The organism is Microcoleus vaginatus FACHB-2002 (assembly GCF_040004035.1).
Taxonomy (GTDB): Bacteria; Cyanobacteriota; Cyanobacteriia; order Cyanobacteriales; family Microcoleaceae; genus Microcoleus; species Microcoleus vaginatus_C.
In genome coordinates, this window is sequence record NZ_JAMPLN010000013.1 from 1 (window position 1) to 57,671 (window position 57,671).

46 protein-coding genes and 1 pseudogene (1 of these 47 running past the window's edge) are annotated in these 57,671 nt (G+C 45.2%); 27 read left to right on the forward strand and 20 right to left on the reverse strand.

The genetic code is table 11. From position 1 onward, the window contains the following. Window positions 1-1,184 precede the first annotated feature (1,184 nt). Complete coding sequence (locus NDI35_RS13140) at window positions 1,185-1,595, forward strand: AbrB/MazE/SpoVT family DNA-binding domain-containing protein (protein WP_172184952.1); 411 nt, start codon at window positions 1,185-1,187, stop codon at window positions 1,593-1,595. A gap of 113 nt (window positions 1,596-1,708) precedes the next feature. Further along, complete coding sequence (locus tag NDI35_RS13145) at window positions 1,709-2,176, forward strand: regulatory protein RecX (RefSeq protein WP_445313118.1); 468 nt, start codon at window positions 1,709-1,711, stop codon at window positions 2,174-2,176. Between the two features lie 103 nt (window positions 2,177-2,279). On the opposite strand, the gene NDI35_RS13150 is transcribed toward NDI35_RS13145, so the two are convergent. From NDI35_RS13150 to NDI35_RS13160, 3 genes are read right to left on the reverse strand one after another with little or no spacing between them, the layout of a single operon-like run. Continuing rightward, window positions 2,280-2,795: a DUF4385 domain-containing protein gene (locus NDI35_RS13150; RefSeq protein ID WP_445313119.1), complete on the reverse strand. Its 516-nt coding sequence runs from the start codon at window positions 2,793-2,795 to the stop codon at window positions 2,280-2,282. Further along, on the reverse strand, window positions 2,792-3,217 hold the full coding sequence (locus NDI35_RS13155; RefSeq protein ID WP_015177615.1) for a DoxX family protein: 426 nt from the start codon (window positions 3,215-3,217) through the stop codon (window positions 2,792-2,794). Before NDI35_RS13155 ends, NDI35_RS13150 begins: the two co-directional genes overlap by 4 nt. A 13-nt stretch (window positions 3,218-3,230) precedes the next feature. Further along, window positions 3,231-3,497 (reverse strand): hypothetical protein, encoded by a 267-nt coding sequence (locus NDI35_RS13160; RefSeq protein ID WP_445313120.1) that lies wholly within the window; start codon window positions 3,495-3,497, stop codon window positions 3,231-3,233. A gap of 51 nt (window positions 3,498-3,548) precedes the next feature. Here NDI35_RS13160 and NDI35_RS13165 point away from each other — a divergent pair, with 51 nt between their 5' ends. From NDI35_RS13165 to ureG, 5 genes are all read left to right on the forward strand, one after another. After that, on the forward strand, window positions 3,549-3,731 hold the full coding sequence (locus tag NDI35_RS13165; RefSeq protein ID WP_445313121.1) for a hypothetical protein: 183 nt from the start codon (window positions 3,549-3,551) through the stop codon (window positions 3,729-3,731). Window positions 3,732-4,242: 511 nt separating this feature from the next. Continuing rightward, window positions 4,243-4,734, forward strand: coding sequence for a DUF4168 domain-containing protein (locus NDI35_RS13170; RefSeq protein ID WP_445313122.1), 492 nt, complete (start codon window positions 4,243-4,245; stop codon window positions 4,732-4,734). Window positions 4,735-5,165: 431 nt separating this feature from the next. Next, a complete protein-coding gene (ureE, locus tag NDI35_RS13175; RefSeq protein ID WP_445313123.1) occupies window positions 5,166-5,603 on the forward strand; it encodes an urease accessory protein UreE in 438 nt (145 codons plus the stop codon). A gap of 123 nt (window positions 5,604-5,726) precedes the next feature. Next, a complete protein-coding gene (locus NDI35_RS13180) occupies window positions 5,727-6,440 on the forward strand; it encodes an urease accessory protein UreF (RefSeq protein ID WP_445313124.1) in 714 nt (237 codons plus the stop codon). Between the two features lie 89 nt (window positions 6,441-6,529). Further along, a complete protein-coding gene (gene ureG / locus NDI35_RS13185) occupies window positions 6,530-7,126 on the forward strand; it encodes an urease accessory protein UreG (RefSeq protein WP_445313125.1) in 597 nt (198 codons plus the stop codon). Between the two features lie 80 nt (window positions 7,127-7,206). Here the strand turns inward: ureG and murG are convergent, their stop codons facing one another. Further along, window positions 7,207-8,307: an undecaprenyldiphospho-muramoylpentapeptide beta-N-acetylglucosaminyltransferase gene (murG, locus tag NDI35_RS13190; RefSeq protein ID WP_445313126.1), complete on the reverse strand. Its 1,101-nt coding sequence runs from the start codon at window positions 8,305-8,307 to the stop codon at window positions 7,207-7,209. A 185-nt stretch (window positions 8,308-8,492) separates the two neighbouring features. Here murG and NDI35_RS13195 point away from each other — a divergent pair, with 185 nt between their 5' ends. The 10 genes from NDI35_RS13195 (at window position 8,493) to NDI35_RS13240 (ending at window position 25,932) form a co-directional block, all read left to right on the forward strand. Beyond that, on the forward strand, window positions 8,493-9,398 hold the full coding sequence (locus tag NDI35_RS13195; protein WP_445313127.1) for a nuclear transport factor 2 family protein: 906 nt from the start codon (window positions 8,493-8,495) through the stop codon (window positions 9,396-9,398). 374 nt (window positions 9,399-9,772) lie between these two features. After that, window positions 9,773-10,561, forward strand: coding sequence for an SDR family oxidoreductase (locus NDI35_RS13200; protein ID WP_445313128.1), 789 nt, complete (start codon window positions 9,773-9,775; stop codon window positions 10,559-10,561). A gap of 331 nt (window positions 10,562-10,892) precedes the next feature. Then, entirely contained in the window at window positions 10,893-12,077 is a 1,185-nt protein-coding gene (locus NDI35_RS13205) for a calcium-binding protein (RefSeq protein WP_445313129.1), read from the forward strand. Between the two features lie 187 nt (window positions 12,078-12,264). Then, on the forward strand, window positions 12,265-18,108 hold the full coding sequence (locus NDI35_RS13210; RefSeq protein WP_445313130.1) for a tetratricopeptide repeat protein: 5,844 nt from the start codon (window positions 12,265-12,267) through the stop codon (window positions 18,106-18,108). Window positions 18,109-18,189: 81 nt separating this feature from the next. After that, complete coding sequence (locus tag NDI35_RS13215) at window positions 18,190-20,193, forward strand: tetratricopeptide repeat protein (protein WP_445313131.1); 2,004 nt, start codon at window positions 18,190-18,192, stop codon at window positions 20,191-20,193. 25 nt (window positions 20,194-20,218) lie between these two features. After that, the gene (locus NDI35_RS13220) at window positions 20,219-22,867 is read left to right on the forward strand and encodes a tetratricopeptide repeat protein (protein WP_445313132.1); all 2,649 of its coding nucleotides are present in this window, start codon (window positions 20,219-20,221) and stop codon (window positions 22,865-22,867) included. Window positions 22,868-22,982: 115 nt separating this feature from the next. Beyond that, window positions 22,983-24,158: a glycosyltransferase family 4 protein gene (locus NDI35_RS13225; protein WP_445313133.1), complete on the forward strand. Its 1,176-nt coding sequence runs from the start codon at window positions 22,983-22,985 to the stop codon at window positions 24,156-24,158. Between the two features lie 109 nt (window positions 24,159-24,267). Beyond that, window positions 24,268-24,822: a class I SAM-dependent methyltransferase gene (locus NDI35_RS13230; protein WP_445313134.1), complete on the forward strand. Its 555-nt coding sequence runs from the start codon at window positions 24,268-24,270 to the stop codon at window positions 24,820-24,822. A gap of 78 nt (window positions 24,823-24,900) precedes the next feature. Next, window positions 24,901-25,566 (forward strand): hypothetical protein, encoded by a 666-nt coding sequence (locus NDI35_RS13235; protein WP_445313135.1) that lies wholly within the window; start codon window positions 24,901-24,903, stop codon window positions 25,564-25,566. 60 nt (window positions 25,567-25,626) lie between these two features. Continuing rightward, a complete protein-coding gene (locus NDI35_RS13240) occupies window positions 25,627-25,932 on the forward strand; it encodes a hypothetical protein (protein WP_445313136.1) in 306 nt (101 codons plus the stop codon). Window positions 25,933-26,103: 171 nt separating this feature from the next. On the opposite strand, the gene NDI35_RS13245 is transcribed toward NDI35_RS13240, so the two are convergent. The 3 genes from NDI35_RS13245 to NDI35_RS13255 form a co-directional block, all read right to left on the reverse strand. Beyond that, complete coding sequence (locus NDI35_RS13245) at window positions 26,104-26,304, reverse strand: hypothetical protein (RefSeq protein WP_445313137.1); 201 nt, start codon at window positions 26,302-26,304, stop codon at window positions 26,104-26,106. Between the two features lie 1,436 nt (window positions 26,305-27,740). After that, window positions 27,741-27,962: a hypothetical protein gene (locus tag NDI35_RS13250; RefSeq protein ID WP_445313138.1), complete on the reverse strand. Its 222-nt coding sequence runs from the start codon at window positions 27,960-27,962 to the stop codon at window positions 27,741-27,743. After that, a complete protein-coding gene (locus tag NDI35_RS13255; RefSeq protein ID WP_445313139.1) occupies window positions 27,959-29,728 on the reverse strand; it encodes a S8 family peptidase in 1,770 nt (589 codons plus the stop codon). Before NDI35_RS13255 ends, NDI35_RS13250 begins: the two co-directional genes overlap by 4 nt. A gap of 254 nt (window positions 29,729-29,982) precedes the next feature. On the opposite strand from NDI35_RS13255, the gene NDI35_RS13260 reads away from it, so the two are divergent. Beyond that, window positions 29,983-30,399, forward strand: a complete 417-nt coding sequence (locus tag NDI35_RS13260) for a hypothetical protein (RefSeq protein ID WP_445313140.1) — start codon at window positions 29,983-29,985, stop codon at window positions 30,397-30,399. 423 nt (window positions 30,400-30,822) lie between these two features. Next, entirely contained in the window at window positions 30,823-32,520 is a 1,698-nt protein-coding gene (locus NDI35_RS13265) for a pentapeptide repeat-containing protein (protein WP_445313141.1), read from the forward strand. 170 nt (window positions 32,521-32,690) lie between these two features. Here NDI35_RS13265 and NDI35_RS13270 read toward each other — a convergent pair whose 3' ends face one another. Beyond that, the gene (locus NDI35_RS13270; RefSeq protein WP_445313142.1) at window positions 32,691-32,840 is read right to left on the reverse strand and encodes a hypothetical protein; all 150 of its coding nucleotides are present in this window, start codon (window positions 32,838-32,840) and stop codon (window positions 32,691-32,693) included. A 170-nt stretch (window positions 32,841-33,010) separates the two neighbouring features. Here NDI35_RS13270 and NDI35_RS13275 point away from each other — a divergent pair, with 170 nt between their 5' ends. Beyond that, a complete protein-coding gene (locus tag NDI35_RS13275) occupies window positions 33,011-35,206 on the forward strand; it encodes a S8 family serine peptidase (RefSeq protein ID WP_445313143.1) in 2,196 nt (731 codons plus the stop codon). Window positions 35,207-35,375: 169 nt separating this feature from the next. On the opposite strand, the gene NDI35_RS13280 is transcribed toward NDI35_RS13275, so the two are convergent. The 8 genes from NDI35_RS13280 to NDI35_RS13315 all read right to left on the reverse strand — a co-directional run bounded on the left by NDI35_RS13280 (window position 35,376) and on the right by NDI35_RS13315 (window position 45,464). Then, window positions 35,376-35,588: a hypothetical protein gene (locus NDI35_RS13280; protein ID WP_445313144.1), complete on the reverse strand. Its 213-nt coding sequence runs from the start codon at window positions 35,586-35,588 to the stop codon at window positions 35,376-35,378. Window positions 35,589-35,642: 54 nt separating this feature from the next. Beyond that, window positions 35,643-36,713, reverse strand: a complete 1,071-nt coding sequence (locus NDI35_RS13285) for a patatin-like phospholipase family protein (RefSeq protein ID WP_445313145.1) — start codon at window positions 36,711-36,713, stop codon at window positions 35,643-35,645. Window positions 36,714-36,946: 233 nt separating this feature from the next. Next, window positions 36,947-37,477, reverse strand: a complete 531-nt coding sequence (locus tag NDI35_RS13290; RefSeq protein ID WP_333292506.1) for a peptidoglycan-binding domain-containing protein — start codon at window positions 37,475-37,477, stop codon at window positions 36,947-36,949. Between the two features lie 300 nt (window positions 37,478-37,777). Further along, a complete protein-coding gene (locus tag NDI35_RS13295; RefSeq protein ID WP_445313146.1) occupies window positions 37,778-39,904 on the reverse strand; it encodes a HEAT repeat domain-containing protein in 2,127 nt (708 codons plus the stop codon). A gap of 185 nt (window positions 39,905-40,089) precedes the next feature. After that, window positions 40,090-40,449 carry a nitrite reductase small subunit NirD gene (gene nirD, locus NDI35_RS13300; protein ID WP_333057424.1) on the reverse strand — a complete coding sequence of 120 codons (360 nt, stop codon included), beginning with the start codon at window positions 40,447-40,449 and terminating at the stop codon, window positions 40,090-40,092. Window positions 40,450-40,632: 183 nt separating this feature from the next. Beyond that, complete coding sequence (nirB, locus tag NDI35_RS13305; RefSeq protein WP_445313147.1) at window positions 40,633-43,197, reverse strand: nitrite reductase large subunit NirB; 2,565 nt, start codon at window positions 43,195-43,197, stop codon at window positions 40,633-40,635. Between the two features lie 295 nt (window positions 43,198-43,492). Further along, window positions 43,493-44,281 (reverse strand): ABC transporter permease, encoded by a 789-nt coding sequence (locus tag NDI35_RS13310; protein WP_445313148.1) that lies wholly within the window; start codon window positions 44,279-44,281, stop codon window positions 43,493-43,495. A gap of 202 nt (window positions 44,282-44,483) precedes the next feature. Then, a complete protein-coding gene (locus tag NDI35_RS13315; RefSeq protein ID WP_190663456.1) occupies window positions 44,484-45,464 on the reverse strand; it encodes an ABC transporter ATP-binding protein in 981 nt (326 codons plus the stop codon). Between the two features lie 197 nt (window positions 45,465-45,661). Here NDI35_RS13315 and NDI35_RS13320 point away from each other — a divergent pair, with 197 nt between their 5' ends. After that, on the forward strand, window positions 45,662-46,471 hold the full coding sequence (locus NDI35_RS13320; protein ID WP_445313149.1) for a calcium-binding protein: 810 nt from the start codon (window positions 45,662-45,664) through the stop codon (window positions 46,469-46,471). 95 nt (window positions 46,472-46,566) lie between these two features. On the opposite strand, the gene NDI35_RS13325 is transcribed toward NDI35_RS13320, so the two are convergent. Next, on the reverse strand, window positions 46,567-47,367 hold the full coding sequence (locus NDI35_RS13325) for an SDR family NAD(P)-dependent oxidoreductase (protein WP_445313150.1): 801 nt from the start codon (window positions 47,365-47,367) through the stop codon (window positions 46,567-46,569). A 310-nt stretch (window positions 47,368-47,677) separates the two neighbouring features. On the opposite strand from NDI35_RS13325, the gene NDI35_RS13330 reads away from it, so the two are divergent. Both NDI35_RS13330 and NDI35_RS13335 read left to right on the forward strand, forming a co-directional pair. After that, window positions 47,678-48,604 (forward strand): DMT family transporter, encoded by a 927-nt coding sequence (locus NDI35_RS13330; protein WP_445313151.1) that lies wholly within the window; start codon window positions 47,678-47,680, stop codon window positions 48,602-48,604. 163 nt (window positions 48,605-48,767) lie between these two features. Next, window positions 48,768-49,625, forward strand: a complete 858-nt coding sequence (locus NDI35_RS13335; protein ID WP_445313152.1) for an Hpt domain-containing protein — start codon at window positions 48,768-48,770, stop codon at window positions 49,623-49,625. 136 nt (window positions 49,626-49,761) lie between these two features. Here NDI35_RS13335 and NDI35_RS13340 read toward each other — a convergent pair whose 3' ends face one another. Continuing rightward, on the reverse strand, window positions 49,762-50,136 hold the full coding sequence (locus NDI35_RS13340; protein WP_445313153.1) for a hypothetical protein: 375 nt from the start codon (window positions 50,134-50,136) through the stop codon (window positions 49,762-49,764). A gap of 489 nt (window positions 50,137-50,625) precedes the next feature. Here NDI35_RS13340 and NDI35_RS13345 point away from each other — a divergent pair, with 489 nt between their 5' ends. The 3 genes from NDI35_RS13345 (at window position 50,626) to NDI35_RS13355 (ending at window position 55,934) form a co-directional block, all read left to right on the forward strand. Further along, window positions 50,626-53,148 carry an ATP-binding protein gene (locus tag NDI35_RS13345; RefSeq protein WP_445313154.1) on the forward strand — a complete coding sequence of 841 codons (2,523 nt, stop codon included), beginning with the start codon at window positions 50,626-50,628 and terminating at the stop codon, window positions 53,146-53,148. Window positions 53,149-53,270: 122 nt separating this feature from the next. Then, entirely contained in the window at window positions 53,271-54,734 is a 1,464-nt protein-coding gene (locus NDI35_RS13350) for a CIA30 family protein (RefSeq protein WP_445313155.1), read from the forward strand. A 321-nt stretch (window positions 54,735-55,055) separates the two neighbouring features. Continuing rightward, the gene (locus tag NDI35_RS13355) at window positions 55,056-55,934 is read left to right on the forward strand and encodes a carbohydrate ABC transporter permease (RefSeq protein ID WP_445313156.1); all 879 of its coding nucleotides are present in this window, start codon (window positions 55,056-55,058) and stop codon (window positions 55,932-55,934) included. A 158-nt stretch (window positions 55,935-56,092) separates the two neighbouring features. Here NDI35_RS13355 and NDI35_RS13360 read toward each other — a convergent pair whose 3' ends face one another. Next, window positions 56,093-56,794, reverse strand: a complete 702-nt coding sequence (locus NDI35_RS13360; protein ID WP_445313157.1) for a DUF4079 domain-containing protein — start codon at window positions 56,792-56,794, stop codon at window positions 56,093-56,095. A 505-nt stretch (window positions 56,795-57,299) separates the two neighbouring features. Between NDI35_RS13360 and NDI35_RS13365 the strand changes: the two are divergent. Then, window positions 57,300-57,416: pseudogene (locus NDI35_RS13365) on the forward strand (winged helix-turn-helix domain-containing protein); the annotation flags it as partial. A 93-nt stretch (window positions 57,417-57,509) separates the two neighbouring features. Here the strand turns inward: NDI35_RS13365 and NDI35_RS13370 are convergent. Next, window positions 57,510-57,671: the final stretch of a DUF6335 family protein gene (locus NDI35_RS13370; protein ID WP_445313158.1), read on the reverse strand. Its footprint extends 261 nt past the window's final position; 162 of the gene's 423 nt are visible here — the last part of the coding sequence; the start codon falls outside the window, past its right edge; the stop codon is at window positions 57,510-57,512.

Sequence of the window (57,671 nt, forward strand, 5' to 3'; positions counted from 1 at the left end):
GTTAGTTTTTGGATTTTCTCCCATAGCTCTACTATCAAGGCTTCTTTTGCCTCGTTCGATAGCTGTTTTAGGTCGGGGAGTTTTTCCATTCCTTGATCTAATGTCTATCTTGTCTTCTTGTCAAGGGGGTTGAGCAATTACATTTTGAGAGTCTAGCCGTTGACAGGCCACGAATGGAAACCAATACATTTCCATCGAAACTCCATGTCGGGAACCGCTGCTAATTTCTAGTGCATCAAACATTTAAGCTGTTGTGCATTTAACTCGGTCTTTTTCAATTCCCCTGTGGAAATAACCTCAAATTCTCTGGCTTGGGGCCGGAGGAGGAAGTTTTCCCGAGTTACGCCTAGACATCTACTGATTCTTGGCGAAGTGTTAAGAGTCGCGAAGCAATCTCGCCCGATCAAAACTATTCCCCTCTTAGTGGCTGCCCGATGTTTCTGCCGCGCCCATTGAGTCGGGTTTTAGCTTAAAACCGTTCAACGAAGAGGTGAAATTTCCTTCAATTTTTACCGGATTGGCTTCCCCAGACTGCGTTCTGTGGAAGTTATATGCCCCACACCTTAATAGAAGATTGCTCGTTGGTATTTGGGGTTTTGAGGGGATTTCCAGCCCGAAAAATAGGGTTTATACCCTTTTAGATTTTAGATTTTAGATTTTAGATTGAAGAATTGGGAATGACTTATTCCATAAGGGTTTGGAGCTTGCCTACAGTTGGATTCTTTTTGTAAACTGGTTTTGCAAGTAGCTGGCAGGGGCATCGAGAACAAGTGCTGCCTCCCCTTGTTGAGGTAAAAGTTAACCCCGGCGGGTAAATGCTTTCGGTAGATTTGCAGCGGTCGCGCTCTAGGTATTTCGATTCATGGCTGTCTTGTTTTTACCTTGACCACAGACTTGATCGGGGATTGGTGAATGCAGGGAACAGACTTTACTGTAAAAAAGTAAAACATTTAATTTGCGACAATAATTCCCCGCGCGATCGCTCCGAGGCTTACACAAGCATTTGGGTCGCGAGGAGCAAATTGATCGCCCTTCGAGCATCCTTACTTGCACCCCCGGTCTTGAGGCGGCAGAAATTTATCCAGAATCTTAATATTCAGAATTCTTAGTATTGACAGTGAAACAAAGTTCATCTAATGTGTTGTAATTGATATAAGTAAAGTCCAATAAGCGAGGTACGGTCAATGGCAGAAACAGCTACAGCACCCTTAACAGGAAAAGGTCTGCTTCAAAAAATCAAAGGCAGTGATTTGCCACGCAGAGAACTTGCAAAGCTTTGCGGCTACTTCACTGTCAGCAAAAGTGGAGAAACCCGGATTAATCTGGCTGAGTTTTACGATGCAGTGTTAGCTGCTAAGGGCATTGAGCTAGAGAAGTCGAAAGCAGACGGACGCGGACGAGAAGCGAGTTATCGAGCTAGCGTTCACAAGAATGGTTCGATCGTGATCGGGGCAAATTATACCCAAGAAATGGGATTAAAGCCGGGAGACGAGTTTGAAATTAAGCTCGGATACAAGCACATTCGCTTGATTCAGATCGATGTGGACAGACCGGATGTGGATGTGGATGATGAAGAGGAGGATACAGAAGAATAGAGGCGATTCCCTGCGGGATAGCTTCGCTTCACGCAATGCAGTCAGCCGATAGCAAGGCGACTGGATTTGGCTTCGCTACACGAGTATTTGCGCGCCACCCTTCGATTTAACTGATGAGCTGTCTTGACTATTTCTATTTTCTCTTGTCCCGCAAAGACTACAGTGCCTCTGAACTTCGCAAAAAGGGGCAAGAGAAAGGTTTTGGCAATGAGGAAATATTGGAGGCGATCGCGCAAATTCAAGACCGCGGCTATCAGTCCGACACTCGCTTGGTGGCAAACTCGATCGCCTCTGCAGCAGGCAAATACGGAAAGTCGGCCATCAAGCGCAAGTGCCTGCAAAAAGGAATTACCAACGATTTGTTCGAGCAAGTCTGGGAAGAAGAAATTGCCGAAAATCAGGACTCCGAAGCAGAAAAACTGGCCGAATTAAAAGCCAAAGTCATGCGGAAATACAAGATCGATACTTGGGGTAAAGCAGATGCGAAAACCAAGGGCAAAGTCTTGAATTACCTGCAATACAGGGGCTTTAATGCCTTTGAAATTTGGCGGCAGTGGCAGGCGGAAGAAGAGGATGAGTAAGTTATAGGACAACCCTCGATCGATGTGGCCCCCAGATAGTCAAGCACAACTGTACCGCTGCCTGGGGGCTAAATTGTAAGTTCTGAGTTTTTGTAACTTTATGTCAATCCTCAGACTTGACTAAATAAGATTCGTACATCTGCCGGTGTCTGGCTAAAAGCTGGAGATATTTCTCATTGATTTTGGCCAGCATCCATTTCTCTTGAAAAATGGCTGCGGATTCTGCTTTCACCGGATCTGTTTCTAGCGGCAAAATATCTTTTCGAGCGGCGCTTTGCTCAGCAACAGACTTCAGCTTTTGAGGGTTTTGCTGGTATTTTCGACCGCTTTTGTGGTTGGCGTAGCGACGCGATCGAGTATACCCCATTTGCAAGAACTTGCGGGCCATGTCGGCTCCCACAAAATCTTCGCGATCGAGATACTCTAAAAACAAGGAGTAAATTTTGCTGCTGGACTCCCTGGCAATTTCAGGAGTCTTAAATCTCCAGAAAGGCAGAATTTCTCCTTTGTAGGGTTCCACCAACAAGACTCCCTGTTCCCCTTTCCCTACGCGATAAAGTTCCGGGTGCTGTCGAAAGTCGATGTTCTTAAAATCCAAAGAGTAGTCAAACTGCTTCATCGGGCATTTTCTGTTCTATCTGGAACTATAGAAGCCCGGGGTTTACCTTCGTCTGGTTGGGTATAAACCCAGGCCCAAGCAATCAAGACGGCTTGAAAAGGCAGCCTGAACCAATACAGTAATTGGTTGTGGGGAATCCCTTCTATGGGAATGTTGTTGACGGCTTGATTGATATTAGCTGGAAACACGGCAATAAACAAGGCAATTAATCCCCACGCCGCCGCCCTGCTCACAGGAGGAACTAACAGCCCAATTCCGCCCAAAATCTCGAAAAAACCGCTGATATAAACCAAGGCTTCCGGGTAAGGAAGCTGGGGCGGCACAATTCTGATAAAAGGTGCGGGTACTGCAAAGTGCAGCACGCCTACAATACTGATAGCTACTGCGAGGATAACTCGCCAAATTTCTTTTTGACTTTTCATGGGCAATGGGTAATTAATAATTGTTAAATTGCTGCGATAATGCTTGCCAAAATTCGCTATCTGCGATCGAGATGACAAGAAAACTGAGCCCCAAAAATTCCAGCTTTCCGGGTTTGTCTGCTTTTGCTGGTGGCTGTAACGATTTTATTTCGTATAAAAACCAGATTTCTTGGTAACTCCCAGACAAGTTTTCACAGCCCCAAACTGGAGGAAGCGAGAACTGGAATCCCACGCCTGCGCGTTGACTGCCAAAAACAGATAGCGCGCATTTTGATAACAAGATTTTAATGTCTAGTGCCCTGTTCCTGTCTCTATCTTCGGGTAGTGAAATATGATTTTTGTTCCGGCTTTGGCTTCGTCAGCAGCCAAACCAGTGGGGGATTTTCTCGATCGGCAAATGCACCACCGCTTAACATTAAATAAATCATCGCCGCAATTGATGAGTGCGATTGCTGCTAAGTTTGACCGAAAGCATCCAGGATACAAGCCCCCGGATTCATCCGTAGAGAAATAAAAAACCTGTATCCGATAAAGGAGCCCCCGAATTTATCCGTGGGGTCAATGCTTCAATTCTTTAATCTAAAATCTAAAATCGATTGACCTAGCCTTCCAGACGCTTCCCTATCCTACCCTACGGGAACCCCTGCGGGGAACGGGAACCCTTGCGGGAAGATAGCTTTGCTAGCGCGTACCTTGATGAGACTAATTAAGGCGAGTAATTTGTCAATAACTTTTAGAATTATTTAATATTGGCGCTTTTAGAATTATTGGCAGAGGCAATTCGGGAACGCTCTGTAATTAAAATTACTATCTAAAGTTTGAATTTTGTCAACTTCCGACAGATGTTAGAATGAAATTATCGAATTTGCTAAAAAGTCGATCGTCGTAGCAACTCCCCAACCCTTCTGCTGGAATTCAAAATAGTCACCAACGGCAGGAACTTTTTACCCACCACATTATTCAAAAAGATTGAGCCTCCAAGCGCTGTGTCATTTTTATCTACACGCAATCAATCACCGACGACCATGAACACCTCACTAAACACCTCTAAATTTGGCATAAACCGGATGCTGCGACAATCGCTGTTGCTTGGCATCTTTTCTGCAGCAGCTTTAGCTAGCGGATGGGCGCCCGGTTTGTATGGACAATCCCCAAACCTCGTTTTCGGATCTGCAGCCCAAGCTCAAGAAATTAGCAGCGAAGAAATTACTAGCTACGCTCGTGCTGTGTTGGCAATAGAACCCAGACGGGTGGAAGCTTATAACGAAATTAAAGGAATGGCTGGGGGCTCGGTTCCCAGAGTAGTGTGCAACGAAACTCAGGAAATCAATAGGTTGTCGGGAGGTGTTCGCGGCATCGCGGTGAATTACTGCCAACAAGCTAAAAAAGTTATCGAAACCAATGGTTTGACAGTTAGTCGCTTCAACCAGCTCACTTTGCTCCAGCAAGCGGACCCGGCAGTCAAACAGCGAATTCAAGCCGAGCTCCTGCGACTGCAACAAGCTGGCAATCAATAAGCTTGAGGGTTTGAGTCTTTCTTCCTCTCCCGTTCTATTAGACTTCTCCATAAAAGCTTGTTCACGGCAGGCAGGATGCCTAACCGCTACCTCCCCCCAACAATAATATTGGAGATTTAAGTTGTTCGAGTTCCTAGGCGGTAGGCAAAATTTTTTGAAAAAAAAGCGATCGTCTGTGATAAAGTGCTTGACAAAATAACATGAATTTGGTAATAAGACCAGAACGGGAGCGGTCAGAGAGATGAATATTTTTCAACTTGCTGTAAATTGGAATGAGATATAGCGATCGCCAACACGATTAAGACGTTTTTAATTTCTTAAACATGAGCTGAAGATTGGAACTTCAGTCTTTCTTATTCCTTCGGCTATAAAAAAGATATTCCTCAAAAACTAAATGTCAAGTGAATTGCTCTGAGGAATAGAATATAAAAATGCTAACCTTCACAAAACATTTACCTGCAAATCCCGATGCTATTGTCAGCTTTACTTTACAAATGACAGCAGACGATCGCACTCGCAGCCGTCACCGATTCGAGACAGAGACGGGGGAAAAGCTGCACCTGAGTTTGCCCAGAGGTACGGTACTGCGCGATCGAGATTTATTGCAGTCGGAAGACGGTAGCTGTTTGGTACTGGTAAGTGCAAAACCCGAACCGGTTCTGACAGCGCGGGCATCAAGTCCGCTGCGACTGATGCGGGCAGCTTATCATTTAGGAAACCGTCACGTAGCTTTAGAAATTGCCGATAATTATTTAAGGCTTTCTCCCGACTCTGTGTTGCAGGGAATGCTCGAAAAAATGGGTTTGGAAGTAACAGAGGAAATTGTGCCGTTTCAGCCGGAAATGGGCGCTTACGGGCACAGCCATTAGATTTTAGATTTTAGATTTTAGATTTTAGATTTACTCCCACCGATGAATCCGAGGGCTTGTGACTAAATTGCTTTCGGCCATTCAAGAAGCAAGAAGTCAACAGTCAACAGTCAACAGTCAACAGTGAACAATCAACTTTTATCTTTGTTGCAGTTAGCTTTTGCACCTGTAGGAGCTTATAGTTATTCTGAGGGAATCGAAAGTCTGGTAGAAACCGGTGCGATCGACAGCGAGATTACTTTGAGAAATTGGTTAGAAAATTCGCTGCAATTCGGGGCTGTGCGAGTAGAAGCCGCTGTGGTGGTAAGGGCTTTGAGGGCGGCACAGAAAGGGGATTTGACAGCTTTGAATTACTGGAATGCTTGGGCGACTGCTACTAAGGAAACAGAAGAATTGCGCTTGCAAAGTTGGCAAATGGGGCGGACTTTGGTCAGGTTGCTGCTGGATTTGCGTGAAGCGAAGCTATCCCGCAGGGAATCGCCCGTTGCTTCTGGGTTAACCACAATTGTAAAAGAATTCGTGGAATCTGGCAGCAATCAGTGCAATTTTGCGATCGGCTTTGGCATTGCCGCCGCCAACTGGCAGATTGAAGAGGAAGCCGCCGTGTTAGGATATTTGTACAGTTGGGCTGCAAATTTGGCGAGTGCGGGCGTAAAACTGATTCCCCTCGGTCAAACAGCCGGTCAACAGTTACTGTTAGATTTGCAGTTTCAAATTAGCTGTACGGCGCAAGAAGTTTTAAAATTAGAAGATGATGAGCTTGGTAGTTGCAGTTGGGGATTAGGACTCGCTAGCATGGCGCACGAAACTCAGTACACTCGATTGTTTCGCAGTTGAAAATCAGAAGGAAGAAGGAAGAAGGAAGAAGGAAGAAAAAGCAACTATGCCCAATCCCCGATGCCCAATGCCCAATTACCAAAATAATTATGAGTGCTTTTCGTGTAGGAATTGCGGGACCCGTTGGTTCCGGGAAAACAGCTTTACTGGATGCTTTGTGCAAGGCGCTGCGGCAGCAATACCAGATTGCCGTTGTTACTAATGATATCTATACTCAGGAAGATGCCCAGTTTTTGGTTCGGAGTCAAGCTTTGGAGAGCGATCGAATTTTGGGCGTAGAAACGGGAGGCTGTCCCCACACAGCCATCCGCGAAGATGCTTCCATTAACTTAGTAGCGATAGAAGAGTTAGAACAAAAATTCACAGATTTAGATTTAGTATTTGTCGAAAGCGGCGGCGATAACTTGGCGGCAACTTTTAGCCCGGAGTTAGTAGATTTAACAATTTACGTGATCGATGTCGCTGCGGGCGATAAAATTCCGCGCAAAGGCGGGCCAGGAATTACTAAATCAGATTTATTAGTAATTAATAAAACAGACCTCGCACCTTATGTAGGAGCAGATTTAGGCGTGATGGAACGAGACGCTAAAAAAATGCGAGGCGAGAAACCTTTTGTTTTTACTAACTTGAAGACCCAAGAAGGATTAGAATCAGTAGTTAAATTCATCCACTCCCATATCGTGTAAAACATCCGCCTTCATTTGCCTTCATCTGCGTTCATCTGCGCTCATCTGCCTTCATCTGCGGTTAAAACCCCTAAAAAATCTCACCTCACCACCAATTCTTTGACCAAATTAGCCAAACGTTCTGTACTGTCTCTCACTGCTAATTCAGAAGCTGCTTGAGACATTTTTTCCAAATAGTCGGAATCTCTTAACAAATACAACACTTTGCTTTGCAACACATCTGCTGTCAGTTCGCTTTGACGGAATACCACGGCGGCGCCGGCTTTAGCAAATACTTCCGCATTAAATCTTTGGTGGTCGTCAGCGGCGTGAGGAAAAGGAATTAAAATAGAAGGTACTCCCGTCACTGCTAATTCTGTCAGAGCACTCGCGCCCGATCGACTAATTGCTAAATTTGCTCGCTGCAACAAACTCGCCACATTGTCGTAAAATGGCATCGACAAATATTGTTCGTGTTTCAAACTCTCAGCATCCGGGTCATTATTTCCGGTGAGATGAACTACCCAAGCACCGGCATCAAACCAAGCCGGAGCACACTCGCGCACTAACTTATTGACTGCGACAGCACCTTGAGAGCCGCCCATAACTAAAATTACAGGTACACTGTCAGGAATTGGCAAATTTAGAGGTTGGCGAGTCAGGAATTGCGATCGCACCGGCGTACCAGCCACCACGGTTTTGGCGCGGGGTAAATGCTGGGCTGCTGCTTCAAATCCGATCGCCACAGCAGTGCACAAAGGACTAAACCAGCGCGTCACCTTCCCGGGAATTGCATTAGATTCGTGGAGAATTACCGGCAAACCCAAAGAACGGGCCGCTAGAATTGCAGGTGCTGCGATGTAACCGCCGGTAGTAAAGACTCCCTGAAAATTTCCCGCTTTGAGCAACTTCCGCACCTGAAGGATCGAGCCGGCGAGTCCGCCCAAAATTCGCAGTGTACCGAGCCCAAATCCCTGCTGAAAGCCTTCGACGGCGATCGTGTGGAGGGGGTAAAGGGATGAAACTAACTGGGTTTCCATGCGGTCTGGGACTCCCAGCCATTCGATCTGACAGTCGTTCAACTGCCCAGCGGTGGCGATCGCGGGAAATAAATGTCCACCAGTGCCGCTAGCTGCAACCAACAACCGGAGGGGGGCTTTTGTCAAGGTATTTGTTTCTTTTTTTACAAGTACAAGTTCCACAGGTCGATCAATTTTATATTTGAGGTTTTAGATTATTATGCTTATTATTCCGGCAGTTTCAGCCAATTTTGAATCAGCAATCTAAAATTAGATTGTGCCGTGTCCCTGCTTCCGTTGTCAGTTTTCGTTGCCGGTGAACAGTTGCCCAAGCTACGACCCCTGACAAATAACCAAATTATCATCTAATGCGTAATTTTTTGAATTTAGTGCCAAGTGCATCTCAGTATTTTTCCAGCCGTCGGGACGAAAAAGCCGATCGGGCGATCGTTTTTGGCTTTAACTGCGGGCAGTCGATCGCTCAAATGTTGTTATGTTTAACAGTGGTAAGTGCTGGCGTGCTGCATCCTAGTGCGGCAAGAGCGATCGGTGCGATCGCGGCGACTCCCCAAACGATCGCCCAAACCCCTGCAAATGCGCCTGCCCCACTCACAAAAGTGCTAACAGAAATTGACGCAGCGGCCAACCGGCGCGATGTCAAAGCAGTTATGGCATTTTACAGTCAGAATTTCACTCATTCTGACGGCTTAAACAGCCAAAGCATGGAAAAAGCCCTCACCCAACTCTGGGATCGATATCCGAGTTTAAATTACCGCACCGAGATCAAATCTTGGAAAACCGAAGGTAGCGCGATTCTCGCAGAAACCATAACTACAATTGCCGGCACTCAAAAAAAGGATGGCAGAGAATTAACTCTCAAAGCTACCATCCGTTCCCAGCAGCGCTTTGAAGGTGAAAAAATAGTTAGTCAAGAGATTTTAGCAGAACAAACTCAGCTTAGTTCGGGGCAAAATCCTCCCACAATTCAAGTGAATTTTCCGGATCAAGTTAAGGTGGGCGAAGAGTACCATTTTGATGCCATTGTGCGAGAGCCGCTCGGCGATGATATTTTAATAGGGACTGTTTTGGAGGAACCAATTACCGAAAAAACCTTTTTTAATCCCTCAGAAGTCGAGCTGGAGTTGCTAAATTCCGGGGGAATTTTTAAAGTAGGTAAAGCTCCGGCTACGCCCGAAAATCGGTGGGTTTCAGCAGTTTTGATGCGACAAGGTGGAATTGCAACAGTTAGTGTGCGATTGCGGGTTGTCAAGTAATAAAATAGGTGTTATGGGCATGGGGCATGGGGCATGGGTAATGGGTGATTGGTGATTAGTAAGTTGTATAGCGGTTATTAGTCACACGAGGTACATATTTGAAGAGAAAAAATCTCATTAAAGGAATTAAACATACCTCACTATAGCAATCCTAAATGAGTCGTAAATTTTTGACCTCACCCCAACCCTCTCCTTATCAAGGGGAGGGAGTAAGAAATTCACACATGATTTAGGATGGCTATATAGCGATAAAGGCTATAGCAAATAACAACTAACAAATAAAAAAACTAATAAATAACCAATGACGACAGTCAACAGTCAACAGTCAACAGTCAACAGTCAACAGCCAACAGTCAACTAACAACTGACAAAAAATGATTTCTATCCAAAACCAAATTGTTTTCATTACAGGTGCGAGTAGCGGTATCGGAGCAGCCTGTGCCAAGATATTCGCCAAAGGTGGAGCCAAACTAATTTTAGCAGCCCGCCGCCTTGAAAAACTCGATCGACTGGCAAACGAACTTGTAGAAACAAAATCCCTCGCATCGGCGAACGAGATTTATTTGCTAGAATTGGACGTGCGCGATCGCCCGCAAGTGGAATCGGCCATAACTGCGCTTCCCGATGCCTGGAAAAGCATCGATATTCTGATTAACAATGCGGGATTGAGCCGTGGTTTAGACAAACTGCATGAAGGCAACTTTCAAGATTGGGAAGAAATGATTGATACCAATGTTAAAGGCTTGCTTTACATGACTCGCGCGATCGTGCCGGGAATGGTAAACCGAGGCCGCGGTCACGTAGTGAATATCGGGTCCATAGCAGGCCGCCAAGCTTATCCGAAAGGCAATGTTTATTGCGCTTCTAAAGCAGCAGTGAGAGCTATTTCCGAAGGGTTGAAACAAGACCTTTTGGGAACACCGGTGCGGGTGACGGAAATAGAGCCGGGTTTGGTGGAAACAGAATTTAGCAATGTCCGGTTTCACGGCGATGCAGAAAAAGCCAAAAATGTCTATCAAGGATTGACACCGCTGACTGCTGACGATGTAGCCGATGTCGTGTATTTTTGCGCGACGCGATCGCCCCACGTCAATATTAGCGAAGTCTTGCTAGTTCCGACAGACCAAGCTAGTGCAACTCTGGTTCACCGAAAAGAGTTGTGAGCAGTCAGTAGTGAGACCAAATCCGACTTAAACAACCCCTTTATTTCTGAGTTTATATATGCTTAGACTTCGTTTGTGCAGGGAAAGTTCCCACCGAGGGCTAGCAGGGATTTATAACCAGGATTTGCTATAAATTGTGAAGTCAATAGTTCTAGATAGTTAAATAGTTTCTGGTTGTCTCTTAAATTTACCCATTAAAAATAAAATAAATAATTTGCATTTTTTGACTAATTTCACATACAACCATTCCGGACATCGGGATTGTAGCTGGTAAATCTCACCAGAGAGATAAACCTCTGGATAGATATCCCCCCATTTGAGATGACAGGCTATGTCCCAAGTAACAAATCCCACTCAACCCCTAAGCGTTGAACAGAACGCTATTGGCGGTCTAATTATCCAAGGCTCGCCGGATTTACCAAACAGAATTAACGGCAGCATCGGTTCGGATGAAATCATTCTAGGCTCTGGCAATGACGAAGTTGCCGGTCTTGATGGCGATGACTTCATATTAGGTCTAGACGGCGATGACGTTTTGAGAGGTGGCGACGGCAATGATATTGTCTACGCCGGTAAAGGTAACGATGTAGTCGATGGCGGCAATGGGAACGATCTTTTGTTTGGCAACCAAGGAGCAGATACCATCCGCAGCGGAGAAGGCCCCGATACTGTGTTTGCAGGTAAACAGGACGATTTAGTTGACGGCGGTGCTGGCGATGACTTCCTGTTTGGCGATCGCGGCAACGACATTGTGAACGGCGGCCTTGGTAACGACAACCTTTTCGGCGGTGAGGGCAATGATGCTTTGTTCGGCGGAGAAGGCAATGATACTGTGTTTGGAGGTAAAGGTGATGATTTAGTTGACGGCGGTGCTGGCGATGACTTCCTGTCTGGCGATCGCGGCAACGATACTGTGAACGGCGGCCTTGGCAACGACAACCTTTTCGGCGGTGAGGGCAATGATTTTGTCTTGGGCGGCGAAGGAAATGATACTATCTACGGCGGTAAAGGCAATGATGTGGTTGAGGGTGGGCCCGGCGATGATATCGTAAACGGCAACTTAGGGAATGACACCGTAAGAGGCGGTGAAGGAAACGATATTTTGTACGGCGGTAAAGGCAATGACATCGTAGAAGGCGGTGCGGGCAACGATATTATTTCTGGCAACATAGGAAATGACATCCTCAGCGGTGGTGGGGGGGCGGATACATTCCGCTTCGAGTTTGTCGGGGCAGAGAATATGGATACCCTTACCGACTTTAATCCTACAGAAGATAAAATTCAGCTTGACAACGCTGTGTTTAATGCTTTAATACCGGGCAATCTAACTGCCAACCAATTTATTACCGACCCCAATTTCAATCCCAACACTCCTGGGGCAGCGGGCACGGCTAATCTCATCTACAACCCGGTTGACGGTTCGCTGTACTACCGCAATCAAGACGGTCAAATATCGATCGTCGCTCAAGTAAATAATAACCTGAATCTGGGGTCGAATAACTTTGAAATAATTTAAAGTTAATCCCGATTGAGGGTGGATCTATCATTAATATAATTTAAACATTATCGGCTGGCTCAAAGCTCACAAAAAAATAAGCGATGGGGCTTCAAAAGTCAGAAAGCTTGTTAATCACTTGAGTCCCTGATGTCAGTTACAGCTAGCGGTTGCAATTTACCTTTTAAAATTACTAATTTAATTAAGTATGCTCAGCACCCAAGGGACGGAACAAAATTCCAATTTAGTAGAAGCTTTTGCCAAAATGGGTTGGCTGTGCGATCGCGCGGGAAAGATAGAAGATGCTGCTTTTCACTACCAGCAGGCGCTGGCTCTCGGAAAAAACACCCCCGAATTGCAGCACAATTTGGGTAGAGTTCTGCAAGAGCAGGGGGATTTTACAGGGGCGATTGGCAGCTACAGGCAGGCACTGGCTGTCAATCCAGATGACGTTAAAGCTCACTACAATATCGGCGTTGCCGTTCACCAGCAACTCAGGATAGAAGCAGCGATTTACAGTTACCAGCAAGCGATATCTTGCTGGAAAAAAAGCTCTCAACCAGCTCTTTTATCCTACGCGGTAAATGCCTACAGCAATTGGGGCTGCCTTCTGGTGCAGGAGGGCAAAGTTGAGGAAGCAATTGTGGTTTTTCAAGCGGGAATAGCTGTGGCCCCCGATGATGCTACTCTGTACAATAATTTAGGTATTGCTCAGTTACAACTGGGGAAGCCAGAGGATGCGATCGCCCTTTGCCGCCGGGCGATCGAGTTGCAGCCAGAATTAGTCATGGCCCGTTACAATTTGGGCAAAGCATTCCAAAGATTGGGGCTGCATACTTTTGCAATAGAATGTTTTGAGTTGGTAATTAGCAAAGATCCAGATCTGGTTTCGGCATACAGCGATCGGGCCGTTTCTTTGATGGCACAAGGCAATTTAGCTGAGGCAATGCTATGTTGGCAAAAGGCGATTGCTCTGCAAAGCGAGTTTGTTGATGGTTTTTGCTGCCAAGTAGAGATGCGGTTGACTTCCGTACAAGAACTTAATGAACTCGATCGCTCTCAAATAGCCTGTGTGCGATTTCTGAAGCAACTTCAAGGAAAGGACGGCTCGGGTTACGCCATTTCTACTCTTGCTAAAAATCCGCTTCATCTTTCATCATTGCTTATCGATTTAGCAGAGACTTACTTCCATTTGGGAAACGCCTTATTCGAGTACGGCGGGTACGAACAAGCGGAAAGCTATTACCAAAAAGCTTTACAAATTCAACCTAAGAATGCGGATATTTACTTGCGGCTGGCTGATTGCTTGAGTCAGCAAAAACGATTTTCGGCAGCGATTGTAGTTTACCACCTGGTGCTGGTAATGGCGGGCGATCGCTCGGATGTTTCCGAACAGTTGCAGGCTGTATTGAAAAAACAGCAGGAGTTGAGAGATTGTCCCTCAGCCCGGCAAGGGTTGAAACCCGTGGCTAATAACGAAAGTCCACTAAAGAGGACTAAAGAGCGGCGTTTTAGTCCTCTTAAACAGAAGCTGATTCATTATCCCTCAGCCCGCCAGGGGTTGAAACCCCTGGCTAATAGCAAAAGCCCACTAAAGTGGACTAAAGATTGGCGTTTTACTCCTCTTCAGAGGACTTCAGCTATGAGACAGGGAATTCATTCCCTGTCGGAGTGCGACTCTGACTCTCACTTGGGAAGCACGAAACACCCCTCCACTGTTAACGGCAATAAAAAGCCCAAATCTGACTGTCAGGGCTTAGATTGTCAGCGGTGTCTCAAGCGGATTTTCAAACAGTTCGAGCCTGTGCATTTAGGTAATGGCGTATATTCTTGTGCTCAGCAGGGAGAGACTGCTGTTGAGTCGCCGGAAACGTTTGTGACTTCACTCCCAAACGGGCGGGCTTGGGTTGTACCGCAGAAAAATTCTTGGATGATTTGCAATGCTATTGCTATTATCGATTCTGGCGATCGGCTTTTACCCAAACTTTCCCGTGAATATCCGGGCGAGTTGCCGGGATGCGAAAATCAACATTCTACTCAGCACAGGTTTCTGAATTTAAAACCGGAAGAATTGCCACCTTTAGAAAAGATAGACGGTACGGTGGCGGTATTGGCTGGACTTTCGGGAAATGTCTATTTTCACTGGATGGTGGATATTTTGCCCCGGATTGAAGTTCTGCAGCGTTGGGGGATAAATCTGGAAGAGATAGATTGGTTTTTGGTTAATAGTTGCCAGCAGCCTTTTCAGCGAGAAACCCTGAAAGCATTAGGAATTCCTGAATATAAAATTATAGAGAGCGATCGCCATCCTTATATTCAAGCCAAACAATTAATTGTTCCCTCTTTTCCCGGATATTTGGGCTGGCTGTCGCCGCAGGCGCTTGAGTTTTTGAGGCGGGTTTTTTTAAATAAACAATTTCAGAAGCTCTGTAGTGCGAACATCTGTGTCGCTAAAGATACACAGGTAAGCGAGAGAGATGTTCGCAAATATATTTATCCAGAACGCATCTATATCAGCCGCAGCCAATCTAGCTACCGGCGAGTAATCAATGAAGAACAGGTCATCCAATTTTTAAGCGGATTTGGCTTTGTTTCAGTGCTACTAGAATCTATGACTTTGGAGGAGCAAATAGCCTTATTTTCTCGCGCCAAAGCTATCGTAGCGCCTCACGGCAGCGGTCTGACAAATATTATCTTTTGTGGGGCAGGAACAAAAGTAATTGAGCTAGTCTCTCCCAATTATATCAGGCAATACTATTGGGCGATCTCTCAGCAGCTAAATCTTCCACATTATTATGTAATAGGAGAAAGCTTTAATTGTTACCCAATTCGACAGTTAATGTATCAAAACCCATTGACTGAAGATATTTTAGTCAATTTGAAGTCTCTCAAGAAAATGCTGGAAGAGACGAATCTATTTACTTCAAAAGACACCCTAGATTTAATATCTCTTGAAAACCCTAAAAATCCTACAACAACTATGAACCAAGAATCAGCCGATTATTTTCAAAAACGGGCAGAATTTTATTTAGAACAAGGTAACTTAAGCGATGCTGTAGCTGCTTGCGAGCAAGCCCTGAAGCAGAAACCTGATTTTGCACCAGCTTACAAAACCTTGGGCAAGATCAGTCAAGTACAAGGTAATTTAGCTAAGGCAAAGCATTGGTACGTGAAAGCTCTGGAAATTCAGCCGGATTTTGCAGAAGTTTATACTAATCTTGCTACTCTCTACACCCAAGAGAAAAATTGGGAGCGGGCTTTAATCTGTTACCAAAAAGCAAATTATGATCAGGTGAAAGCTCCAAATACTAATAATACTCAAGGTATTTTAGCCTTCAAGCATGACGATATAGAAGTCTACATTCAAGGTGCAGAAGCATTTTATAGTCAAAGGAAATTCGAGCAGGCGGCGGCGGCTTGCCAGCGAGTTATCCAAGTTAAACCAGATGCGAGGGCTTATAAAATTTGGGGTAATGCTAGGCAAGCTCAAGGCAAAGTAGAGGAGGCGAAAAATTGCTACGCTAAGGCCATTGAACTCGATCCTGATTTTGCTGAAGCTTATACTAATTTGGGGACGCTTTACGCTCAGGAACAGCAGTGGCAATCTGCGATCGCATTTTACCAAAAAGCGATCGGCCTGCAACCGAATTTAGCATCAACTTACCGAAATTTAGCTCGCGTGTGGACGCAAATGGGGCAGCTATCGGAGGCTGACGAGTGCTGGTTTAAAGCGTATTCTCTGGAACCTGCCAAGGCTACTCCTGAAGAACACATTCATCTAGGCGATAACTTTTTGAGGCAGAATCAGGTAACGCAGGCTATACGCTGCTACTGCCATGCTATCGAGTTAAACCCCAATTCAAACGAAGCTTACCAACAGTTAGGAAATGCTCTCAAAGCTCAAAAAAAGGTGCAGGAAGAAGTTGCTAGTTATCGAAAGATAATTGAACGACCTGCTAACATTTTTGGGGATTTGTTCAAGACAGTAGTTGTGAGTTTGAATCCGAAATCTGAGTTACCTCAGACTCCCCACACATCTACTTTGCGGACAAATATTGCAGCTAATTCCTTGCAAATCGATTCCACAATCTCCGCTGAAAAACCTCGCGTACAGTTGCAGCAGCCGACAACAATTCCTGCTGTACCGCAACAGTTAAATACGATCGCCCTTTCGGAAGATTCTGCACCTGCTACTCAAAACTCGCCTGATGTTTTGTCGGCTGTGACAGTTGTTGATAGCGGTTTTACGGCAGATTTTCGGCAACCAGAAACCGCTGATGACTGCATTCAGCGGGCAGAATCTTATTGCGCTCAAAAACAATTCGAGCCGGCTATTGCTGAGTGCAAGCGAGCTATTGAAATCAAACCAGATGCGGTGGCTGCTTACAAACTGTGGGGCAAGATTTTGCAAGTGCAAGGGAATACAGAAGAGGCGATCGAGTGCTATAAAAAAGCAGTCAAGATTAATTCTAACGAGGCAGATATTTACGTAAATCTTGGCACTTTGTATGCTATAGCTAAACAGCTATCGCCGGCAATTGCTTGCTACCAAAGAGCGATTGCTATCCAACCAAATTTAGCACCAGCTTACCGGAATTTGGCTAGGGTGTGGAGGCAGCAGGGCAAACAGGAAGAGGCGAACGAGTGCTGGTACGAAGCTTATTCTTTGGAACCGGAAAAGGTATCGCCAGATCAGCATTTTAAATTGGGCAACCTTTTGTTTAAGCAAGGTCAAATTACTTATGCGATCGCGTGTTACCGCCGCGCGATCGAGTTAAATCCAAACTTAACTGTTGCTTACCAAAATCAGGCGATAGCTTTAAAAAAGCAAGGAAAATTAAAGGAAGCTGCTGTCTGTTTGGAGAAAGCCGCGGCACTTAACAACAGTGGTTTGGTAGCCGCTCATCTAGGAAGTGATACTGTTGCTTCGGCGACGCGGGTAAAGGGCGATCGCAACAGTAACAAACCTGCTGCCGCTGTGGAAGTTGGGGATGCGATCGCTTCTCCGGCACCAGCAAACAATATGAATAACGGCCATTCAAAATCTGCCGAAAGCTTAACATTATCCGCACTTGATAGCGGTAATAGTAACAGCGGCAAACCTGTGGCGATCGTCAATTCTGTCAGTGCAGAAACATACATCAAACAGGCAGAATCTTATTACGCCCAGGGGAAATTTGAAGAGGCGATCGCGGAGTGCAAGCGAGCTATTGAAATCCAACCGGATGCAGCATTTGCCTACAAGATTGCGGGGAATGCTACCCAAGCTATGGGAAAAGCAGAGGCGGCGAGGTATTGGTACGTTCAAGCCCTGGAAATCGAGCCTGATTTTGCTGAAATTCATGCTAATTTAGGCAGCCTTTACGCTCAGCAGAAACAGTGGGAAAAGTCAATTGCTTGTTACCAGCAAGCAATTAAAATTAAACCTAATTTAGCATCTGCTTACCGGAATTTAGCGAGGATATTGGTGCAGTCCGGTCAGCCGCAAGCAGGGGCAGAATGCTGGTATGAAGCTCTCACTCTCGATATCAATTGGGCCAAGCCTGATGAACACTTTACTCTGGGCAATACTTTGTTAGAACTGGGTCAGTTGGAGCGAGCTATTTCATGTTACCGGCGGGCGATTCAGTTGCAGCCGAGTTATGCGGATGCTTATCACAATTTAGGGGAGGTTTTGAGCGTTAGGGGACAGTGGGAAGAGGCGATCGCGGCTTACCGAAAAGCGATCGATCTGAACCCGAATTTCGATGCACCTCATTACGGCTTGGGGAAAGCTTGGGCAAGTCTCGATCGGCGGGAAGAAGCGATCGCCTGTTATCGGAGAGCGATCGAGTTAAATCCCAATTTGGTTCAAGCTTATCAAAGTTTGGGGGATGTTTTGGACAGTTGGGGTCAGTTGGATGAGGCGATCGGATGTTATGAAAAAACCATTGAATTGAAACCGGACATCTGGGAGGTTCACCAAAAGTTAGGGGATGCTTTGCAAGAAAAAGGCGAGATTGATGAGGCGATCGAGGCTTACAACCGCGCCATTGAACTAGCAAAAGCTTAGAAATTTTCCGGATACCTCGCTAGGTAGATGAAAAATAAATTCAACTGATTCAATGATCTCCACTTACCACAGGTAAAGCGTATGAGCAGCCAATCCAACATCATTGCATTCCCAGTAAAAAATTCTTCCGATTTATCCGTATTATCGCACCAACAACCTCCTGATGTCTGGCATCCAAAAGTGGTTTTCTCAAAAAGGGCTGTCTCGGAATTTGGGGAACAGGATAGGAAGCGAGACAAGCATTCTGACCAAAGTGTGGAAGCTAACTTCAATGCTGCCAAACCTCATTACAGCTTAGGTAAGGCTTTGGCTAAAAAGGGGGAATGGGAAAAAGCTATTTCTTCCTATCAAAAAGCCTTAAATTTAGATTCTAACTCAGCCGAAATTTATCAGTATTTGGGGGATGCTCTTGTTAAAAATGGTGAGTTGGAGGAAGCCGTAAGAGTTTATCAAAAAGCTATCGAACTTCAGCCTAATCTGTGGGAAGTTCACCACAATTTAGGGGATATGTGGCAAGCACAAGGAAGGTTAGATCAGGCAGTTGTTGCATATCGTCTGGCTATTGAGTTTAATCCTGATTTTTGTTGGTCTCACAATAATTTAGCCGATAGTCTGATTAAGCAGGAGAAATGGGAAGAAGCGGTCCAAGCGTATAGAAGTGCGATCGATCTAAATCCAGACTTCCATTGGTCTTACTATAATTTGGGAGAAGCTTTGGTGGAGTTGGAGAGGTGGGAGGAGGCCGTTGTTGCTTATCGGCGTGCAATTCAGTTAAAGTCCGATCTGCCATTCGTGTATGAAAAGTTGGGCGATGCGCTGCGAAATCACAGCCCATTATCTGCGAAGGAAGCTATTAGTTATTACAATCAAGCTATTCAAGAAAATCCAGATAATATCAAGCTCTATCACAAGGCTCTGGAGGTTAACCCAAAAGATCCGAAGCTCTATTTGGGTTTGGGTAATGCTTTGATTAAACAAGGACAAAGGGATGGAGCGATCGTATTTTATCAAATGGGGCTGCAACTTAAGCCTGGTGACTTTGAAATTTATTTGCAGCTATGGAAAGCCATGCTCCAGATTAATGATGGCTTTGAAGATGTCGCTGTACAGTCGCAAGCGGATTTGATTGATTTTTGTGGAGAGCGGAAGGTTCATAATAAATCTTCACAAATTCCCTTGTCATTTAAATTCTCGCCGGTCTCAAAATCTACAGTTGAGCGAGTTGATATTGTTCTCTGCGTTCACAATGCTTTCGAGGATGTAAAAGAGTGTCTTACTTCCATTAGACTCCACACAAAGGTCAACTATCGATTGCTCATTGTAGATGACGGTTCTCAAGCAGAAACTAGAGACTTTCTTAAGTCGTGGGTTCAAGAGAATTCTGTAGCTACTTTGTTTAGAAATGAGACGGCTAGCGGTTATACCAAAGCAGCTAACATTGGCCTGCGCGCCAGCAAGGGTGACTACATTATTTTATTAAATAGTGACACAATTGTTACTCCTGGGTGGATTGAAAAGTTAATTGAATGTGCTACTTCTCGAAAAAATATCGGCATAGTAGGACCTCTGTCAAATTGTGCATCTTGGCAATCTATTCCGGAAATATTTGACAAAAACGGTGGCTGGATGATTAACAATATTCCTGAAGGATACTCGCTGGAAAGCCTGAGTGATATAGTGGCTAATGTTTCCGACAAAGCATTTCCTTCGGTAAATTTTGTTAATGGTTTTTGTTACATGATTAAGAGAGCTGTAATCGATGCCATAGGCTGGCTGGATGAAGAAAGCTTTCCCTACGGTTATGGAGAAGAGAATGATTTTTCAATTCGAGCTCGCAAAGCTGGGTTCAAACTCGCAATAGCCGATCATGCCTACGTCTATCACTCTAAGTCTAAAAGTTTCGGACACGAACGCCGTCAAGAGCTTTCTAAACAAGGTTCGGCAGCATTCAAATCCAAGCATCCTGATATTAATGTAAAAGCTTTGACAGAGGAAATTAAAAATAATCAAGCTCTCGAACGTTTGCGTCTTAAACTACGCGAACATATCGTGCCGCTAGGAATCAATACTAATAATTTGCGCTAAAAAAATATCGACTAGAGGTTTGTATATGTCAACAAAAACTAACCAAGAAACGGCTGAAACCAATTTCCAAACAGGCAAACAGTTGGCAGGGGAAGGTAAACTAGACGAGGCGATCGCTATCTACCGTCAAGCTATCGAACTCCACCCCCATAACTCTGAGTTTCACCGCAGTTTGGGGGAGGTTTTGCAACGAGTGGGGCAACACGAAGAAGCGATCGCCTGTTATCGTCAAACAATAGAGTTGCAACCGAAATTTTCTAAGGCTTACCATAACCTAGGAAATGCCCTAGGCCAACTCAAACAATGGCCCGAAGCGATCGCCTCTTATCGTCAGGCGATCGAACTTAATCCTAATTTTCCTACTGCTTGCTATCGTTTAGCCGAAGCTCTAAAACAGTTTGGAGAAACTGAAGAAGCGATTGCCGCCTACCGTCAAGCTATTGAACTCAACCCAAATAACCCTGACTGTCACCACAGTTTAGGGGAACTTTGCCAACAACAAGGAAAATATGAGGATGCGATCGCCTGTTATCGTCGAGCAATTGAGCTGCAACCAAAGCTTTTCAAAGCTCACAATAACTTAGGAAATATCCTCGTAAAACTTAAACAATTGCCTGAAGCGATCGCATCTTACCGTCTAGCTATCGAACTTAATCCAAATACTCCTGAGTTACACTTCAGCTTAGGAGAGCTGTTGCAACAACAAGAAAAACATGAAGAGGCGAGCACATCTTATCGTCAAACAATTAAGCTACAACCCAAGTTTTTTAAAGCTTATCATAACTTAGGAAATTCCCTTGTTCAACTCAAGCAATTCGAGGAAGCGATCGCCTGTTACCGTCAAGCAATTGAGCTGCAACCCAAGTTTTTTAAAGCTCATAATAATTTAGGAAATGTCCTCATACAACTCAAAAAGTGGCACGAAGCGATCGCCTCTTATCGTCAGGCGATCGAACTTAATCCCAATTTCCCTACCGCCTATTATCGGTTAGGTGAAGCTCTGGAACAACAAGGACTAATAGAAGAGGCGATCGCAACCTACCGTCAAGCTATTGAACTCAACCCAAATAACCCCGACTGTCACCACAGTTTAGGGGAACTTTGGCGGCAACAAGGGAAATATGAGGATGCGATCGCATCTTACCGTCAAGCCATTGAGCTGCAACCGGATTTGCCTAAAGCTCACCATCACTTAGGAAATGCCCTCAGTCAACTCAAGCAATGGAAGGAAGCGAGCAACTCTTACCGTAGGGCGATCGAACTCAACCCCAATTTCCCTACCGCCTACTATCGTTTAGGCGAAGCTCTTCAACAACTTGAACTTACAGAAGAGGCGATCGCTGCCTACCGTCAAGCTATTGAAATCAAACCCGATTTTTCTGCCAAAGTTTACCACAATTTAGGAGAACTTCTCAGCAAAAAAGACCAGTGGGGAGAGGCAATTAGCTGTTATCGTCAAGCGTTTGAGCTTGACCCCAACTTTTCTCCAGCTTATCACAAATTAAAGGAAGCTTTAGCCCAGAATGGTCAGCTAGATAGAGCTAAATCTATTCCCTATTATCAGCCTACTGTCAAGTTAAATTTTAATGATGAATTCCCAAAACTTTTATTTATTCTCCCCGTCAGAGGCGGTGGAGGTGGCGCTCATTCAGTCGTGCAAGAAGCCTTAGCACTTTATCGCTGTGGCATCCCTGTCAAAATAGCTGTCAATCAATCTAACTTTACTGACTTTTTAAAGAGTTACACAACCGAAATTCCCGAGATCGATCAAATTGCTCTCTCTTATCAAACTTTAACAGACCTAAAAAACTTAGCTAAAAATTTCTCTGTTGTCTGTGCAACGACTTATAGCTCAGTAAAAATGCTGGAAATGCTAGTCAGAGACAATCACCAGATTTTGCCGGCTTACTATATACAAGATTACGAACCCTTATTTTCTTGTATAGATACCCCTGAGTGGGAAGAAGCACGAGAATCGTATACGCTGATTCCCCATGCTGTCCGGTTTGCCAAAACCAACTGGTTGTGTCATATTGTCGATCGCAATCATGCCGTTAAGGTTCACAAAGTTCAAGCCAGCATCGATCATCAAGTTTACTACCCTCATTTGAAGAGTGAAAACTCTCGTATAGAGATTTCTATGATGGTAAGATTCACCACCGCCCGACGCGCTCCCCGTCGCACATTAGCTGTCGCTAAAATTTTATCCGAATTGTTTCCAAATCAAGTGCATTTTACTATCTTTGGCTCTGACCGGAGTCTGATTGAATCTGCTGGTATACCGATTCCAGAAAATACTACTATCTTTCCTCATTTGAGTCGATCCGAAGTGGCTGCCCTGCTGCGGAACTCAGATATATTTCTAGATCTTTCTGATTTCCAGGCTTTTGGGCGTACAGCTATAGAAGCAATGGCTTCTGGCTGCATTCCAGTTGTCCCCGATAAAGGAGGAACCGATGAGTTTGCTATCACGGATTTTAACTCTGTAGTCGTTGACACAACATCGATTGAGGAGTGCATTAAGGGTATTGGTAAACTGATTCAAGCAGATCGCAATGTGTTATTGCAACTTAAGTTAAATGCTATTGAAACAGCAGCCAGATATTCACCCAAACGTGCTGCTTTGAGCATTTACAATCTTTTCTACAATCAGCTCCTTCAACTTGCGTCATAACAAATAATATGAAATATGCCGGAACCTGACTCGGTTCAAGAGTATAGACAGAAAAGAGAGGGATTGCTAGCTCATGCTTTCACATAATTACATGATAATTTAGGAGTTAAAAACCTTGCAGACGTTACACACCAAGCAAATATCAAAAGATTTAATCTCCGAAACAACTCACGAGCCTAAGCAGATTCGAGTTTTAATTATAGACGGTGGCAGACATCGAATTTATTCTGGATATGGTCATGTAGCCCAGAGTTTTGCTATAGCGCTTGCGCGCAACCCACGATTGCAAGTTCAGATTCTTGACAACAATAAACAATGGGAGTATGAAGGTATTTATGAAGAAGAACTAAAATCGATAGAGTGTGCTACAAATTTAGATAATTGCGATTTAATTTTACAAATAGGGCCTCCTCAGAGCTTCAAAAAATACCAAAAACCCTGTATGTTTTTTACTCTTTGCGATCAGTCCGACTTGGACGAACAAGACATCAAAGCAATGAAAGAAGTTGATGCTATCCTTACTGCCTCTAGTAGTGGATTATCGGTCTTCAGCAAATATTTTTCTAAAGTTTACGTTACCCCTCTACCCGTCGATTCTCAAATATTTAAACCAGTACCAAGATGGCGCTCTGAAGGGTCAGATTGTTTTAGTTTTATATTTGTAGGAAGCTTCAGTTTTAGAAAGGGAGTTGATTTACTTGTTGAGGCATTTTTTCAAGAGTTTTCCTGGGAAGAAGTAAACTTACATCTGCACTGTCCGGGGGATAAAGCTGATGAAATCGGTAACTTCTTAATTAAGAAAAGCCAAGAACACAAGAAGCCTCCTATGTGTTCATTTAGTACCAAATCTCTTCATCCAGCATGGGTGAATCGATTTTATAATAGAGCGGATGCCTTTGTTTCTTTCACCCGAGGAGAAGGTTGGGGTTTACCTATAGCAGAAGCAATGCTGTGCGGCTTGCCAGTCATTGCTCCCTTATCCACATCAATGCTTGATTACTTAACAAGTGATGTGGCATTTTGCCTGCCAACACAAGAAAAATTAGTTTCCGAGATTTCCGATCCTTTTGGTCAGAACTTTAAAGCTTCCCATAGTGGAAGTTACTACGAAATTGATTTGCCGGAAGCTAAAAAATGTTTGAGATATGTCTGGTCTAACAAGGATCAGGCAACCGAGATTGGAAAGAAAGGTCGCGCTCACATGAACGAAAATTTTTCATTTGAGCGATTTTCTAATTGTTTGCATGAAGCAATTGTAGATTTTACGAATAGTATTGCAACTTACGTCTAGTAAGGTCCGCATTGCACACCTACCGATAGAGTCGGGAGGATAAGTGCTAATTCTTTCCAGTTTAGTTTAGAAACTGATAACCGTAGCTATAAAATTTTGAGGTGTCACCGTGAATGCACAAGATAATTCGTTAATTTTCCAGCTAGCCGACGATAAAAGCCCCAAAAAACTTGAAATTGGTGCTGGTTCTAAGCCGCGACCAGGCTACATCCATCACGATATTCGTCCTCTAGATGATATCGAAATAGTCTGCGATGCAAAAAAGTTTCCCGAAGAAATTTACGAGCAGTTTGATGAAGTTTTTGCTTCCCATATTTTGGAACATTTCAACCGATTTGAAGTAAAAAAGGTACTGAAAGAATGGAGTAAATTAGTGCGTGTAGAAGGCATTATTGATATTGTTGTTCCTGATGTTCGGGAGATGTGTCAGCAACTTGTTGAAGGTCATATTGATTTAGAGTTTTTCAACTATCTAATGTTTGGAGGTAATGATTATGAGTATAATGTTCACAAATATGGCTTTGATGCAGCCCTTCTTGGAGATATGCTCGAGCAACTAGGATTTGAAATCATTAGCTCGAAGAGCGGCCCTAAGTGGGAAGAAAGAAAACGGGATAGATACTGCCCTATGGTTCGATTGGTCGCCAAAAAGGTACGTCGCTAATCCTGCAATAACACACGTAAAATAGCAGATTTCTAATACAAAACTAGCTCTACACTGGAAAAAAACGAGGATAATCCCATGAATATTGATAGCAAAAGCATAGTTGATTCATCTGTAGATATGGAATACTTTAATTTTGCAGGTCATACTCTCAAATACTTCTACCACAGAGGAAATTGTGGCTTTCCTCCAGAACCCAGAACAGAACGGACTGTAGAGTTATCCATTGTAGATAAATGGCTTTCTTTGGCCGGTGAAAATGTTTGGGAAATAGGAGCTGTTTCTTGTAATTATTGGAGACCTATTCGAGTAGAGAAAATTATTGACCCTTACGACAAACATCCCAGCGTAACTGATAAACTATCCATCATGAATGTGGATTTGAAGGGTAGAAAAGTTTTGTCTGTTTCCACAATTGAACATATTGGTAAATTTCCTCAACCCGGAAATGAAGAAACACCTGATACTGTTCTTAAAGCTTTGGATAAACTTTTTGATGAATCTGCTTGCTTTTTGATAACTTATCCCCCAATGTATAACTTTATTCTTGATAAGCGAGTGTTTAATGGCAGTTTACCAGGAGATGTCAAAATCCGATTTATAGTTCGCCAACCCGATCAAACTTGGCAAGAAGTATTCAATCAAGAAGAAGCAAAACGACCCTATGGAAAGACTCGCAGATCTGATGGAAGCAGTGCGGGAGCTGATGCTATTGTTATCTTAGAAAGGGGGAATTTATTGTAATTCAAAATGGCTCAAAAAGCCTTGACATAAAATTTACTAATCGTTCAGAAGGAGTACAACATGGGCCTGCGACGTCAAAAACCATTATCCCCCTCTCAAAAACCCATAGTGTCATCCCCAAAACCATTAGGGTTATCCGATCCATATCAGTTCAAAGGTTTGGGAGCCACTCCTTTTACTAAAAGAGATATTAAGTGGACGCCATTAACAGCAATACTGGCTGCTATTTTTGTAGGCTGCCCTTATGTGGTGGCAATTGTGTGGACAGCTTCCTCTGGTTTAAATTTATTGGCTGTTATACTGGTAGTAGCTGTTATAGTGATTGCACTAATATTTTTTTTGATGTTTTATTTAAGTAGATTATGACTGGAACTAAGGCTAAATCTAGTTAAAATTTTGAGTCGATGAAACGCAGATGACTGGCATTGTCATCTGCGTTCATCGACGGTTAAACTCCAATCTCTAATTACCCCGAAGCTCCGACTTAACCGTCGATTTTAGAGGATTAGCCGCATCCGCCAAATTCTGGGCGATCGCCTACTGCGCCTCCATACACACGCCAGGCGTATTGTATCCGGGCATCCCCGAAATCGAGTCGCCCGGATGGGTACCCGCCTCCGTGAGATACAAGCCCTCGATCGGCGTTTTGTAATTACCCAATTCCGGTAAAGGGCGGCAAAAAATCATCTGATCCAGCGTCAGGTCAACGTGGTAATAATTTCCCTTCCAAACACCCAAACGCTATCCCAATTCTGCCGGGCTTTCCACCCCGCCGCCAATAAATGATTACAGAATATTTTCTGCTGCCAGCGATCGCCCTGTTGAAAAACTCTATCCGACTGTCCGGATTGCGCTCAAATTCTCAGGAAGGTTAATTGGTAGATGCACCCTGATTAATTAACTCCCGACCAATTTTGGTTCGGGGTTTTTTTTGCGATCGCACGCTAAGCAAAAATTCTCCTAAATCCTGCCAAAGTGTCCTGAAAGAGGTGCTGTGAGGCGGGAGATTAAATTAGTAGATGCACCCTGATTAATTAACTCCCGACCAATTTTGGCCGGGTTTTTTTTTTCGATCGCACGCTGAGCAAAAAATTCTCCCAAGTTCTGCCAAAGTTTCCTGAAAGAGGTGCTGTGACACGGGAGACTAAATTAGTAGATGCACCCTGATTAAATAACTCCCGACCTATTTTGGTTTGGGGTTTTTTTTTGCGGTATCGAGGGTGATGCTGAAAAAGTTTGAGGTTATCCGGATTGCGCTCGAATTCTCAGGAAGCTTAATTAGTAGATGCACCCTGATTAAATAACTCCCGACCTATTTTGGTTTGGGGTTTTTTTTTGCGGTATCGAGGGTGATGCTGAAAAAGTTTGAGGTTATCCGGATTGCGCTCGAATTCTCAGGAAGCTTAATTAGTAGATGCACCCTGATTAAATAACTCCCGACCTATTTTGGTTTGGGGTTTTTTTTTGCGGTATCGAGGGTGATGCTGAAAAAGTTTGAGGTTATCCGGATTGCGCTCGAATTCTCAGGAAACTTAATTGGTAGATGCACCCTGATTAAATAACTCCCGACCAATTTTGGCCGGGTTTTTTTTTTGCTATCGCACCCTAAACCACGAATTTTCGCAAATTTTCCCAAACTGTCCGGAACAGGTACACCTCAAACCGGAGACTAAATTAGTAGATGCACCCTGATTAATTAACTCCCGACCAATTTTGGCCGGGTTTTTTTTGCCGATCGCACCCTAAAGCACGAATTTTCGCAAATTTTCGCAAACTGTCCGGAACAGGTGCACCTCGAACCGGAGACTAAATTAGTAGATGCACCCTGATTAATTAACTCCCGACCAATTTTGGCCGGGTTTTTTTTTGCCGATCGCAAGCTGAGCCACAAATTTCCGCAAAGTCTACCAAAGTGTCCTGAAAGAGGTGGTGTAAAGCCGGAGACTAAATTAGTAGATGCACCCTGATTAATTAACTCCCGACCAATTTTGGTTTGGGGTTTTTTTTTGCCGATCGCACGCCCTCGCCGCCAATGTTCGCAAATTCTGCCAAAGTGTCCTGAAAGAGGTGTTTTGAGGCGGGAGATTAAATTAGTAGATGCACCCTGATTAATAAACCCCAGCCAATTTTGGCCGGGGTTTTTTTTAGCTCAAAAGCTGCATTAACCAATTAGACTAATTCGCCTCAAAAGACTGCACCTCCAGAACCGGGCCGATCATAGCAAAAGTCATCACATCCTTACGCACTTCACCTTTAACACTGACTTTCAAACCAGCTTTTTTCAACTCAGAAGGAGCATCCTTAAGTTCGTAAGTTTCCCCATCTTCGCCGACCAAAGCCCAAGTACCGGGACCCAATCCTTTGCGTTCAATTACACCTTTGACAGTAATACTCATGCCGATCGCACCTCTGTTTTAATTGCTAAACGTGCCAATCCGAAACACAGTAAAGCATTGACAATCAAGAATGTTTGTGATACCAAACCTGTACCCAATCCCCAGACTGCGGGCGACAGGAAAGCATTCACCGCTAAACTGCTGGCAAAACCGATCGAAATTGCGATCGCGATCCACTTCCACTGTTGATGTCCCAACAGCAAAGCAATCAAAATCCCAGGAATCAAAACGCTAGCAAAAAAGGGATTCAGCATACTGCTGCCATTAATTGCACCGCCGAGTTCGGGAATAGAACTGCCCATCACCCGCATCGGCCACTGCGGCAAGTCAAATACAAACAAGTTCCGCAGGAAAAAGAACCCAGAACTACCAGCCATCAAGCCACCGGCAAAGCCCCAAGTCCACTGGAACGGAAAATAATTCCGCAAAAAGAAAGCCAGCAGGTAAGAACCGAGCACCATTGCAATTTTAGGCAACAGGGCGACTGCACCGCCGTCAATCCAAAAGCGGGGGTTGAGATACCCGTTATCGCGCAGCCAGCGGAAGAAATCGCGGAAGTTGATTTGTCCGCGCTGGGCTAGCTGAACTGCTGCGGCTGCGTCTAGGTGTCCTGAACCAAAATGGTTTAACGGATCTTCAGTGACAGTTCGCGAGGACTGCAAGAGTACGCTGCGAATTTCGTCTGGTTCTGTGATGCCGGAAGCCTTGACAAGGGCTGCAACGGCTGCAACGTGGGGAGAAGCCATGCTAGTGCCTTGGTAGCCTTCAAATACTTCAGCGCCGGTTTCCGGGTCGATCGTACTTTGCAGGATCTTGCCCATTTCAGAACCGCCGGGGGCTGCAATGTCCACCCCTGCGCCGAAATTGGAGTAAGGGGCTTTTTCGTCGTCGGGGCCGAGGGCGGAAACGCCGATGACGTGGGGATAGCGGGCGGGATAGGAAGCGGAACTGTCGCCGGAGTTGCCGGCGGCTGCGATGATGACAACGCCTTTAGAGTGGGCGTAGTCGATCGCCTCTTCCATTAACTGACTTTCGCCACCGCCACCTAAACTCATGTTGATGACATCTGCGCCGTTGTCAGCAGCAAATTTGATCGCTTCGGCGATGTCGGAAACCGTGCCACCACCGCTGCCGCCTAACACTTTTAGCGGCATTAAAGCTGCTTCGTAGGCAATGCCCGCCACGCCGTAATTGTTGTTAGTTGATTGGGCGACTGTACCGGCGACGTGAGTACCGTGGCCGTTGTCATCGTAGGCTTCGGCGCGATCGTTTACAAAGTCGTAGCCCGGTACAAATTTGGTTTCTTTTAAGTCAGCGACTGGAGTAATACCCGTGTCAATTATCGCTACTGTTGTGCCACTGCCTTTGGTTTCGTTCCAGGCAGATTCTACATTGATGCTGCGGAGATTCCACTGCTTGGTATACATGGGGTCGTTGGGAATCTCGAAAGCGCTGTAGACAAAGTTCGGTTCAATGTATTCGGTATCTTTAGCCAAATTTGATTTTCTCAGGGCATTTAGCAAAGTGCGATCGCCCTTAACTACATATACATTGTCTGCCGCTGAGAATTCGCTGTTGAGTTGCGGTGCGACTTGGTACTGTTGGGCGATCGCCTCTACTTGCTTGGCGATCGTGGCATTACCGACATCTTCGCGGAAATCCAGCACAATCGAGTCGTAAGTGCCTTGAGTAGCAAGTCCTGGGAAATTAGAAATCCCCCAGCCGAGACCGATTAAAAATAAGCACAGAAGGAAAAACTTTTTCATGGCCGATCGTCCGTTTAGGGAAGGCTTGTTCCCCACAATAACCCAATTTTCACCGCCAGCGCCAGTTTTCCTTGCTGCGACTTGTGGATATCTCCCACGCGAGCGTTTGGTATTTTTCGGCTGTGGCTCTTGCTCGATCAAAAATTGCTCTAATTTCTAGTTGAAATTGCAGAGCCAGTTTTAGGAGTTCAATTAATTGTATCATTAGAGAAGATGAGAAACACAACCTGGACTATTTTTAACAAGGGTATTGCATGGAAAGAGGTTTAATGTGGCTGCCGCTGCTGGCAATTTTTATCGGGCTGGCTTGGGCTGGATGGAACGAGTATCAAAAGCTGGAAGCGTATCGCGTCTGGGCAGAACAATTCGCTAAAGCCAAGTACGATATTTATGCTGTACTCGGTCAGCAAGAAGACAGTTTAACTTGGGGAAAACCTACTCGCAGCGGGCCTGTCAATTTGCAAACTTTTTCTTTAAAAGACGTGCAGTCGCTGCGGTTGTTAGTCAACTCTCAGGCAGTTGATTTAGAGTCACCGCCGAATTCGGGAAGTCCAATCGCCCTCGAATTTTTGTTGAAAGATGCTGCTGCGGTGCAGATTCCTTTTACAGAAATTCCTCTAGCGACTAAATGGGGAAAACACTTGCAGCAAGAATTGCAACGCTTTAGGTAAAAACACTCTCCGGCGCTGCAGCGTATAGGGAGCATCTCAATGAAAGCAACCAAGCTAGAAATGGGAGTTGTGAGGCAGGAGACAGGAGTTTTGAGACAGAAGAAAACAGGAAGAAGGAAAGAGCCCGAAGAAGTGTTTTTACAAATATGAGATGCTCCCAGCGTATAAGATGTTAACTCTGCGGCTTTAAGTTACAAAAGTCTGTAAAACTGGTAGTAGAAATAGAACTTAGGCAACAAATCCTTTGAACTGCCATCTATAGGGTAAAGTACCCAGGGATCGCCCGGAGGACATGAGTTCTTGCAGTAAGTAGTAAGAGTAGTGTCCCCGTGCGCCCGCTCGTGTTCCGTGCGTACCTTACAGTTAAAGTTATTGACCAGCGCGTCCTAAAACAGCTAAATTGCCAGCCCCCCAATCAGCGGAATGCAAACACAAGAATTTTTACAGCGCTATCAACAAGGAGAGCGCAACTTTGGTCACATTGACCTCAGCGGCGCTAGTTTAAGCGGTGTTAACCTGCGAGAAATAGACCTCACTGGTGCTAACTTGACCGGTGCTAATTTAAGCTGGTCTTTTTTGAGCAATGCCAAGTTGATAGGGGCTTGTTTGCGCCGCGCGGATCTCCGCAGTGCGGGGCTGGCTGGGGCGAATTTGAGCGGGGCAAATGTGAGCGGCGCAAATCTTGCTAAAGCGGATTTGCGCCTTGCTTGTTTGGAAGCAGCAGAACTCAATTGGGCCGCGTTCCCCGAAGCGGATTTGGGCGGTGCTAATCTTCAAGGAGTTAAATCTGACCAAATTAATTTGGCCGGGGCTAAACTCGACGGCGCGAAGTTGATGGCGGCGGAATTGATGGAGGCCAATCTCAACCGCGCCAGTCTTGTTGGTGCTAATTTAACGGGTGCTAATTTGCGGGAAGCGCATTTAGTGGAAGCGAATTTGCGATCGGCAATTTTAATCGGTGTAAATTTGATTGAATCTGACTTAAATGGCGCTCAAATGCGATCGGCAAATCTGACGGGCGCTGACTTGCACCGAGCTGTGCTGGCGGGGGCGGATTTGACTGAGGCGGTGCTGGATAACGCTGATTTGAGTCGAGCTAATCTGGCAGGTTCTTATTTATTGAAAGCGAGTTTCAAGAAGGCGCTTTTGCTGCGAGCTAACCTGCAAGGAGTGTATTTGCTGCGGGCGGATTTGAGCGAAGCTAATTTGCGAAGTGCTGATTTGCGGAAAGCTGATTTGAGTGGCGCTTATTTGATGGATGCGATGTTGGGTGAGGCGGATTTAAGAGAAGCTTGTTTGATTGAGTGCCGTTTGATTCGGACGAATTTGGAGGGGGCGCAGCTTACGGGTTGCTGCATTCAAAATTGGCAAGTTCAAGATGTCGATCTGTCGAGAGTTGAATGCAGCTATGTTTTTACTCAGTTTGATTATACTGCGAAAGTTGCGGCAAATCGCTTTCCGGTCAATCGCGATTTTGAGTCGGGGGAATTGGGGCGGCAGCATCAAGAGGACAGTTCTATTGTCAAGGTGTGTTTTGATGAATCTCCTAATTGGGAGGCTTTGGTTTTTACGCTGCGTCGGGTGGAGTTGGAAAGCCACGAACTCAAATTGAATGTTCAATTTTTTGAGTCTGCCGGAGAACAAAATTTACTGCGGCTGAGCGCGAACCGTTTGGTGAACGGCAAGATTTTGGGCGATCGCATTTTGGAGCTTTATCCAGATATGTTGGAAAAGGTTGTAGCCAAGGACTCTGAAATTTTGGGTTTGCTCGACTTGGCTGTTCCTAGTAACAATGCGGAGCCGAGTCACAAGGAAATATTGCTCAAAAGACAGGAAATATACCAGCGGATGGTGCGCCAAATTTCGTTTATTTTGATGTCTCAGACGCCGGATAAATTCTCCGAAAGCGTGCAGCGACTGTTGGATTATTTGAAGCAGCAAGGTATCCCGACAGAGCAGATTCAAAAGAAAGTCATCAGTCAGGCGATCGTGCAGCGGGCCAAGCAAGACCCGGCTTTTCGGGAACAGTTGCTCGCGTGGGAGAAAACGGCGTCCGATCGCGTTCGTGGTTCGATGATGGGGGAAGCGGTGCGGTATGCGATCGGCCTTTTATCAGAATAAATCGATATGTGCGATCGGTACTCGGAGATGTTCGCACTGTTTCTAGGAGTTGCTGATTTACGGTATGAAAGGCTAAATATGCAACTCGTATAAACCATTACACACAAAGCTTCGGGATTTTTCACTTATTTTTTTCATACCTTGATTAAGCAACCCGTTTGTGTTATATCCTATGCGTTCTGTTGCATTGACAGCATATGCCCTAGTCGCGAAATCACCAGGCTGGCGATCGCCGGCTCGATCGAGCCAGGAAGAGGAACATAATCTTCTTTGACTATTGCAGGACTGACGCGATTATCATAATTAGTAAGGTACCTCAAATATCGAAACCCTCAATAACCGTTCCAGCAATTCATCTGACCCACCCTAAAATTTGATTTTAGTGTGCCAGTTGGGTAAGTCCTGTATTGTTAAAAAACGTTGCAATTTCATAATCTTTTATTTTTCCTTATTAAAATACATTTGTTAATCTGACCAGGAGCATCTTGTTGTGAATAGTTCCAGCAATGACGGTAACTTTTTCGATCTAACTCCCAATTCTGATTACTTCAGGCTAACCCCAGGACTTTTAAATCCCTTCACCAGAGGACTGCGGGCTTTAGAAGGTAATGATACTGTGATTGGTTCGGTCTCTCCAGAATCGATCGATCGCGGTGGCGGTCAGAATTTCCTGTTAGGAGGTAGCGGTAACGATTCCCTATTGGGCGGGAATTTTGATGACTTCATCTCTGGCAACTTTGCGAACAATACCCTCGTTGGAGGTCAAGGAACAGACTCGCTGCACGGTAGTCAAGGCAGCGACATACTTACAGGTTCTGATGGCCAAGACAGTTCGGTTAGCAATTTGGGTGGAGACACGCTAATTGGTGGTAGTGGCAATGACTCTTTTGTACCCCAAACCGAACGAAAAGCAGCAGAAGTAGGAATAACAGACCTCGGTACTCTGAAAAATTCAATTAGCCTGAATGGCTTCGTAGATGAAAACGACATCCAAGATATTTACACTTTCACCATTGAGACACCCAGCAGTCTCACATTGGAACTCAACGGTTTAAGCGGGGACGCTGATTTATTCTTTGCGAGGGATGCTAATGGCGATGGTAGCCTGAGTCGAGAGGAATTCTCTGCCTCCCGCAATTTTGGAAGTCTGCCAGAAGTAATTGAAAGTCGCTTTTTTGTACCGAGCAGATACTTTATCTACGTTGAACAGGGTATACCGGGAGCTAACACCAACTACAACCTGAATGTAAATGTCAAGCCAATTCAGTTCTTGCTTAACCAAGCGACTTCTTTTGCCCCATTCAGTAGCGGAGTCAAGGGTTCGTTAGACGGCTTGGTTAATGAAAACCAACCTGCACAACTTTACAAATTCGATCTCCCACAGCCCAGTAACCTTCAAGTCAACTTGCGGGGAATGTCTTCGGATACAGATGCGGATTTAGTGCTGTTTCAGGATGTCAACAATAACAACAAGGTTGATTTTGGTGAAATTCTTGGCGTTCCTCAACAGCAAGGCAACAATCCAGAGGAAATTTTCTTTATGGGTTTATCAGCAGGTACTTATTATCTCGGAGTCAACCCTTTTGTAGGCAGCACAACCTACAACCTCAGCATCTTAGCTACAACACCGACGGATAAGTTCAACAGCTTGTTTGGCTATGGACTGGTGGATGCAGCAGCGGCAGTTGCGGCTGCCACTGGTAAACAGCAGTTGGATGCTGCTAACCCGCTCACCAGTGCAGCTAAATTCAATAACATAGGAGACTTAAACCTCCTCAATGTTGCCCCAGCCTGGAAAGCAGGATACACGGGTAAAGGTGTTGTGGTTGCGGTACTGGATAGTGGCGTTGACTTGAGTCATCCCGATTTACAGAGCAATATCTGGCGGAATCCTAAAGAAATTCCGGGGAATGGTATTGATGACGATCTCAACGGAGTTCGTGATGATGTCAATGGGTGGGATTTTGTGGATGGCGATGCCAATCCCTCCCCTGATTTAAGAGATCCGAAACAGGATCACGGAACTCACGTAGCAGGAATCATTGGGGCGAAAAAAAATGGAATTGACATCAATTCTCCCAATAATACCCTGGAAATAAATGGGGTTGCTTATGATGCTCAGATTATGCCGATTAAGGTGGCAGGTCTTGGAGGTTACAGTCAGTCAGATGATGTAGCTGCTGGCATTTACTATGCGGTAAACAATGGCGCAAATGTGATCAACATGAGTTTTGGCAAACGATTTGCCGATCCCGAAGAACGACAAGCCCTAGAATATGCCAGACAACGCGGAGTTTTTGTGGTAATGTCAGCGGGAAATGACAGGGACAAACTCAACCCTAGCGAACCAAATTTTCCAGCATTTTATGCTTTCGATAATTTGGGAATAGCGGTCGGAGCAGTAACAAGTTTTCCAGACAAACAGGTAACAGTTTTTTCTAATCCTGCTGGTTCGATACCAACAAATTTTGTGGTTGCTCCGGGTCATGAAGTCTTATCTACAATTCCGATTACGCCGGGAAACGTAGGTTATGACTTCAAGCAGGGAACGTCTATGGCTGCTCCCTATGTTGCGGGTGTAGTTGCTCTAATGCTTCAGGCGAATCCAAAGTTAACTCCTGACCAAATTTTGGAATTTCTGACGGCAACAGCAAAACCTGAAGGAATTACCTTGGAAGTTAATTAGACATAATTAACAACTATTGGGAAATTTCTTGAACCCCGGTTTCTTGGACAATCCTGGACGCAACATCACCACAGACGGGGCAACCACGGGGGATTGCTGCTACATTTCACGGGCTTGTGCTGAGGCTTTGCGTCGAGGACTGTTGGATAAACTGGGGTATTGTTTTTGTTTACCAATCTTGGCTGTGCAGCCTGCTGCCCGCTAAGGCCCGGACTTGCTCGTCGGCGTCGGAAACTGCAAGCGATCGCAACATTGGCACAACTCCCGAATTTTCGGGAACATTTGCTTTGGTGGGAGAAAACGGCTTCGGAGTGCGATCGTTGTTTGATGATGGGGGAAGCGGGGCGGTTTGGGATGCCCTGTTGTGGGAATGAATACACACAAAATCTTACCCCCATTAAAAATCCTCCAACCAGAGATCGATTTAACGGTGCGGTTAATTAGAATATAGTTCAGTGTCCTCCTTCAAAAGCTTACACAACTCATCCAAATCTTTCTTACTGTGTTCAATGAGTTTGTCAGCTCGGTTCTCTAGGTACTCAATATTACTGGGACTTGCATTGTCGATTTGATCGTGACCATTATCGCTACTCAATTGAAGTTGAAAACGATAGTAGTTTCGATGATTTTCTTTATCTCCTTTAGTCACCATTAGCTGATCGAGCTCATACGCAACCGATTCGCTTTGGCCATCTAGAACAACGTTAAGTAATGGAATAGCCCATTTTATTTGACCCCAATTTTTGGCTTCTTTATACTTATATTTCTTAGTTAGTGATCCCGTACCCAAAGAAACAACAAGGGTATCAGTACGTTGTAGTTCTTCACCAGTCTTTTTCTTGTAAGAAATCATCGCCTCCATCATTGCAAGTGAAGAAGGATTATTTGCAAAAATTCCGCCGTCTACCAAAGCGTAATATCCCTCATCGGTATGATGGCCCGTTTCGAGTTGGTAGGGTGGAAAGAATGTCGGTGCAGCAGAAGTTGCCATTGCTGCTTCCCACATTTTGAATCCCGTACATACTTTCCGGCTATCAAAACTCTTGATTTGCTCTGCGTCCCGATTGCTTGTAAAAAAAATTGGTGCTCTGAGTTCGATATCATAGCTCGGTATGAAAATTTCTCGTAATGCCTCTTCAACCTTAGCTTCACCTAAAAGATCCTTTAAAACTTGTTGCCTACCTTTTGGGTTGTGCTTGGGTTGTAACAAATCATCAAAATCCAGTGGAACATACTCATTAAAAATCTTTTTTCCATATTTGCGATAGAAATTTACAAGTTCGGCAGCGGTATACTCTGGCTCACTATTGATGCTAGAGTCTGAGTTTTTTCTAGTTAAACCCAGTGCTAAAATTCCTCCTGTTGAAGTGCCTGCAATAAAATCAAACATTGTTGCTATGCGTTTTCCGGTGCGCTCTTCAATGTAGTTGAGAACGATCGCAGGAATAATACCCCGGATACCGCCACCATCAATTGAGAGAATTCTTCTCTTGAATTTAGTCTCCATCACATTTACTCCTTTAGATATTGCTTAAGTTTTCACAATAAATGAAACAAACTCATACAGCATCAAAATACCAATAACCAACGTCATCATAATATGGTTTCCGGTTGCCTCGGAATAAGAAAATCGAGTCAACCGTCAACAGTCAACCATTCAGTTTTTGGCTCCCGACTAAACAGTCAACCGTCAACAATCATGAGGAGTGCAACCGGAATTGATATGAATCAAACCCGTTATTAGTGCGGTAACTTGCTGAGGGCGTGCCAAGTTCTATAGCCGACAATTCCATCTTGCGGTAAAGCCTTGCTCAGTTGCAATTGTCGCACGGCTACATCTGTCATCGGCCCGAAGAAGCCGTCAATGAATCCGAAATAGTATCCATTGATTTTCAAGACATTCTGAACAATTTTAACAGCATTACCAGAACTGCCCTTCATGACGACCGGCATATTCACAGGTGCACCAGAGTATAGTGCTTCCCAAGTGATAGGGCCGACAATCCCATCTTCTTTTAAAAAGACGCGGTGTTGATAGCCTTTGACAGCGTTTTGAACTTGGACACCGAAGATACCGTCAATCGGGCCAAAATAATAACCCCAATGATATAGAAGCTGTTGTAGTTCCTTGACAGCTTGACCTGTTGAACCCATTTGTAAAGTGGGTTTGTTTACTCCCGTGGTTTCAGCAAATGCCAGAGTTGATTGAGCAGTAGTATCGGCGACGAGAGCCATAGTTTCATTGTTCAAGCTTCTTTCTTCGGTGTACATAATGTGCTTCCTCTCAACATTTAAGTTTTGGTGTTTGATATTTCAGGTATAACTGGTGGAATTTGTGGATGCACAGTCACTTTTTCGAGTGTCACTCATTTGAGTGTCACTCGTTTGAGTTAGTCCCAGTGTTAACTGTTAATATCTCTTCCGGCTGCAGCGGAATGATATGCTGAAAGAATGTTAAGAGTACAACGAAGACAAGTTATTCCTAAACGTCTAAAGTTGGAGCCTCCTCAAACTCCAGAAAGAAGAGCAGGCATGATTAATTTTCCGAGGTGTCTAAAGGATTGTTTCCACTTACCAGTCTTGGCTGCGTAGCCTGCGACCCGCTAAGGCCCGCACTTGCTCTTCTGCGTCGGAAACTGCAAGCGATCGCAATAGCGGCACAACTCCCGGATTTTCGGGATAATGTTCGATAATCGCTTCGAGCGCTGTAAATCTGGGATTGTAAGGAAAAGAACCGTTTTGATTGTCAACATCGCTCAAAGCTCGATCGCGCAAAAACTCAAACATTCCCGGCTCGTCTTTCCATCCCCGCATTAACTCTACCAGGGCGATCGCCCGCACCTGCGAATCTTCATCTTTTTGAGCTCTAATTTTCAGCCACTCGAAAGTTTGAGACTGATTTGTCCATCCCCGCGCTAACTTTTGCAAAGCGATTTGCCTGACAGCCGGACTCTCATCGCCCTCTGCTTTAGCCTCCAGCAGCATCCAAGTTTCAGGATTGTCTGGCCAGTTGTAAGCGAGTTCAAGCACCGCCGCTTGCCGCACCAGCGCTTCCCCAGAATCGAGCTGAATTTTCACCCAAGGCAAGGTTTCCGGGTCGTCGGGCCACCCCCGCACGATCGATCTCACTAGCACGCTCAGCAGGTGAGAATCATGCTCCAACTCGACCCGGCTTTTGAGGAAAGGCAGCGTCTCGCCCCGGTGAGACCAGCGTTTTGCGATCTCTTCCACCGCAGTTTCTCGGACGTTGAGGTGTCTGTCTGACTCGGCGAGATTTTGCAACCAGCCAAAGACTTCGAGACTGCCTGACGCCAGTGCGGCGACAGCCTCCACTACTACTTGCCGCACAGTCCAGTAATCCTCGGAATCAGCTATTTTTTTCAGCAGGGGCAGGGTTTCTGGGTGGTCGGGCCAACCTGTGGCTATCTGTTGTAGGGCTACTTCACGCAGGTCGGCGTCGCGATCGCCCAATGCTATATTTTGCAAAAAAGTCAGAGTTTCGGGGTTGCCGGGCCAGCCAGAGGCAATTGCTTGCACTGCTGCGCGCCGGACGCTCGAACTCGCGTCGGACTCGGCTAGGGTTTTCAGCAGCGGGTAAATGTCGGGTTCGTCGGGCCAATGCGAGGCCAATTCTTCTAAGGCTGCTGTCCGCACTTCTTTGCTGCTGTCGGATTCGGCTAGGGTTTTCAGCAAGAGGCAAACGTCGGCTGCGGCGGGCCAGCCCCCTGCCAACTCTCGCACCGCTACGGTTCGCAGGATAGAACTTCCTGTCTGGGCAAGGTTTTTGAGCAGGGATGCGGTGCCTAAAAGGCTGTGCCAACCTCTGGCTATTTCTTGCCACGCTGCGACTCGCACTCCCAAATTTTCGTCGGCTTCGGCGGCGGTTCTCAGCACCAGCAAGGTATCTGTGCGATCGGGCCAATTAGAGGCTAATTGTTCGAGTGCTGTGGTGCGGACTGCGGGACTTTGATCGAACTGAGCCAGGGCAGTCAGCAGGGGGAAGGTATCGCTGGTGTCTGGCCAACCAGAAGCCATTTCTCGCACACAGGTCGATCGCACTGCCCAGCTTTGATCGAATTTGACGAGGTTTTTGAGCATCAGGTAAATTTCTGGCTGGTGTGACCAACCACGGGCTATTGCTTCGACTGCTGTGGCTCGGACTTCGCCACAGTCACTGGAGTGAGCGAGTATTTTCAGCCAGGGCAGGGTTTGCGGGTCGTTTTTCCAAGTTTGGGCGATCGCCGCGATCGATCGATTGCGAATTTGATAAGTTTCCTGCAATTCTTGAGCGCTTTGATAAAGAATCAGGAAACCCGTACCGTATTGCGATAACTTTTTTAAAGCGTTTAACAGTTTTTTGGCAGTTTTTTTATTAACATCATTTTTCACTTTTAACAGGCATTGCGCTGCTAAAAACAAATTAATAAATTTTTCTTGTTGACCGTTTTGATCTGTGAGATATTCTATAATTTGGCTCGCTGTTTCTTTGTCGAGCTTAGCTGCAATCTCTCTGAGGACTTCGTGCAAAGATTCGTCCCGCCAGTGCTGGCCGAAAATTTGTATGTTGAGCTCGCCCCAAGTCAGTTGACCGATTTTGAGTTGGGCATGGATTAACTCTGCTACAGTCTGGGGATTATTTTCGGAAACAAGTTTTTTTAACAACATACCGATACCCTGCCCCCTGAAGTTTGTTTGCATTGACAATCCTCGCATCAGCTCGGATATTAGTTGAGCTTTTTTTGAGCGAGCGTGGAGTATGGAACCAATCGACTCTATTTTAGACGAAAAATACTGAGTCGGGAGGGCCCCAATGCAAAATCCGCCAGCACCCACAGGAATGTTAGGTGGTGGCGGATGGCGATCGAACAATTAAGCCGCTGAATCTAACTAACAGCTACTTGGACGCGATCGGCTACAACCCGAACTGCAAAAGTAGGAATCTTTACCGTTTCATCATCCAGACATTGCCCGGTAGTCAGACTAAAGTTTTGTTTGTAAATGGGAGAAGCAACTTTGAGAGTGCCGTTGCGATCTCCCACAATTCCCCGCGACAAAACAAAAGCTTTGCTAAACGGGTCGTAATTGCTGAGCGCATAAACTTCATCCCCGTTTCCCACTCGGAAAATCGCCACTTGTTCGCCTTTAACTAAAGCGCAAACTCCAGTATAAGGGGCGATCGCATCCAGAGAACACACATCAACCCAAGTTGTTACTGTATCCGAAACTTGTAATGATTGAACCATCTTCTTTTCCTGTTATTTTACTTCAATCTCATTCCCAGTCTCCGGCTGGGAACGTAGGTTTCGAGGCTCTGCCTCGCCTCGCGGAAGGAGGCATAGCCTCCCGGAATTCATTCCCCGGCAGAGCCTGGGAACGAGATTAATACTCTTGTCCCCCCCTTATTAAGGGGGGCTAGGGGGGATCGATTATTCCGATACTCCAACCAAAGATTTTTCATGTTCGTTAGCTGGCCGCGTTTGTCCCCGTTCCGCAACACGAACAATACTCGGATCGGGCAGATCGGAATTCACAAAATGCTGGAACCGCTGCACTTTTTGTGCGTCTTCAATCGTCGTTTTCCACTCACATTGATAAGTATTCACTAAATGTTCCATCTGCGCTTCCAATTCAGCACAAATGCCCAGAGAATCCTCAATTATTACTTGTTTCAAGTATTCAATTCCGCCCTCAAGTTTGTTCAACCAAGTAGCAGTGCGTTCCAATCTGTCGGCCGTGCGGATGTAGAAAACCAAGAATCGATCGATATACTTAATCAGCGTTTCCTTATCGATATCCGTCGCCAGCAAAACCGCGTGCTGTGGCTTAATACCGCCGTTGCCACACACGTACAAATTCCAACCATTCTCCGTCGCAATTATCCCAAAATCCTTGCTTTGAGCTTCCGCGCATTCGCGAGTGCAACCAGAGACAGCAGATTTGAGCTTGTGGGGCGATCGCAAACCACGATACCGCAATTCAACCTCGATCGCCAAACTCGTTGAATCCTGCACCCCAAAGCGGCACCAAGTGCTACCAACACAAGATTTTACAGTACGCAGAGCCTTACCGTAAGCGTGTCCCGACTCAAATCCCGCATCAATCAACCGACGCCAAATATGCGGCAATTGATCCACCCGAGCCCCAAACAAATCAATCCGTTGTCCCCCAGTAATCTTAGTATAAAGCCCAAAATCCCTGGCAACTTCACCCAAAACAATCAACTTATCGGGAGTGATTTCTCCCCCCGGTATTCGCGGCACCACCGAATAAGTACCGTCGCGCTGAATGTTTGCCAAAAAGTAATCGTTCGTATCTTGCAAACCGACGTGAGACTTCTCTAAAATGTGGTCATTCCAAGTAGAAGCCAGCATCGAACCAACAGCAGGCTTGCAAATTTCGCAGCCCTTACCTTTGCCGTGTCTTTCAATCAACTCCTCAAAGGTTTTAATCTCTTGAGAACGCACTAAATGGTACAATTCTTGACGAGAATATTCAAAATGTTCGCAGAGATTATTTTTGACTGCAAACCCAGCTTTCTTCATCTCCGACTTGAAGATATCCGTCACCAAAGGCACGCACCCGCCGCAGCCCGTCCCAGCTTGAGTGCATTTCTTGACGCTGGCAACATCGGTTAAATTGCGATCGCGAATCGCTGCACAAATCTGCCCTTTGGTAACATTATTGCAAGAACAAATTTGAGCATAATCCGGCAAACTGTCTACTCCAAAACCCGCCGATGATCCCCCTTCTCGCGGTGGCATCAACAAATCTTCGGGATGCGGTGGCAGAGCAATTTCATTTTGCATGAATTGCAGCAAAGTGCCGTAAGCCGAAGCATCTCCCACCAGGATTCCGCCTAAAATCCGGCTGCCGTCTTGATTTAAAACTAATTTTTTGTAAATGCCTTGGAAGGTGTCAGCGACAACAATTTCTTTAGCATCGCCCGACTTGGGAAAAGGATTTCCAAAACTAGCGACATCCACTCCCAATAATTTGAGTTTAGTGGACATATCCGCACCTGTAAAAGTGCTTGTGGGACGGGCATCTTGCCCGTCATCCGCTACACGGCTCAAAATATCTGCTGCTACGCTTGCCATTGTATACCCAGGCGCAACTAAGCCGTAGATGCGGTTTTGATAAAGCGCGCATTCTCCGATCGCATAAATGTCAGGATCGGAGGTTTGGCAACTATCATTAATCACAATGCCACCGCGTTCTCCTACTTCTATACCGCAACTTCGGGCAATTTCGTCACGGGGGCGAATGCCAGCAGAAAACACAATCATATCTGTTGCCAATTCCGAACCGTCAGCAAACAGCATTTTAGTAACTTTGCTATCTTCGCTGACAATTTCTGTGGTAGATTTGCTGGTATGAACCGAAACCCCCAACTCTTCTATTTTGCTGCGGAGAATTGCACCGCCAATTTCGTCAACTTGCACGGGCATCAGCCGCGATGCAAACTCAACAACGTGAGTTTTTAAGCCCATATTTTGGAGCGCGTTTGCACATTCTAGACCTAACAAACCGCCGCCAATTACTACGCCAATTTTGCAAATTTTAGCGTAATCTGACATCGCCTCCAGGTCGTCAATTGTCCGGTAAACAAAAGTTCCTGTAGCGTCTTTGCCTTTAATTGATGGCACAAATGGATAGGAACCAGTCGCGAGAACAATTTTGTCGTAGGGAACTTCTAAACCGTTGGCTGAAGAGACTATTTTGTGTTCCCGGTTAATGGCGACTGCTTTGTCGCCGATGTGAATCTTTATGTCATTTTCTTGATAAAATCCCGGTGCAACTAAAGATAAATCTCCCGCTGTTTTGCCAGAGAAAAATCCGCTGAGGTTTACGCGATCGTAAGCAACGCGCGGTTCTTCACAAAAAGTAATTAAATTCCAGTGTTTGGCAGCATCCGAGCTGACCATTAACTCTAGGAACTTGTGACCTACCATGCCATTGCCGATTACAATGAGGTTTTTTTTGGCTGTCATTAGAATCTCTTTTATCCCGTTTATCAGTCGTTGGGTTAATTAATATAAGACTTTTTTGTAAACTTTTGTACTTATATATACAAAAAATAGAGGTTTATGCAATTGTCGAATACTCCCGATTGCATTTTTGCATGATGTGTGCGATCGACTTAAGTAGGTGCGTCAGTGGATTTTAGATTTTAGATTTTAGATTTACTCCACAGTTAAGTATGGTGCGTCAGCTAAGTGTTTTTGACAAAACGATTAATATTTTTACTGTGACGCACCTTACAGTTTTCTAATTTTTAATTATTATTTAAGCTCCCATGCTCGAATACTGCTTCAAGCCCTGCCGCCAAAGCCAGCGATTCCACACAAAAAACACCGCGCTCCAACCCAACATTACCAACAAACTGCGGCCTACATCTACGGGCAATCCGATCAAGATTGAAGCGGGAAAATGAATCAAATAAGGAAAAGGCGTCCACAAAACTACTTCGCGCACGGGTGCGGGAAACACTTCTAACGGCGCGGTAATTCCCGATAAAAACAGGTAAATTAAAGACCAGAATTGCTCGATCGCACTTGCCCTCTCCAGCCAAAAAGCAAACAGCGCAAAAGTATACTGTATCAGAAACCGCAAACAAAAAGTCAAGACGATAACCAACAAAAATAGCAAAAACCTGCCCAAACTCGGCAGCCAAAAAGACTGCGGGTAAAGTGCAAAAAACAGCAGCACTAATCCGAATACAAATGGCAGCCTTGCAAACCTTTCGGAAACGTGAGATACGAAGTGGTGCCATACGGGATCGAGAGGCTGCAACAATCTATTAGATAGCTTGCCTTGCACTACTTCCTTTTCAAACTCCCAAATTACCCAAACTACATTTACTTGCCTGACAATGAAAGTGGCTAAAAAATAACGGGCAAAGTCGAGGGAATTCAGCCCAAATTGGCCAGTCTCGGCCGCCTGCATCCAAACACCCATCAAGATAAATGGCAAAGCTCCCGACAGGGCCCACAAAAACAATTCTGCCCGGTATTCGAGCATATAAGCGTAGTAGGTAAATAACAAAGTTTTAGCAATTTTGATGGATTTTGTCATATCATTTTTAGATTTAATTTTTCGGTGTTAGCAACGGGCAAGATGCCCGTTCCACAAAACATTAAAACTCTCGTAGAACAGGCATCTTGCCTGTTCATTTTTTCGGTGTTAGCAACGGGCAAGATGTCCGTTTCACAAAACATTGAAGCTTTAGTAGAACAGATATTTTGCGTGTTATGGAGAATGAACCCAGCCAAAAACATTACACTTTTCCCGTGCGGAAAACGCGACCAATTACCTCTTCAATTGGCGGGTCAGTAACAGTCAAATCTATCACTTCTAACTCCGCCAAAATCTTCGCCACACTCACCGTCAACTCTTCCCTTTTTACCAAAAAACGCACCGATTGCCCCTCAATAGATTCTACCTCTCCGTAAGCAAAAGCACTATCCTTTGCCAGCGGCTTAGCTAATTTTACCTGAACTTCCCGATAAGGTGCAAACCTGTCGAGCAATCCGTCTAAACTGCCATCATAAACTAATTGCCCTTCATGGATTAACAAAACGCGCTTGCACAAAGCAGTAATGTCAGCCATGTAATGGCTCGTCAACAGCACTGTTGCTTGATAGCGCTCGTTATATTCTCGCAGAAATTGCCTGACGCTAAACTGTGCGTTTATATCCAAACCTAAAGTCGGTTCATCTAAAAATAATACTTCCGGCTGGTGCAGCAGCGCCGCCATTAATTCAGCTTTCATGCGTTCGCCTAAAGAAAGCTTTCGTACTGCCTGATTTAACTTGCCTTCTAGTGACAGCATCTCTGTCAATTCTCCGACTCGCCGCCGATAATCTGTATCGGGAATGCCGTAGACAGCGGCATTGATTCGCAGAGAGTCAAGCACAGGTAAATCCCAAATTAACTGCTGTTTCTGCCCCATCACTAAGGTGATTCTTTGCAGAAAATCAGCTTCGCGACGGAAAGGAGTACGATCGCACACTCTCACCGTACCCGCAGACGGATAAATCAAACCCGTCAGCATTTTCAGCGTAGTAGTTTTGCCCGCACCGTTAGCACCTAGAAACCCCACGACTTCCCCCGGTTCAATACTGAAAGAAACGCCTTCAACTGCTTTGATATTGCGGTAAGTGCGACTAAAAAAGTGTCGCACTGTTCCTTTAAGCCCCGGTTCTTTAATCGCTACCGGATAAACTTTGCTCAAGTCTTCAACTAAGATAATTGGCATCGGCTCAAATTTTAACTTTTATTTTAATCTAGGGTATTTCCATCAGGCTTGTGCCAAGATGGAGCGATCGAGATCTCTAGTAGGATGCCCCAGCGATTGCTCGATCGCTCTGAGGCAGTAACTGTGTTCTGGCGCACCCTACTAAACTGTAGAATATTGCACAATATCCATGCTCACATCGCACAAAGTTTACAAATATGGTACTCACCCCAGATAATTCAGACATCTCTCGTTTGGTAGGAGACAATTCTCCTGAAAATATTACACTTGCACCAGGACAACTTGCTAGTTTTCCTGGGGGACTTTGGATGGTGGGCGGCAATGATACTGTCAGGGGCTCGTCAGATGCAGAACGGATTTTCGGCAACGATGGTAAAGACAGTCTGTTAGGCGGAGTCGGCAATGATTCTATTTACGCCGGCAAAGATGATGACGATGTTTTGGGAGAAACTGGCGACGATTTCTTGACAGGAGATAGAAATAGCGATTTCCTTGATGGGGGTGCGGGAAATGATTTGCTGCGCGGAGGACAAGGTGTTGATTTGTTAGTGGGCGGAGAGGGTAATGATACTTTAATTGGGGACAGAGATGTGGATATTTACCAAGGTGGTACAGGGAACGATGTATTTGTTTTGAGAGTCGATCAAGCGGGAAGCAGAGTAGTTGGAATTGAAGTTCCTGACGCGGTAATTGTGGATTTTGATAAGTCTAGCGATTCGATTGGAATTAGTGTGCCATTTACCAGCAGCAATATTTCATTGGAAGAGGTAAGTTATAGCTTGAACGATCCGAGACTGCTGCTGATCGATCCTGCAACTGTAACGGGGGGAACGAGTTTGTTAGCCAAGGGTGGCATCTCGCGGCAAAGTCTCGATCCCGATGGCAACGGCCGTGTGGAAGCTACTAATATTAGATTTGGTTTTACTAATGCTTTGTTGGGTACTGTGTTGAACGTGACCCCAGCCGATTTAAACGGTCGTTTTATTAATGCTAGTTCTGTGCTTTGAAGCCGCTAATTGATTAATTATCTCTCAAGAACGGGCATCTGGCCCGTTCCACAAAAAAAACTAAGTTTTTGTGGAACAGGCATCTTACCTGTTCTTCAGTTGCGTTTTTCCATTGCCCACTGCATCAAACCGGGGAACAAACGATAAGCTTCCGATGCCAAAAAAGCAGGACCGACGGTAACTTCTGCACGCTGATTTTTCACAGCATCCCAAATAGCTTTAGCAATATCTTCTGGCTGAGTTGCCCAGTCAGATTTTAGCATTTGGCTCATTTTCTGGCGGCGCAATTCGACTCCGGGTTCGTCTCGATCGCGAAATTGAGCTCTTTCTAAAAAATCGCTGTTAATCAAGCCCGGATGCACGGCGCAAACGTGAATACCTTGAGGCGCTAATTCCAATCGCAAAGTTTCTGTTAAACCGGTTACTGCATATTTGCTGGCACAATAAGCAGTCATTTGAGGCAAAGGCATTTTGCCACCAATAGAACCAACATTAACTATTGTCCCTGTTTTTCGTTCCAAAAAATGTGGCAACATTTCTTGAATTGTGTTAACGCAGCCCCAAAAATTGGTATTCATTAATTGCTGCCAGTCTTCGGAGGTAGTGTGCTCGATCGCCCCCGTGAGACAAATGCCAGCATTGTTAACTAAAACATCGATGTTGCCGCAGGTATCTAGCGCTTTTTGGACGATCGCGCGCACTTGGTGAATGTCGCCAACATCCCCCGGAATAGCTACAGCGGAAGTGCCTTCTCGCTGCACTTGAACCGCTGCTGCTGCCAATCTCTCTGGCTGGCGAGCTACCATAACTACATCGTAACCTTTACTTGCAAATAAAATTGCTGTTGCTTTGCCGCTTCCTTGAGAAGCGCCTGTAATCAAAACTGTAGGAGCCATAGATAGTTATAAATTGTAAGTGGGTAATTTGTTTTTTGCGATATTGAAACTATAACAGAGGTCAGGTAATTTTAGGCGCGCTCTATCTTAATAATTATTGAGTATAGGAATTCTTTCTGCTTCGGGAATGGGCTTTTCTTAACGAACCGCGAAGGCGCGAAGGACACGAAGGAAGAGAGGAGAGGAGAGGAGAATAAGAGAATAGAAATTATTCATAATTTGTGCGAAAATTGCTTTGTAAATTTTCCCAATGCCCAATGCCCAATGCCCAATGCCCAATGCCCAATGCCCAATGCCCAATGCCTAAAAAATGAATCTTCCGAAACAAACGCCGAATTGGTCGATCGCCCTAGTGTTAATTATCGGTGTTTTAGCCGTCTCAACTTCCTCAATCTTAATTCGGCTGGCTAACTTTTCAGCAGGGGCGGGCGGTTTGGGTTTTAGTCTGGTACTCGCGGCCTCTCGTCTGACTTTATCTGCTTTAATTCTGCTTCCGGCTTGGCGGAAAATTCAGTGGAACACCCTGCAACCGGGATCTCGGCGCTATGCTGCTGCTGCGGGTTTGTGTCTCGCGCTGCATTTTGCTCTCTGGATTACCTCACTTTCTTATACTTCGATCGCCGCCTCGACTGCCCTCGTCACCACTAATCCTGTCTGGGTAGCGCTTTTGTCGCGCTTCTGGTTCGGAGAAAAACTCAGCAAAATGTCGATCGCTGGCATTACTATAGCCCTGACTGGGGGAATGGCGATCGCTGTGGGAAGTGCGGGCGCAGCCGATGCTGGCAGCAGCCAACTGCTTGGCGATTTCCTGGCTTTGGCTGGTTCCTGGGCTGTCAGCTTGTATTTGCTGCTGGGGCGGGAAGCTCAGCGGCGGGGACTGGGAATTGGTGGCTATATCGCGATCGCCTATACTGTAGCTGCGATCGTCCTGCTGCCTCTCCCCTTCGCCTTCGGCACTACTTATACTAATTACCCCGACATTGTATATTTTTATATTTTGTTAACGGCCGCTTTGCCTCAGTTAGTCGGCCACACCATTTTGAACTGGGCCGTAGTGCAGATTTCCCCAACTCTGGTAACTCTTGCCATCTTGTTTGAACCGGTTGGGGCAAGTTGGTTGGGTTATTTGCTGTTTGGGGAAGTGCCGGCGCCGGCGGTACTCGCAGGTGCTGCGGTGCTGCTGTTGGGGGTAGCAACCGCTACCGTCGGAGCAAAAAAAATTACTGTCAACAGTTAAGAGTTAACCGTTTTCGACATTGCCACAACAGTTGCCGTGAGTCAGAATAAAACAAATTAGGGCTTAAAAACCCCAATAACTCATCAGTGAAATATCGATTCAAAACTATCAAAGGTCTGAGTAATGACTAATAATACTCGGCTGCCTTTAGGAGAATAAAATTATGCTGCCAGAACAACTACAGCGGATCATCGGCTACTTTATCGAAGAAGCCACAGAACAGATCCAAATTATCGAACAAGGCTTGCAAGATCTGCAAAATACCGTGCCAGCTCCCCAAAGAATACACCAGCTCATCCGAGCCTCGCACTCGATTAAAGGGGGAGCAGCTATGCTCGGATTTAGCAGCATTCAGCGCATTGCTCATCGCTTGGAGGATTATTTAAAGCTGCTGAGAGAATGTCCGATCGCCATTGATAGCAGGCTGCAATCGCTGTTAACCGAAGTTTTTGATATTTTAGTAGCCCTCGTGTCAAAGGTTTCTAAGGGTTTTGGGCTCAACCACGAAGACGCAAACCAGATGCTCTCCCTCGCCGAACCGGTTTTTGACGAACTCGATGCTTACCTGAGATTGCGAATTCCCACTCGCCTGACTGTGAGAGCTACTACGGACGAACATATTCACGTTTTCTCCGGTTACTGCACCTCCCTGAGCGAATTTTCCTCGGCTATTGCTTCGAGCGTCGGTTTGCTCGGAGGCACTATTACCCGCCACGAGCAGGATAGCCAGGGCCTACGCCTTTGTATTGACATTTACCTGCCGCCTTACACTAGGATCGAAAACATCCGCCAAGCTGTCGAACTCTCCGGCGCTATTATCGGGAATGTTCAGACGCAGCGCGACTTTTCGCTGCTGGCGACTGCGGATTATCCGGTTTACCAAAGTGCGATCGAACCTCCGGCAATTTGCATCGGATGCCGCTACTATTACGGCAGAACCGACGGCGGCTACCTGCTCAACTGCACGATCCATCCCCGCGGCCCGGAAACCGAAGATTGTCGCGATCGCGAACCGGAATAAGCGCTGAAAACTCAGCCCTCGGAAGCACGATTTGTCTCCCGAAAAACTCTTCTGAAACCCATATTTTCCCTGATTTTTTTCACATTACCCCCTGCCAAATTCTTTTTGAGTTGCTAGATAACTAGATCTTTCTCTCTTAGACAACTAAATCCTTCTTCCTTGTGAAAGCTCCCCTAACAACTGATACTGCAACTCGAATTAATTGCATCATGCTAGCAGGATGAGCGATCGCCCAGACATTGATTGTCAGACAAGTGATTCCCATCACTAGCAAGATGTATGTCGGAGGCATTACTACCCCGATCGCGAACCAGGTAAAAACGTGAAATATCATTGCTGTAGCCCACAGGCTGGCCACCACCACAGACGCCCAAACTTGTATTCGAGGTCGGTTTAGTCCTGTCAAAATCGCTGTCTGCAATGTAGTCAGCAAGTTTGCCGGAACTAAAAAGGCACAGATAGCTATGCAGTAGGTAGAAGAAAACTCGGTAACTGTATTGAAGTCGATCATCAGTCTAATTGTCGGGCCTGTTGGGTATACTTAAAGAGCTTAGCGTGACTTGACTTTCATATCTTGTCACCCTTACCTTAACTTAATATTTCAGTAAGTAGGCCGCTCTGGAGACGCATTTCTCTCCCCCTTTTCCAGCGGGCAAAATCTTACCACAAATATTAAAGTTTTGGGAAATTATCAAACATACTTGAAGAATGGCAACAATTGCTATGATCATTAACAGCGGGAAGCGATAGTATAGAAGAGTCAAGTCGGTAAATTTTATAGAAAGATGAGGCTGGTCTCACAGCAACACATAGGGCAGGCTGATTTTCGACTCAATCATTTTTGATTCGCTGATTCTCGGATGATGGATTCTCAGTGTCCATCAAGGGATCGAGCCGTTATGCGATCGAACAATATGAGATTTTTATGGAAAAGCCAATTTGCTCTCAAATCTCAAATCAATAGAACCCTCTCCAAATTTCACAGCGGAAGACAAAGCAAATGGATCAACAAATCACAATTCCCGCACTCGAAGAAGTTGACTTGACAAACTGCGACAGAGAACCCATTCACATATCGGGGCACATTCAGCCACACGGGGTGCTACTTGTTGTACGAGAACCTGAACTAGAAATACTGCAAGTCAGCGAAAATACGCAAGATTTGTTAGGAGTAGAGCCGGAAAGTGCGATCGGTCGAAATTTGAGCTTATTATTCAATCGAGTTCAACTAAAAAAACTCAAGCTTTGTTTGCTTAATGAAAACTTAAAAACCGTTAATCCCATTAAACTTTCTGTCACAAACAAAGGTAAATATTTAGAATTTGACTGCATCCTCCACCGAGTAGACGAAGTATTGATGGTCGAGTTGGAATTAGCCACCAACCCAGAAAACCTTTCTGTTTTTAGCTTTTATCATTCAGTGAGAGCCACTATCAGCAAAATTCAAAGCGCCAAAAATCTCAAGGAATTATCTCAAATAACTGTAGAAGAAGTCAGAAAAATATCTGGTTTTGATAGAGTTATGGTCTATCAATTTGACCACGAAGGCAACGGCGCTGTAATCGCTGAAGACAAAGCAGAAATGCTGAGTCCTTTCTTAGGATTAAACTACCCAAGTTCAGATATTCCCAAACAAGCCCGACAACTTTATGCGTTAAATTGGCTGAGGTTAATCCCAGATATTAATTATCAACCAGTCCCCCTTGTTTCAGGAAATAATGCTGTCACGACCCAGCCCCGAAACCTGAGTTTCAGCGTATTGAGAAGCGTTTCTCCCATTCACATAGAATACCTGCAAAATATGGGCGTTGCAGCTTCGATGTCAATCTCATTAATCAAAGACAAAAAACTGTGGGGATTGATTGCTTGCCACAACTATACACCAAAACACCTCAACTATGAATTGCGCGCAGCCTGCGAATTTATCGGGCAAGTAATGTCCTTAGAACTGCAATCAAAAGAAGGAAACGAAGACTACGACTACAAACTACACTTAAAATCCATTCAAACCAAGATTTTTGAAGACATATCCACGTCCGAAAACTTGTCAGAAGTGTTAGTTAAATGTCAGCAGAATTTGCTAGAAGCAGTCAACGCCCAGGGAGCCGCAATAGTATTTGGAGACAATTGCTATCAAGTAGGGCAAACACCTCAAGGAGAAGCGCTCAAATACTTAACTAATTGGGTGCAAGAGCATTTAAATAAAGAAATTTTTTATACAGACTCGCTCACCAAATGCTATCCAGAAGCTGAGGAATTTAAAGACACGGCAAGCGGGTGTTTAGCTATAGCAATATCGCCGACGCAGAAAATATACGTTTTGTGGTTTCGCCCGGAAGTAATTAAGACCGTAAATTGGGCGGGCAACCCCAACAAACCAGTTGAAACCGATGAAGATGGCAACCCTCGACTGTCTCCTCGGAAATCCTTCGAGCTGTGGAAAGAAAATGTGAGGTACAAATCGTTGCCTTGGAAACAATGCGAAATAGACGCTGCATTGGAACTGAAAAAAGCAATGATTAATATAGTGCTGTGCCAAGTCGATAAACTAGAAAAATTAAATACAGCATTACAAGCATCAGTCGCCAGAGAACGGGAAAAAACTGCTAATTTAAAAACAGCAATGTCCGAGCTGAAGCGGGCGCAAACTCAATTGGTGCAAAGCGAAAGAATGTCAAGTTTGGGACAGTTGGTGGCGGCGGTAGCTTATGAAGTCACTAACCCGATTAACTTCATCTACGGAAATCTTAGCTATGCCAATGAATACAGTCAAAAAATGATCGATTTATTGCAGCTTTACGAGCAGCACTATCCCTCGCCTTCGCCAGAAGTTCAAGCACAAATAGAAGCAGTAGAATTAGAGTTCATAGTTGAAGACTTACCGAAGTTGCTGGGCTCAATGAAAGTAGGAGCTAACCGCATCCGCGAGATAGTTCAGTCGCTGCGAAACTTCTCTAGAATTGACGAAGCAGACATTAAACCAGTTGACATTCACGACGGATTGGACAGCGCTTTGCTGATTTTGAGCAACCGACTCAAACCGAAGCCCGATCGCCCTGCAATTCATCTCATCAAAGAATATGGCTCTCTGCCTTTGGTTGAGTGTTACGCAGTTCAAATAAACCAAGTATTTATGAATGTACTGACAAATGCAATTGATGCTCTCGAAGATGCCTTTGTCAACAATAATTTATCGTGGCACGGCGGGGACAAAGAAGAGCCAGTTAAGTACGGACAAATTCGGATTGTGACTGAACTTTGTCCCGAAGAAAAAGCCGTAGCAGTTCGGATCAAGGACAACGGTTGGGGCATGGAAGAAAAAGTTCGCCAGAAAATTTTTGAGCCATTTTTTACCACAAAACAGGTGGGCAAAGGTGCGGGGATAGGTTTGACCATTAGCCACGAAATTGCGGTAGAACAACACGGTGGCAAATTGACTTGCATTTCTGCCCCCGGAGAGGGAACCGAGTTGATTATTGAGATTCCCTTGAACCAAACTCATCCCACACCCATCGTCAAGTGAAAAAAGTCCGCGCTAGCGAATCTATCCCAAAGGCTAGGAAATCCCCCCAATTCAAAAATCGAAAATTCGATTAAAATACAAAAGCAGCTAAGTAGATTTGAGCCAATTCAGAGGAAGCTAGTATGACTGAAAAAAAAACCGCCCAATGGGATGCCGGCCGGTTTCTCAAAACCTTGGCTTATTTCGGCGTCATTCCCTTCATTGGCAGCATTAGCTGGCTGCAACAACTCTTTGGAAGCAGCAGCAAAACTAAAAAAGACCAACCCAAATTGATACTGGTAGCCGGTGCTACCGGCGGCGTCGGGAAGCGAGTTGTCAAGCGGCTGCAACAGCGGGGATATAGAGTGCGAGCCCTTGTCAGAGATACCAAAAGAGCAACAGAAATTCTCGGCCAAAATGTCGAGTTAGTCGAAGGAGATATCACTCTGCCAGAAACCCTAACACCGCTAGTAACCGAGGGCGTAGAAGCAGTTATCTGCTGCACCGGCACGAAAGTTCAACCGATAGAAGGAGACACCCCAACGCGGGAAAAATACTATCAAGGCATCAAATTTTATATGCCGGAAGTTGTCGATGTTCCCGAAATAGTCGAATACAAAGGCCTGAATAATTTAGTGCAAGCTGTTCGCCGCCAGCTAATTAAAGCAGGCGAAAAAACAATTTTTGACTTCACAAAACCCAGCCAAGATTTAAAAGAAACTTGGGGTGCCCTCGACGACATCGTGATGGGTGGCACCAGCGAAAGTTCGATCGTACTTACAGACAATACAGCTATATTCACAGGCAATGTTTCTACCGCCAACTCGGGTGGCTTTGCTTCGGTGCGTACTCGCAACTTTGATCCTCCGCTTAACCTCACAGGATTTAGCGGCCTCCAACTACGTGTCAAAGGGGACGGTAAGCGCTACAAATTGATTGTTCGCAGCGAAGCTAAATGGGATGGAATTGGCTATTGCTATTCGTTTGATACTGTTTACAATATCTGGATTACTATCACTGTTCCTTTTGATGAGTTAATTCCAGTTTTCCGCGCCAAAACTGTTAAGGATGGCTCTAAATTTGATCCCAGCAGTATTTTTTCTTTTCAGTTAATGTTGAGCAAGTTTGAATATGATGGCGCGCTCAACCCGAAATTTACACCGGGTATTTTTCAACTGGAGTTAGAATCTATTAAAGCTGATGGGGGACAGACTTTACCGCGATTTGTGATGGTGAGTTCGGCAGGAGTTACCCGCCCTGGCCGACCGGGAATTAACTTGGAAGAAGAACCGCCGGCAGTCAGGATGAATGATATGTTGGGGGGAATTTTGACTTGGAAGTTGAAAGGGGAAGATTGTGTGCGATCGAGCGGCATACCTTATACTATTGTCAGACCTTGCGCTTTGACTGAAGAACCCGGAGGCAAAGCTTTAATATTTGAGCAAGGAGACAATATTAGGGGCAAAGTCAGTCGGGAAGATATTGCAGAATTGTGCGTGGAGGCTTTGGAACAACCGCAAGCTTGCAATGTTACTTTTGAGGTGAAAGAGGGGGAAAATGGCAGTTCTCCCGGAGACTGGCAGGCTTTGTTTTCGGGAGTTAAATAACAGATAGCACTTCTTACTAAAATGAGCTAGGCTTGGTGATTTATAACGGGTTCCCAGGCATAGCCTGGGAATCAATGTCCAGAGGCTCTGCCTCGCTTGTTAGTAGGAAAATTGGAGGCAGAGCCTCCGGATATGCGTTACCAGGCAGAGCCTGTTAACGAGTAAAATGCGAGTTTTATAACTGGTTCCCAGGCTAGGCCTGGGAATCAATGTCCAGAGGCTCTGCCTCGCTTGTTAGTAGGAAAATTGGAGGCAGAGCCTCCGGATATGCGTTACCAGGCATAGCCTCTTAACGAGTAAAATTACCAATTATCAATTACTATGTCTGTGACTTTTTCCCGACGCTATTTGACGCCTTATTTGTTTTTGCTACCTGCTTTATTTATTTTGAGTTTGACTGTTTTGTGGCCGGCGGTGCAAGCTTTTTATTTGAGTTTTACCAACTACGAATATGATTTAACTCAAATGCCGCAGTGGGTGGGTTTAAAGAATTTTGAGAGGTTGTGGGGCGATCGCACATTCTGGCAAACTTTGACGAATACGCTGCTGTATCTCACCTGCGTGGTGCCTGTATTGGTTGTTCTACCGTTGGGAATGGCAATTTTGTGCAACCAAAAACTTAAGGGGATGAACTGGTTTCGAGCCGCATACTACACGCCGGCGGTAATTTCAATGGTTGTCGCCGGGATTGCTTGGAAGTGGCTGTTTGCTGAGACTGGACTGCTGAATCAGTTGGGGGAATTGTTGGGTTTACCTCCTGTGTCTTGGCTGGCTAATCCAAAGTTAGCAATCTTTAGCGTCATGGCAGTTACTATCTGGAAAGGATTGGGCTATTACATGGTGATTTATTTGGCAGGGCTGCAAGCTATTCCGGCAGAACTTTATGAGGCGGCTGCTATTGATGGTTCTGATGGTTTGGGAAAGCACTGGGACATTACTGTGCCGCTGATGAAGCCTTATTTAGTTTTAGTTGCGGTGATTTCGGCGATTTCTGCTACTAAGGTTTTTGAAGAAGTTTATATCATGACTCAGGGCGGGCCTCGCAATAGTTCTAAGACTGTTGTTTATTATCTTTACGAACGGGCTTTTAAGGATTTGGAAATTGGCTATGCTTGTACGATCGGGCTGGTTTTGTTTTTGCTAATTTTGGGTTTGTCGATTTTGCAAGTTAGCCTTCAGGGTTTGGCTCGCAATGATTAAGATTTATGACTGATTAGAACTGACGCACTCCGGGCATCATAAACTCGGTTTCTCGTTCTCATTCCTGTGATTACCAGGACTTGGTTACATTCAGAAACCGGGTTTATTGGTCTAATTTCTACTAATTTTAGACTGGAATCTCGAAGTAATGCGATCGCTCACGGTTTTGGGCAGGTCTTATTGGCGAAATCGCAGGTATAAATATAGGGTTTCTGCCAGTTCAGAGGAATTTCTAATAAATCCCTGGTTCCGGTCATTCCCTGTCCCAGAAAGAGCAGCACAGCGATCGAGTTCAATATCACATGGATAGTGCGCCAGCGATTTGAGCGGTCTTTGTAAATGTCTTCAATGATGGCAAGCGAGAAAACCATAATTAGCGCAGCGGCGATCCCAATGTAGTAGTGAGACCAATACCATTCATTGGTTCGCCGATAAACGCCATCTTGAGTGCCAAGAATTACCAAACCCGTACCTGTTAGGGTCGCAAATATGCCGCGCCATAAAGCGGGTGTCGCTCGATATAGCATGACCAAAGAGGCGATAGTTGCCACAAACATCAGCACAATGAAAATGACCTGAAACGAGTTTTTGCTCCAAACATCCTTGCTCAAAATATGCTCAAAAATCGGGTAGGCTAGACCCAACAACGTCACTCCTACTACAGAACCTGACAGAATTCGACCTGCTTTGACGTGTTCTGGACCGACTACAGGTGGAATTTTGCTCTTGGTGTCGATCGCAATTTGCTTCCGACGCTGCATAGTTTGCCACGCCATATTGAGAACAACACCAAGCATAGGAAAAACAATCGCTACAGCTAAAATAGGATGCAGCAAAGCCAGAAAATCTTTAAATTCCATATATCACCTTTTTGTTGAAGAGGGTTGGCTTCATCAACCCGGTTTTTGCGATACATAATATCATACCCGGTGATCTAAGCACAGTAAGTTTGTAGTCAGGACTAATAGTGATTATTCAGCCGCATATAGAAGGCTAAAGTCCTGACTACAAACACGCTTTATGAGGGGTAATTCACCGGAGATGTTAAGCAATAAGAAGATATAGCAGTTGTCTGTTGGGTGAGGTACAGCTTTCTCAATTACGCAATCGAGCAATTACAATTACCTTGTTCTCAGGGAAATGAAAACTGCTGGCGGTAAGGTAAGTGCCGGTTAGCCACTAATTCCCTGCATCACTTTGAGCTTAGCTGAACAGTTCTTTGTTATTCACAATAGTATGCTAATTTTTGTTCGCTAAAGCAATGTGACCAGGGATATCGCCCATCCACTGTGCTTGTACTTTCTTGTCGTAGTTGAGATAAAGCTTCCGATTAACGATTTTCTAGGCGTCACAAGGGTTGGCTTGTGCAACCTTATTGAAGTGTATATTCGTGCGTTACGGATTAAATTAGAAGCCAGTAACTCCAAACGCCTGCTGCCTAGTGTTCGGGGAGTTGGATATGTGTTGCGAGAGCAAAAGTGATGAGGGGCGGATTTACAAATACTTGGCAGATGAAGTATTGATACTGGTGAACCCGCTCCTATTATACTACCTATTTTTTGGTGAAAAATCTACCTAGAAATCCGGTCGTTCCTGATAATCTTCCGCAGAACTAGGGTCTAATTCCCAGCGACTTTCATCTCGATGTTCAAGCATATTTGTTGTGTTCAAAATAGCGCCATCGGGCATTTCTATGCCGGCAGCGGCTCCGAGTTCGTCAACCATATCCAGGTCGGG

What these genes read in the sequence shown, in the direction of transcription:
- NDI35_RS13315 (WP_190663456.1), bottom strand. Translation starts at nt 45,464, where the DNA reads ATGCCAATTATCTTAGTTGAAGACTTGAGCAAAGTTTATCCGGTAGCG.
- NDI35_RS13240 (WP_445313136.1), top strand. Translation starts at nt 25,627, where the DNA reads ATGGGCCTGCGACGTCAAAAACCATTATCCCCCTCTCAAAAACCCATA.
- NDI35_RS13200 (WP_445313128.1), top strand. Translation starts at nt 9,773, where the DNA reads ATGATTTCTATCCAAAACCAAATTGTTTTCATTACAGGTGCGAGTAGC.
- NDI35_RS13355 (WP_445313156.1), top strand. Translation starts at nt 55,056, where the DNA reads ATGTCTGTGACTTTTTCCCGACGCTATTTGACGCCTTATTTGTTTTTG.
- NDI35_RS13170 (WP_445313122.1), top strand. Translation starts at nt 4,243, where the DNA reads ATGAACACCTCACTAAACACCTCTAAATTTGGCATAAACCGGATGCTG.
- NDI35_RS13285 (WP_445313145.1), bottom strand. Translation starts at nt 36,713, where the DNA reads ATGGAGACTAAATTCAAGAGAAGAATTCTCTCAATTGATGGTGGCGGT.
- NDI35_RS13255 (WP_445313139.1), bottom strand. Translation starts at nt 29,728, where the DNA reads ATGAAAAAGTTTTTCCTTCTGTGCTTATTTTTAATCGGTCTCGGCTGG.
- NDI35_RS13345 (WP_445313154.1), top strand. Translation starts at nt 50,626, where the DNA reads ATGGATCAACAAATCACAATTCCCGCACTCGAAGAAGTTGACTTGACA.
- NDI35_RS13350 (WP_445313155.1), top strand. Translation starts at nt 53,271, where the DNA reads ATGACTGAAAAAAAAACCGCCCAATGGGATGCCGGCCGGTTTCTCAAA.
- nirB (WP_445313147.1), bottom strand. Translation starts at nt 43,197, where the DNA reads ATGACAGCCAAAAAAAACCTCATTGTAATCGGCAATGGCATGGTAGGT.
- NDI35_RS13210 (WP_445313130.1), top strand. Translation starts at nt 12,265, where the DNA reads ATGCTCAGCACCCAAGGGACGGAACAAAATTCCAATTTAGTAGAAGCT.
- NDI35_RS13220 (WP_445313132.1), top strand. Translation starts at nt 20,219, where the DNA reads ATGTCAACAAAAACTAACCAAGAAACGGCTGAAACCAATTTCCAAACA.
- NDI35_RS13145 (WP_445313118.1), top strand. Translation starts at nt 1,709, where the DNA reads ATGAGCTGTCTTGACTATTTCTATTTTCTCTTGTCCCGCAAAGACTAC.
- ureE (WP_445313123.1), top strand. Translation starts at nt 5,166, where the DNA reads ATGCTAACCTTCACAAAACATTTACCTGCAAATCCCGATGCTATTGTC.
- NDI35_RS13260 (WP_445313140.1), top strand. Translation starts at nt 29,983, where the DNA reads ATGGAAAGAGGTTTAATGTGGCTGCCGCTGCTGGCAATTTTTATCGGG.
- NDI35_RS13335 (WP_445313152.1), top strand. Translation starts at nt 48,768, where the DNA reads ATGCTGCCAGAACAACTACAGCGGATCATCGGCTACTTTATCGAAGAA.
- nirD (WP_333057424.1), bottom strand. Translation starts at nt 40,449, where the DNA reads ATGGTTCAATCATTACAAGTTTCGGATACAGTAACAACTTGGGTTGAT.
- NDI35_RS13215 (WP_445313131.1), top strand. Translation starts at nt 18,190, where the DNA reads ATGAGCAGCCAATCCAACATCATTGCATTCCCAGTAAAAAATTCTTCC.
- NDI35_RS13320 (WP_445313149.1), top strand. Translation starts at nt 45,662, where the DNA reads ATGGTACTCACCCCAGATAATTCAGACATCTCTCGTTTGGTAGGAGAC.
- NDI35_RS13295 (WP_445313146.1), bottom strand. Translation starts at nt 39,904, where the DNA reads ATGCAAACAAACTTCAGGGGGCAGGGTATCGGTATGTTGTTAAAAAAA.
- NDI35_RS13205 (WP_445313129.1), top strand. Translation starts at nt 10,893, where the DNA reads ATGTCCCAAGTAACAAATCCCACTCAACCCCTAAGCGTTGAACAGAAC.
- NDI35_RS13150 (WP_445313119.1), bottom strand. Translation starts at nt 2,795, where the DNA reads ATGAAGCAGTTTGACTACTCTTTGGATTTTAAGAACATCGACTTTCGA.
- NDI35_RS13155 (WP_015177615.1), bottom strand. Translation starts at nt 3,217, where the DNA reads ATGAAAAGTCAAAAAGAAATTTGGCGAGTTATCCTCGCAGTAGCTATC.
- NDI35_RS13250 (WP_445313138.1), bottom strand. Translation starts at nt 27,962, where the DNA reads ATGAGTATTACTGTCAAAGGTGTAATTGAACGCAAAGGATTGGGTCCC.
- NDI35_RS13290 (WP_333292506.1), bottom strand. Translation starts at nt 37,477, where the DNA reads ATGTACACCGAAGAAAGAAGCTTGAACAATGAAACTATGGCTCTCGTC.
- NDI35_RS13310 (WP_445313148.1), bottom strand. Translation starts at nt 44,281, where the DNA reads ATGACAAAATCCATCAAAATTGCTAAAACTTTGTTATTTACCTACTAC.
- NDI35_RS13325 (WP_445313150.1), bottom strand. Translation starts at nt 47,367, where the DNA reads ATGGCTCCTACAGTTTTGATTACAGGCGCTTCTCAAGGAAGCGGCAAA.
- NDI35_RS13195 (WP_445313127.1), top strand. Translation starts at nt 8,493, where the DNA reads ATGCGTAATTTTTTGAATTTAGTGCCAAGTGCATCTCAGTATTTTTCC.
- NDI35_RS13340 (WP_445313153.1), bottom strand. Translation starts at nt 50,136, where the DNA reads ATGATCGACTTCAATACAGTTACCGAGTTTTCTTCTACCTACTGCATA.
- NDI35_RS13265 (WP_445313141.1), top strand. Translation starts at nt 30,823, where the DNA reads ATGCAAACACAAGAATTTTTACAGCGCTATCAACAAGGAGAGCGCAAC.
- NDI35_RS13140 (WP_172184952.1), top strand. Translation starts at nt 1,185, where the DNA reads ATGGCAGAAACAGCTACAGCACCCTTAACAGGAAAAGGTCTGCTTCAA.
- NDI35_RS13330 (WP_445313151.1), top strand. Translation starts at nt 47,678, where the DNA reads ATGAATCTTCCGAAACAAACGCCGAATTGGTCGATCGCCCTAGTGTTA.
- NDI35_RS13235 (WP_445313135.1), top strand. Translation starts at nt 24,901, where the DNA reads ATGAATATTGATAGCAAAAGCATAGTTGATTCATCTGTAGATATGGAA.
- ureG (WP_445313125.1), top strand. Translation starts at nt 6,530, where the DNA reads ATGAGTGCTTTTCGTGTAGGAATTGCGGGACCCGTTGGTTCCGGGAAA.
- NDI35_RS13360 (WP_445313157.1), bottom strand. Translation starts at nt 56,794, where the DNA reads ATGGAATTTAAAGATTTTCTGGCTTTGCTGCATCCTATTTTAGCTGTA.
- NDI35_RS13165 (WP_445313121.1), top strand. Translation starts at nt 3,549, where the DNA reads ATGATTTTTGTTCCGGCTTTGGCTTCGTCAGCAGCCAAACCAGTGGGG.